Annotated in this window: 50 protein-coding genes and 2 pseudogenes (1 of these 52 cut by a window edge); 12 read left to right on the forward strand and 40 right to left on the reverse strand. The window is 57.6% G+C overall.

Annotated features, from left to right (window positions below; all coding sequences use genetic code 11):
• Window positions 1–502: 502 nt before the first annotated feature.
• Window positions 503–1186 carry a metal-dependent hydrolase gene (locus tag BN1189_RS15160; RefSeq protein WP_040229187.1) on the reverse strand — a complete coding sequence of 228 codons (684 nt, stop codon included), beginning with the start codon at window positions 1184–1186 and terminating at the stop codon, window positions 503–505.
• Between the two features lie 112 nt (window positions 1187–1298).
• On the opposite strand from BN1189_RS15160, the gene BN1189_RS15165 reads away from it, so the two are divergent.
• The gene (locus tag BN1189_RS15165; RefSeq protein WP_040229188.1) at window positions 1299–2393 is read left to right on the forward strand and encodes a M24 family metallopeptidase; all 1095 of its coding nucleotides are present in this window, start codon (window positions 1299–1301) and stop codon (window positions 2391–2393) included.
• Between the two features lie 77 nt (window positions 2394–2470).
• Here the strand turns inward: BN1189_RS15165 and ald are convergent, their stop codons facing one another.
• Entirely contained in the window at window positions 2471–3586 is a 1116-nt protein-coding gene (gene ald, locus BN1189_RS15170) for an alanine dehydrogenase (protein WP_040229190.1), read from the reverse strand.
• A 218-nt stretch (window positions 3587–3804) separates the two neighbouring features.
• On the opposite strand from ald, the pseudogene BN1189_RS15175 reads away from it, so the two are divergent.
• Window positions 3805–4110 (forward strand): annotated as a pseudogene (locus BN1189_RS15175) (universal stress protein); the annotation flags it as partial.
• Window position 4111: 1 nt separating this feature from the next.
• Here the strand turns inward: BN1189_RS15175 and BN1189_RS15180 are convergent.
• Window positions 4112–4579, reverse strand: a pseudogene (locus BN1189_RS15180) (alanine dehydrogenase); the annotation flags it as partial.
• A 218-nt stretch (window positions 4580–4797) separates the two neighbouring features.
• Here BN1189_RS15180 and BN1189_RS15185 point away from each other — a divergent pair.
• Entirely contained in the window at window positions 4798–5262 is a 465-nt protein-coding gene (locus tag BN1189_RS15185; RefSeq protein ID WP_040229192.1) for a universal stress protein, read from the forward strand.
• Between the two features lie 55 nt (window positions 5263–5317).
• On the opposite strand, the gene BN1189_RS15190 is transcribed toward BN1189_RS15185, so the two are convergent.
• From BN1189_RS15190 to ezrA, 10 genes are all read right to left on the reverse strand, one after another.
• Window positions 5318–6259: a class I SAM-dependent methyltransferase gene (locus BN1189_RS15190; RefSeq protein ID WP_040229194.1), complete on the reverse strand. Its 942-nt coding sequence runs from the start codon at window positions 6257–6259 to the stop codon at window positions 5318–5320.
• A 53-nt stretch (window positions 6260–6312) separates the two neighbouring features.
• Complete coding sequence (tpx, locus tag BN1189_RS15195) at window positions 6313–6819, reverse strand: thiol peroxidase (RefSeq protein ID WP_040229195.1); 507 nt, start codon at window positions 6817–6819, stop codon at window positions 6313–6315.
• 29 nt (window positions 6820–6848) lie between these two features.
• Window positions 6849–7385 (reverse strand): RDD family protein, encoded by a 537-nt coding sequence (locus BN1189_RS15200; protein WP_040229196.1) that lies wholly within the window; start codon window positions 7383–7385, stop codon window positions 6849–6851.
• A gap of 7 nt (window positions 7386–7392) precedes the next feature.
• Entirely contained in the window at window positions 7393–8400 is a 1008-nt protein-coding gene (sppA, locus tag BN1189_RS15205; RefSeq protein WP_040229197.1) for a signal peptide peptidase SppA, read from the reverse strand.
• A 58-nt stretch (window positions 8401–8458) separates the two neighbouring features.
• Window positions 8459–9418 (reverse strand): EamA family transporter RarD, encoded by a 960-nt coding sequence (gene rarD, locus BN1189_RS15210; protein WP_052455911.1) that lies wholly within the window; start codon window positions 9416–9418, stop codon window positions 8459–8461.
• An 82-nt stretch (window positions 9419–9500) separates the two neighbouring features.
• Window positions 9501–11066 (reverse strand): acyl-CoA synthetase MbcS, encoded by a 1566-nt coding sequence (gene mbcS, locus BN1189_RS15215; RefSeq protein WP_040229198.1) that lies wholly within the window; start codon window positions 11064–11066, stop codon window positions 9501–9503.
• Window positions 11067–11190: 124 nt separating this feature from the next.
• The gene (locus tag BN1189_RS15220; RefSeq protein WP_040229199.1) at window positions 11191–11400 is read right to left on the reverse strand and encodes an alpha/beta-type small acid-soluble spore protein; all 210 of its coding nucleotides are present in this window, start codon (window positions 11398–11400) and stop codon (window positions 11191–11193) included.
• 81 nt (window positions 11401–11481) lie between these two features.
• The gene (gene thiI / locus BN1189_RS15225; RefSeq protein ID WP_040229236.1) at window positions 11482–12687 is read right to left on the reverse strand and encodes a tRNA uracil 4-sulfurtransferase ThiI; all 1206 of its coding nucleotides are present in this window, start codon (window positions 12685–12687) and stop codon (window positions 11482–11484) included.
• An 8-nt stretch (window positions 12688–12695) separates the two neighbouring features.
• The gene (locus BN1189_RS15230) at window positions 12696–13826 is read right to left on the reverse strand and encodes a cysteine desulfurase family protein (RefSeq protein WP_040229200.1); all 1131 of its coding nucleotides are present in this window, start codon (window positions 13824–13826) and stop codon (window positions 12696–12698) included.
• 74 nt (window positions 13827–13900) lie between these two features.
• On the reverse strand, window positions 13901–15598 hold the full coding sequence (gene ezrA, locus BN1189_RS15235) for a septation ring formation regulator EzrA (protein ID WP_040229201.1): 1698 nt from the start codon (window positions 15596–15598) through the stop codon (window positions 13901–13903).
• A gap of 150 nt (window positions 15599–15748) precedes the next feature.
• Here ezrA and BN1189_RS15240 point away from each other — a divergent pair, with 150 nt between their 5' ends.
• The gene (locus tag BN1189_RS15240) at window positions 15749–16237 is read left to right on the forward strand and encodes a GAF domain-containing protein (protein WP_040229202.1); all 489 of its coding nucleotides are present in this window, start codon (window positions 15749–15751) and stop codon (window positions 16235–16237) included.
• A gap of 244 nt (window positions 16238–16481) precedes the next feature.
• Here the strand turns inward: BN1189_RS15240 and BN1189_RS15245 are convergent, their stop codons facing one another.
• The gene (locus BN1189_RS15245; RefSeq protein ID WP_040229237.1) at window positions 16482–17699 is read right to left on the reverse strand and encodes a trans-sulfuration enzyme family protein; all 1218 of its coding nucleotides are present in this window, start codon (window positions 17697–17699) and stop codon (window positions 16482–16484) included.
• Between the two features lie 476 nt (window positions 17700–18175).
• Here BN1189_RS15245 and rpsD point away from each other — a divergent pair, with 476 nt between their 5' ends.
• Window positions 18176–18778, forward strand: a complete 603-nt coding sequence (gene rpsD / locus BN1189_RS15250) for a 30S ribosomal protein S4 (RefSeq protein WP_040229203.1) — start codon at window positions 18176–18178, stop codon at window positions 18776–18778.
• Window positions 18779–18855: 77 nt separating this feature from the next.
• Window positions 18856–19671: a cobalamin-binding protein gene (locus BN1189_RS15255; RefSeq protein WP_040229204.1), complete on the forward strand. Its 816-nt coding sequence runs from the start codon at window positions 18856–18858 to the stop codon at window positions 19669–19671.
• Window positions 19672–19728: 57 nt separating this feature from the next.
• Here BN1189_RS15255 and BN1189_RS15260 read toward each other — a convergent pair whose 3' ends face one another.
• Genes BN1189_RS15260 through tyrS form a run of 3 tightly spaced genes read right to left on the reverse strand, consistent with a single transcriptional unit; the run spans window position 19729 to window position 23230 of the window.
• Window positions 19729–20958, reverse strand: a complete 1230-nt coding sequence (locus tag BN1189_RS15260) for a serine-tRNA(Ala) deacylase AlaX (protein WP_052455908.1) — start codon at window positions 20956–20958, stop codon at window positions 19729–19731.
• Window positions 20900–21922 (reverse strand): alanyl-tRNA editing protein, encoded by a 1023-nt coding sequence (locus BN1189_RS15265; RefSeq protein WP_082194292.1) that lies wholly within the window; start codon window positions 21920–21922, stop codon window positions 20900–20902. The genes BN1189_RS15260 and BN1189_RS15265 overlap by 59 nt, the downstream gene beginning before the upstream one ends.
• Before the next feature lie 42 nt (window positions 21923–21964).
• A complete protein-coding gene (tyrS, locus tag BN1189_RS15270; RefSeq protein ID WP_040229205.1) occupies window positions 21965–23230 on the reverse strand; it encodes a tyrosine--tRNA ligase in 1266 nt (421 codons plus the stop codon).
• 361 nt (window positions 23231–23591) lie between these two features.
• Here tyrS and BN1189_RS15275 point away from each other — a divergent pair, with 361 nt between their 5' ends.
• Complete coding sequence (locus tag BN1189_RS15275; RefSeq protein WP_040229206.1) at window positions 23592–26594, forward strand: transglycosylase domain-containing protein; 3003 nt, start codon at window positions 23592–23594, stop codon at window positions 26592–26594.
• Between the two features lie 265 nt (window positions 26595–26859).
• Here BN1189_RS15275 and acsA read toward each other — a convergent pair whose 3' ends face one another.
• The 7 genes from acsA to BN1189_RS15310 form a co-directional block, all read right to left on the reverse strand.
• The gene (gene acsA / locus BN1189_RS15280) at window positions 26860–28578 is read right to left on the reverse strand and encodes an acetate--CoA ligase (RefSeq protein WP_040229240.1); all 1719 of its coding nucleotides are present in this window, start codon (window positions 28576–28578) and stop codon (window positions 26860–26862) included.
• Window positions 28579–28798: 220 nt separating this feature from the next.
• Window positions 28799–30448: a long-chain-fatty-acid--CoA ligase gene (locus BN1189_RS15285; RefSeq protein WP_040229207.1), complete on the reverse strand. Its 1650-nt coding sequence runs from the start codon at window positions 30446–30448 to the stop codon at window positions 28799–28801.
• A gap of 25 nt (window positions 30449–30473) precedes the next feature.
• The gene (locus tag BN1189_RS15290; RefSeq protein ID WP_040229208.1) at window positions 30474–31205 is read right to left on the reverse strand and encodes a 2-phosphosulfolactate phosphatase; all 732 of its coding nucleotides are present in this window, start codon (window positions 31203–31205) and stop codon (window positions 30474–30476) included.
• A complete protein-coding gene (locus tag BN1189_RS15295; RefSeq protein ID WP_040229209.1) occupies window positions 31205–32257 on the reverse strand; it encodes a phosphotransferase family protein in 1053 nt (350 codons plus the stop codon). Before BN1189_RS15295 ends, BN1189_RS15290 begins: the two co-directional genes overlap by 1 nt.
• Before the next feature lie 87 nt (window positions 32258–32344).
• Complete coding sequence (locus tag BN1189_RS15300; RefSeq protein WP_040229210.1) at window positions 32345–32914, reverse strand: TetR/AcrR family transcriptional regulator; 570 nt, start codon at window positions 32912–32914, stop codon at window positions 32345–32347.
• Between the two features lie 106 nt (window positions 32915–33020).
• Window positions 33021–33791 (reverse strand): SDR family oxidoreductase, encoded by a 771-nt coding sequence (locus BN1189_RS15305; RefSeq protein WP_040229212.1) that lies wholly within the window; start codon window positions 33789–33791, stop codon window positions 33021–33023.
• Complete coding sequence (locus tag BN1189_RS15310; RefSeq protein ID WP_040229213.1) at window positions 33788–35017, reverse strand: acyl-CoA dehydrogenase; 1230 nt, start codon at window positions 35015–35017, stop codon at window positions 33788–33790. The genes BN1189_RS15305 and BN1189_RS15310 overlap by 4 nt, the downstream gene beginning before the upstream one ends.
• A 227-nt stretch (window positions 35018–35244) precedes the next feature.
• Here BN1189_RS15310 and BN1189_RS15315 point away from each other — a divergent pair, with 227 nt between their 5' ends.
• The 3 genes from BN1189_RS15315 (at window position 35245) to BN1189_RS15325 (ending at window position 39606) form a co-directional block, all read left to right on the forward strand.
• Window positions 35245–35877 (forward strand): GNAT family N-acetyltransferase, encoded by a 633-nt coding sequence (locus BN1189_RS15315; RefSeq protein WP_040229214.1) that lies wholly within the window; start codon window positions 35245–35247, stop codon window positions 35875–35877.
• Window positions 35878–37795: 1918 nt separating this feature from the next.
• A complete protein-coding gene (locus BN1189_RS15320; protein ID WP_040229215.1) occupies window positions 37796–38443 on the forward strand; it encodes an acetoin utilization AcuB family protein in 648 nt (215 codons plus the stop codon).
• A complete protein-coding gene (locus BN1189_RS15325) occupies window positions 38413–39606 on the forward strand; it encodes an acetoin utilization protein AcuC (protein WP_179860970.1) in 1194 nt (397 codons plus the stop codon). Before BN1189_RS15320 ends, BN1189_RS15325 begins: the two co-directional genes overlap by 31 nt.
• A 54-nt stretch (window positions 39607–39660) precedes the next feature.
• Here BN1189_RS15325 and ccpA read toward each other — a convergent pair whose 3' ends face one another.
• The 11 genes from ccpA to BN1189_RS15380 all read right to left on the reverse strand — a co-directional run bounded on the left by ccpA (window position 39661) and on the right by BN1189_RS15380 (window position 51854).
• Window positions 39661–40650, reverse strand: coding sequence for a catabolite control protein A (ccpA, locus tag BN1189_RS15330; RefSeq protein ID WP_040229216.1), 990 nt, complete (start codon window positions 40648–40650; stop codon window positions 39661–39663).
• A 302-nt stretch (window positions 40651–40952) separates the two neighbouring features.
• Window positions 40953–42038 (reverse strand): bifunctional 3-deoxy-7-phosphoheptulonate synthase/chorismate mutase, encoded by a 1086-nt coding sequence (locus BN1189_RS15335; RefSeq protein WP_040229217.1) that lies wholly within the window; start codon window positions 42036–42038, stop codon window positions 40953–40955.
• A gap of 222 nt (window positions 42039–42260) precedes the next feature.
• Window positions 42261–43205 (reverse strand): YtxH domain-containing protein, encoded by a 945-nt coding sequence (locus BN1189_RS15340; protein WP_052455909.1) that lies wholly within the window; start codon window positions 43203–43205, stop codon window positions 42261–42263.
• A gap of 57 nt (window positions 43206–43262) precedes the next feature.
• Window positions 43263–43745, reverse strand: coding sequence for a DUF948 domain-containing protein (locus tag BN1189_RS15345; protein WP_040229218.1), 483 nt, complete (start codon window positions 43743–43745; stop codon window positions 43263–43265).
• A gap of 141 nt (window positions 43746–43886) precedes the next feature.
• On the reverse strand, window positions 43887–45200 hold the full coding sequence (murC, locus tag BN1189_RS15350) for a UDP-N-acetylmuramate--L-alanine ligase (RefSeq protein ID WP_040229220.1): 1314 nt from the start codon (window positions 45198–45200) through the stop codon (window positions 43887–43889).
• Window positions 45201–45316: 116 nt separating this feature from the next.
• The gene (locus BN1189_RS15355) at window positions 45317–47983 is read right to left on the reverse strand and encodes a DNA translocase FtsK (RefSeq protein ID WP_257125430.1); all 2667 of its coding nucleotides are present in this window, start codon (window positions 47981–47983) and stop codon (window positions 45317–45319) included.
• A gap of 147 nt (window positions 47984–48130) precedes the next feature.
• On the reverse strand, window positions 48131–48736 hold the full coding sequence (gene ytpR / locus BN1189_RS15360) for a YtpR family tRNA-binding protein (protein WP_040229221.1): 606 nt from the start codon (window positions 48734–48736) through the stop codon (window positions 48131–48133).
• Entirely contained in the window at window positions 48733–49548 is an 816-nt protein-coding gene (locus BN1189_RS15365; protein ID WP_040229222.1) for a DUF1444 domain-containing protein, read from the reverse strand. Before BN1189_RS15365 ends, ytpR begins: the two co-directional genes overlap by 4 nt.
• A gap of 42 nt (window positions 49549–49590) precedes the next feature.
• Window positions 49591–50127: a hypothetical protein gene (locus BN1189_RS15370; protein ID WP_052455910.1), complete on the reverse strand. Its 537-nt coding sequence runs from the start codon at window positions 50125–50127 to the stop codon at window positions 49591–49593.
• Between the two features lie 38 nt (window positions 50128–50165).
• On the reverse strand, window positions 50166–50720 hold the full coding sequence (locus tag BN1189_RS15375; protein WP_306610717.1) for a DUF84 family protein: 555 nt from the start codon (window positions 50718–50720) through the stop codon (window positions 50166–50168).
• 60 nt (window positions 50721–50780) lie between these two features.
• Window positions 50781–51854, reverse strand: a complete 1074-nt coding sequence (locus BN1189_RS15380) for a M42 family metallopeptidase (protein WP_040229223.1) — start codon at window positions 51852–51854, stop codon at window positions 50781–50783.
• A 173-nt stretch (window positions 51855–52027) separates the two neighbouring features.
• Between BN1189_RS15380 and BN1189_RS15385 the strand changes: the two genes are divergently transcribed.
• Entirely contained in the window at window positions 52028–52342 is a 315-nt protein-coding gene (locus tag BN1189_RS15385; RefSeq protein ID WP_040229224.1) for a peptidase M4, read from the forward strand.
• 239 nt (window positions 52343–52581) lie between these two features.
• Here BN1189_RS15385 and BN1189_RS15390 read toward each other — a convergent pair whose 3' ends face one another.
• Genes BN1189_RS15390 through pepV form a run of 5 tightly spaced genes read right to left on the reverse strand, consistent with a single transcriptional unit; the run spans window position 52582 to window position 57333 of the window.
• A complete protein-coding gene (locus BN1189_RS15390; protein WP_040229225.1) occupies window positions 52582–53433 on the reverse strand; it encodes a YtnP family quorum-quenching lactonase in 852 nt (283 codons plus the stop codon).
• Window positions 53434–53458: 25 nt separating this feature from the next.
• Entirely contained in the window at window positions 53459–54115 is a 657-nt protein-coding gene (trmB, locus tag BN1189_RS15395) for a tRNA (guanosine(46)-N7)-methyltransferase TrmB (RefSeq protein ID WP_040229226.1), read from the reverse strand.
• Window positions 54099–55049 carry a diacylglycerol/lipid kinase family protein gene (locus BN1189_RS15400; RefSeq protein WP_069201984.1) on the reverse strand — a complete coding sequence of 317 codons (951 nt, stop codon included), beginning with the start codon at window positions 55047–55049 and terminating at the stop codon, window positions 54099–54101. The genes trmB and BN1189_RS15400 overlap by 17 nt, the downstream gene beginning before the upstream one ends.
• A 4-nt stretch (window positions 55050–55053) precedes the next feature.
• Entirely contained in the window at window positions 55054–55905 is an 852-nt protein-coding gene (gene dat / locus BN1189_RS15405; protein ID WP_040229228.1) for a D-amino-acid transaminase, read from the reverse strand.
• A gap of 39 nt (window positions 55906–55944) precedes the next feature.
• On the reverse strand, window positions 55945–57333 hold the full coding sequence (gene pepV, locus BN1189_RS15410; protein ID WP_040229229.1) for a dipeptidase PepV: 1389 nt from the start codon (window positions 57331–57333) through the stop codon (window positions 55945–55947).
• A 277-nt stretch (window positions 57334–57610) separates the two neighbouring features.
• Here pepV and BN1189_RS15415 point away from each other — a divergent pair, with 277 nt between their 5' ends.
• Window positions 57611–57671, forward strand: partial view of a DeoR family transcriptional regulator gene (locus tag BN1189_RS15415; RefSeq protein WP_040229230.1) — the 5' end (the start) only. The gene runs 161 nt beyond the window's last position; 61 of the gene's 222 nt are visible here — the first part of the coding sequence; its start codon is at window positions 57611–57613; its stop codon lies off the right edge, out of view.

Here is a 57671-nt window from a genome sequence, read left to right on the forward strand (position 1 = left end):
ACTAAAGCGGAGGGCGGTTGGTCAGGGGCGACAGGCATCAGACGGTCTGCGGGAAAAGTGAATGTGATTACAATCGGCTGTCCTCCGATAACACTCAGCCCTGTTCCGATTACACTCGGGTGCCTTCCGCTTACACTCAAGCCCACTCCGATTACACTCGCCTCATCAAGCGCCAAATTATGCCCAATTCTCTGTGGATTTTATTCTTCGATTGGTGAACATCCTCTGATTTTCCCGGCTGGAGAAGATATTTGATAACGCACCGGGGATTTACGCCGGCAACAGGATGAGTCGTCCGGATTCGCCCTTGAGTCGTCCGCTTCCGGGCCCGAGTCGGTCGGATCCCGGCCTGAGTCGTCCGCTTTCGCCCCCGAGTCGTCCAGGTTTTTATTTCCATCGGCATGTCGCCGGATAAACAGCCAAACTTTCCCGCACTCCCCTTCGAAACTAGGCATGACGAAGGCCGGCAGTCCGCTGCCGGCCTTCCAAAGACTTAATGATCTTATAGGTCGATGCCTTCGCCGGCTTTCAGGATCCGGACGTCGGTTCCTTCCGCCATCTTCCTGAACTGCTCAGGATCCTGCTTGATCGGCGGGAATGTGTCGTAATGGACCGGCACGGCGATTTTCGGCTTGATGAGACCGACTGCGTAGGCCGCGTCTTCCGGTCCCATCGTGAAGTTGTCGCCGATTGGCACGAAGGCGATGTCCGCCGGGTGGCGCTTCCCGATCAGCTCCATGTCGGAGAACAGGGCCGTGTCGCCGAGATGGTAAACCGTTTTCCCTTCGGCCGTGAACAGGACGCCCGCCGGCATGCCCGTATAGATGATCTCCTGCTCGTCTTCTTTGATGAATGACGAGCCATGGAAGGCCTGGGTGAACTTCACGCGGCCGAATTCGAAGTTATAGGCGCCGCCGATATGCATCGGGTGCGTTTCGATTCCCTGCCAGGACAGCCAGACGGCGAGCTCGTTCGGCGCCACGACGAGCGCCCCGCTCCGCTTGGCCAGTTCCACCGTGTCGCCGACGTGGTCCCCGTGGCCGTGTGTCAGGAGGATGGCATCCGGATTTTCTTCCCCGGCCTTCAGATCTGTGAGTTCATTGCCCGTGATGAACGGGTCAATGAGGATCGTGTGTTTCTCCGTCTTGATCTTGACGACGGAATGGCCATGATAAGAGACATGCATGCAAAAAATCCCCTTTCCTTCTTTTCGGGTCTCGTCTCCATGATTCGACAACCGTGCGCGGACTCCTTCTTTTTTGCTATGATGAAGGGGAATCAGAAAGGCTGGTGGACGTATGGATAAACTGAATGAAGTCACTGAATACCTGAAAGAGAATGGGATTGACGCCGCATTCGTCACGACGCCGGACAATGTATTCTATCTGTCCGGGTTCCAGAGCGATCCTCATGAACGGCTGCTCGCCGTTGCCGTTTTCAAGGATGCCGACCCGTTCGTCATTGCGCCGAAAATGGAAGTGCCGGACGTGAAGGCGGCAGGCTGGAACGGCGAAGTGATCGGACACGAAGACACCGACGACGCCTGGGAAATTGTGGCCAAAGCCGTTGCGGACCGGAATGTCCGGCCCGGTTCCATCGCCGTCGAGAAAGTCCATATGAACGTGGAACGGTACGAGCGTCTCGCACAGCTCTACCCGGACGCTGCTTTCACAGGGCTTGACGCGAAGTTGAACGAAATGCGGAACATCAAAGGTGAAGAGGAGCTCCAGAAACTGCGCAAGGCGGCGGAACTTGCCGATTATGCGGTGGAAGTGGGCTGCCGGGAGATCGCCGAGGGGAAGACCGAACTGGAAATCCTCATGGCGATCGAATTTGAAATGAAAAAGAAAGGCGTCTCGCATATGTCGTTTGACACGATGGTGCTGAGCGGGCCGAAGACCGCCTCCCCCCACGGAAATCCGGGAACCCGCAAAATCCAAAAAGGCGATTTTGTCTTGTTCGATCTCGGCGTGGTGTGGGAAGGCTACTGCTCGGACATCACCCGCACCGTCTCGTTCGGCGAGCCTTCCGAGAAACAGCGGGACATTTACGAAACGGTCCGGCGTGCGGAGCAGGCGGCCGTGGACGCGGTCCGGCCGGGCGTCCGGGCAATGGACCTCGACAAAACAGCCCGCGACGTCATCACCGAAGCCGGCTACGGGGAGTATTTCACCCACCGGCTCGGCCACGGTCTCGGAATCTCCGTCCACGAGTTCCCGTCGATCCACGGCGCAAATGAAGTCAAGCTCCAGGAGGGCATGGTGTTCACGGTCGAGCCGGGCATCTATCATCCGGACGTGACCGGAGTGCGCATCGAGGACGATGTCGTGGTCACTGCGGACGGCGTGGAAGTGCTGACAAAGTTCCCGAAAGATCTGCAGATCATCGGCTGAATAAAGAGAAAGAGCCATTCCGGACTGTACCGGAATGGCTCTTTATTGTTTGTGCGGCAAATGCGGGAACTCCGCAATCAGCCGAGCAGCGAGTCGATTGGCACGAATTCACGGCCCTGGTCGTCTGCGACGGCCTTGTAGGTGACATGCCCTTCAAGCGTGTTGAATCCTTTGCGGAGCGCTTCGTTGTCGAGCGCAGCCTGTTTCCAGCCTTTGTTCGCAATCTGAAGCGCGTACGGAACGGTGTTGTTCGTGAGCGCCATCGTGGACGTGCGCGGAACGGCGCCCGGCATGTTGGCGACGGCGTAGTGGACGACGCCATGTTTCTCATATGTCGGGTCGTCATGTGTGGTGATCCGGTCGCTCGTCTCGAAGATGCCGCCCTGGTCGATCGCGATATCGACAAGCACGGAGCCCGGCTGCATCGACTTGACCATCTCCTCGGTGACGAGCTTCGGCGCCTTCGCGCCCGGGATCAGGACCGCGCCGACGACGAGGTCGGAATCCTTCACGGCTTCCGCGATGTTGAACGGGTTCGACATGAGCGTCTCGATGTCGTTGCCGAACTGGTCGTCGAGCTGGCGGAGCCGCTCCGGGCTCAGGTCGATGACCGTGACGCGGGCACCCATGCCGACTGCGACACGTGCCGCATTCGCACCGGCCATGCCGCCGCCGATCACCGTGACTTTACCGCGGCCGACGCCCGGCACGCCGGAGAGGAGGATCCCCTTGCCGCCGTGGTTGCGCTCGAGGAACGTGGCGCCGATCTGCGTCGCCATGCGGCCTGCGACTTCACTCATCGGCGAAAGGAGCGGCAGCGAGCGGTTCGGCAGCTGGACGGTCTCATAAGCGATGCCGACCACTTTATTTTCAAGCAGGGCCGCCGTCAGCTCTTCTTCCGGGGCCAGGTGCAGATAAGTGAACAAGATGAGGCCTTCGCGGAAATAACGGTACTCGTCCCGCACTGGTTCCTTCACTTTCATGACCATATCGGCCGCCCAGGCCTCCTCCGCCGTTTCGACGATGGAGGCTCCGGCTTCGCGGTAATCTTCGTCTGTGAAGCCCGACCCCTCGCCGGCTGACGACTGGATCAGCACTTCATGACCTGCCAATTGAAGTGTGACCACGCCTGCAGGTGTCATGGCGACACGATTTTCATTGTTCTTGACTTCCTTCGGTACTCCGATGCGCATTCCAAAACCCTCCAGTGTAAGTTCATTGTTGCTCACCAGCCCGGCGGTGTGACCGCCTTCTGCTTTTGCCCTTCCATTCTACCATGAATGCGGAATGTTAGAAGCAGTATCTATATTGGAAATACCGGTTCCCTGCCGGAAAATCCTCATCAGAAAAAGGAATAAAAGCTTTTCCTGTCGAATCATTTAGAGTAGAAGACCCAGAGGAGGGGAAGAACATGACACTTAACTACAAACACATCCTGGTGGCCGTCGACGGCTCCAAAGAAGCAGAATGGGCATTTAAAAAATCGGTCGGCATCGCCAAGCGGAACAGCGCAACGCTGAATCTCGTCAACATCATCGACACCCGGTCGTTCGCGGCCGTGGAGGCCTATGACCGTTCGATCGCGGAACGCGCCCAGGGCTTTGCGCAGCAATTGCTGACAGATTACCGGAACGAAGCCGAGGCGGCCGGCGTCAAGGACGTCAACGTCATCGTCGAATACGGTTCGCCGAAGACGATGATCCCGCGCGACGTCTCGNCCCCTTGCCGCCGTGGTTGCGCTCGAGGAACGTGGCGCCGATCTGCGTCGCCATGCGGCCTGCGACTTCACTCATCGGCGAAAGGAGCGGCAGCGAGCGGTTCGGCAGCTGGACGGTCTCATAAGCGATGCCGACCACTTTATTTTCAAGCAGGGCCGCCGTCAGCTCTTCTTCCGGGGCCAGGTGCAGATAAGTGAACAAGATGAGGCCTTCGCGGAAATAACGGTACTCGTCCCGCACTGGTTCCTTCACTTTCATGACCATATCGGCCGCCCAGGCCTCCTCCGCCGTTTCGACGATGGAGGCTCCGGCTTCGCGGTAATCTTCGTCTGTGAAGCCCGACCCCTCGCCGGCTGACGACTGGATCAGCACTTCATGACCTGCCAATTGAAGTGTGACCACGCCTGCAGGTGTCATGGCGACACGATTTTCATTGTTCTTGACTTCCTTCGGTACTCCGATGCGCATTCCAAAACCCTCCAGTGTAAGTTCATTGTTGCTCACCAGCCCGGCGGTGTGACCGCCTTCTGCTTTTGCCCTTCCATTCTACCATGAATGCGGAATGTTAGAAGCAGTATCTATATTGGAAATACCGGTTCCCTGCCGGAAAATCCTCATCAGAAAAAGGAATAAAAGCTTTTCCTGTCGAATCATTTAGAGTAGAAGACCCAGAGGAGGGGAAGAACATGACACTTAACTACAAACACATCCTGGTGGCCGTCGACGGCTCCAAAGAAGCAGAATGGGCATTTAAAAAATCGGTCGGCATCGCCAAGCGGAACAGCGCAACGCTGAATCTCGTCAACATCATCGACACCCGGTCGTTCGCGGCCGTGGAGGCCTATGACCGTTCGATCGCGGAACGCGCCCAGGGCTTTGCGCAGCAATTGCTGACAGATTACCGGAACGAAGCCGAGGCGGCCGGCGTCAAGGACGTCAACGTCATCGTCGAATACGGTTCGCCGAAGACGATGATCCCGCGCGACGTCTCGAAGAAAGTGGAGGCCGACCTCATCATCTGCGGCGCCACCGGCCTGAATGCGGTTGAGCGATTCCTGATCGGGAGCATCTCCGAAACGATCGTCCGGAGTGCGAAATGCGACGTTCTCGTCGTCCGCACAGAGGAAAAGGGAGAACCTGCCTCAGAATAACATCCAAAAATCCGGCTGCACTCCCGCAGCCGGATTTTTCTTTTTTCTCCAGTGATCAATTCACCGTCCGGTAGCCGTTCTCAGCCGCCCATGCATCCACTTTTGCAAAGAAGGATTCCATGGCGCGTGCATTCGTCATGTCCGGCGCGTTGGCGAGAAGCACCTCGGGCTTCGGACCCGGTGACGCGTCCGGCTTTTTCAGGATCAGGATGCTCTTCGCGTGGTCCTGGCTCTTGAACAGTCCCGGCGGCAGTGCAATCACTCCGACGATCTGCGCCTCATCCTTTAGATAAGTGTGGAGCTGCGTGGCAAATCTGGATTCGAACAGATTGGCCGGAACGATGAAAATCCCGTGTCCGCCCGGCTTCAAGTGCCGCATCGATTGTTCGATGAAGAGATGATGGGCATATGAGTGCCCTTCATCGGATTTCAGTTTGAAGCCCGCCGCATTTTCATCATCGGGATAATACCCGACGGGCAGGTCCGAGACGACGAAGTCGACGGGATCGACCATGAGCGGCCGCAGTGCATCCTGGTGATACAGAGAAACCGGCTGGGCAAGCAAATCCGCCGTGGCGGCCGCTATCCGGATGAGCAGATCATCGAGTTCAACAGCGGACGCCGCCGTACGACCGTCCATGAAATTCATGACAGTGAACAGCAGGTTCCCCGTGCCGGCGGCCGGATCGAAGAGGGAAAGATACGGCCGGCCCTTTGACAGCCGGTCCGCCAGATAGCCCGCCAGCAGGCCGATGGAGTCCGGGGTCATCTGGTGATGAGGCTGCGCGTTCGCCTTCATCCCTTTCAACACTGCCAGCTGGATGGCCTTGCGCACTTCTTCCTTCGTCGCATCCTCCACATCCGGGGAGATGGTCCCCTCCGCCCAGGCTTTGGCTGTTTCGTAAACCGCTTCAAGAAGCAGAAGATCCTCTTTTTCGGCGATCCGGGTTGCGTGGCCGTCCAGAAAATTGAATAATTGTTCGGTTTTCGTTTCCATGTCCATCCTCCAAAACGAGAAACCCACTCGGCCGAGTGGGTTTCTCCACGTTCTCATTTCGTCAGTTCTTTTACCGCTTCGATGGCCTTGTCATAGTCCGGGTGGTCTGTCCCCTCCGGCACATATTCCACGTATGTCACTTTGCCTTCCTGATCGATGACGAAGACGCTTCTGGCAAGGAGGCGCATCTCCTTCATGACCGTGCCGTAGGCGGTCCCGAACGAGAGGTCCCGGTGGTCGGAAAGGGCAACCGCGTTGTCCAGCCCTTCGGTCGCCTTCCACCGCGCCTGCGCAAACGGCAGGTCGACGGAGATCGTCAGAACGGCCACGTCGTCGCCGAGTCCGGTCACTTCTTCATTGAACCGCTTCGTCTGGGTCGAGCAGACGCCCGTGTCAATCGACGGGATGACGCTGATGAGGCGGACCTTCCCTTCCGTGTCCTTGAGCGTGAACGGGCTGAGATCGTTTTTCAGGACTGTGAAGTCAGGGGCCTGGTCCCCGACTTTCACCTCTGTTCCGAGCAATGTCACAGGGTTTTTCTGAAATGTCACTTGTACCAATCAGAACGCCTCCTTTTCATCCAAGTGTACTAGACCGCCGGGCCGTCTTGCAAACGGGATGCCTCCCGTGCCGCCGGCGCCGCGGGCACTTTCATGTAGCGTTCCTCATGGATGACGAGCGTATCGGCGATAAAGTCATGGACCGCCTCTTTCTTCGGCGTGAAGCCGACGATCCAGTAAAGGACCGGCAGCGTCTTCGACAGGAACCTGCCGATCCATTCCCTGAACAGCACAGTCCCCCAGTCCAGCGGCCCGCCGTCCTTCCGGATCACCCGGATGCCGGTCACCATTTTCCCCGCCGTCTGGCCGAAGAATTTCGTCATCAGCACGAAATATACGAAAAAGACAACGGCCGTCAAGATGCTGTAGGGCGCAAACCACCCGCCCCCGATTTCAAGCCCCGCCATCCGGAACAGCGGCCGGATGATAAGCATGCTGATCGAACCGAGGACGATGAGGTCAATGAGATAGGCCCAGAAACGGATCCAGAACCCGGCGTAGGCCGGGACCGCCTGCCATTCGGCATAGGGCATTCCTTCTGTAGGTCCGGATGCCTGCATGGTCATTTCCTCCTCACTTCTCACCGTACAGATACATCATGCGCGGAGAATTGTAATCGGACAGCACCTGGCCGACAATCTGGGTCTCAAGATCGCCCTTGACCAGCGACTGCATCTTCATGCCGAAAATCGAGCCGAAGCCGCCTTCGTATCCGTATTCGAACAGTTCAGCCTTGCCGAGATCGTGATCGGTCCGGAGCGCCTCGACCGTGTCTTCCAGCCGCCCGGTCTCATCTGCCAGCCCGGACTCGATCGCCTGACGGCCGTTCATAATGCGGCCGTCCGCCCACTTTTTCACTTCGGCTTCGCTCATGCCCCGGCCCTCTTCAATCACATCGACGAACCGCTCATACGAGTCATTGAGCATTTCCTGCAGCATGGCCCGCTCTTCATCGGTCATCTCGCGTGACGGGCTCATGATGTCCTTGTACTTGCCGGACTTGATCGTTACGAAGTCGATGCCGTGTTTCTCCGCAAACTCTCCGTAATTAATGCTCTCCATGATGACTCCGATCGAACCGGTCATCGTCTCCTGATGGGCGAAGATCTTATCCGCCGGAGCGGAAATGTAATAGCCGCCGGAAGCCGCGAGTCCGCCCATGCTCACATAGACCGGAATGTCGCGCTCTTCCTGGAGCTGGACGATCTTATCATGGATGTCCGAGGATTCCACCACACCGCCTCCCGGTGAATCCACATGCAGGACCACGCCCTTGACCGACTTGTCCTCGCGGATGAAATCAAGCTGTTCCATGAACGCCTGATGATTATAACCGGTCGCAAACAGCGGCGAGGCGGCGCCTGTATCCTGGATGACGCCCTCCACGCGCAGCAGCGCGATCCGGTTGCGGACGTCCCCTTCTTCCAGGACGTATTCCATCTGTCCCTGCGTTGGCGCAAACGTTTCTTCCATGACGGACGCCCAGTCCCTTGAGAACAGGGCGGACGCCATGTTCACGCCGACCGCCAAAGCAAACAGGAGGACGGCTGCACCGAGTGCGAGCCATCGTTTCATATTCATCTGTCAGCCACTCCCTTTCGTCAACATCCTTCTATACGGCCGGAAAGCGCCAAACGTTTCATTTTACTGAAGCGGCTTTCATTTTCCTCATCATCCGGAATTTTGACGCGGTCATCAAGACCAGTCCGGCCCAGATGAAGGAAAAGGCGGCCAGCTCCGTCAGCCCGAACGGCTCGCCGTAGATCAGCACGCCGAGGAACAGCATCATCGTCGGCGCAAGGTACTGCAGGAAGCCGAGCAGGTAAAGGGGAATGCTCTGTGCGCCTTTTGCAAACAGGACGAGCGGAAGGGCCGTCGCCGCTCCCGAAAAGATGAGGAGCAGATCGGTTCTCGCTCCCGAGTGAAGGAATGCCGAACCTCCGCCTGCCCATCCGGCTGCAAGAAAGATGAGTGCAAACGGCGCGATGAACGCAGTCTCGATCGTCAATCCACGGAGCGCATCCAGATGGATAGTTTTTTTGAGGAGTCCGTAAATGGCGAATGACATCGCCAGCCCGAACGAAAGCCACGGAAACTGGCCGAATGAGAGCGTCATGATCAGCACGCCGACCGCTGCCAGGAGCACCGCCACCTTTTCGGCCGCGAGCAGCCGTTCCTTCAGGAAGACGATCCCGAGAAGGATGGAGATGAGCGGATTAATATAATAGCCGAGACTCGTCTGGACCATATGTCCGTTGTTGACGGCCCAGATGAACAGGAACCAGTTACCCGATACGAGAACGGCAGCGGCAAACAGGCTCCAGAAGTCTTTTTGCCGCTGCCATAGTTCCTTGAAGTCGCTGACCAGCTTTCCCGCCTGGCCGATCAGGACAACGACGAGCATAGTGGTGACGAACGCCCAAAATATCCGGTGGGCCAGGATTTCCCCGCTCGGCACGTGACCGACCAGCTTCCAATAGATCGGAAGCACTCCCCAAAGGAAATAGGCGGCCGTCGCCCAGATGATGCCTTGTTTTTCAGTCCCGTCCACGGGCTTCCCTTCTTTCCGTGCAGCCGGGCGGCCTGCGCCGTCCGCCATCGAGTATGTATGTCCGTACACCGGACAGAAAAAGCGGAAAGACAGCCGCAGCGGCGGCTGTCTCAGCATGCTTGAAGACCGATCAGTTGGAAGCTTCCTTTTTCCTCAGTTCAACACGCATGATCTTGCCTGATGCCGTCTTCGGCAGTTCTTCGATGAATTCGACGGCGCGGGGATACTTGTACGGAGCTGTCAGTTCCTTGACGTGATCCTGCAGTTCCTTGACGAGTTCGTCGGACGCGTCTTCCGGATTCCGGAGAACGATGAATGCCTTCACGATATTCCCGCGAACCTCGTCGGGGCTTGCCACGACCGCACACTCCCGCACGGCGGGATGCTTCGTCAGCGCATCTTCCACTTCGAACGGCCCGATCGTGTAGCCGGATGAGATGATGATGTCATCGCCGCGTCCCTCAAACCAATAGTAGCCGTCCTCGTCTTTGTGTGCGCGGTCCCCCGTCACATAATAGTCGCCCCGGAACTGCATGCTCGTCCGCTCCGGATCCTTCAGATACTCCTTGAAGAGTGCAGGCGTCTCGACGTGCACGGCAATGTCCCCCGGTTCACCCGGGCGGCACGGTTCGCCAAGATCGTTGATGATTTCCACCCGGTTGCCAGGCGTCGGCTTGCCCATCGAACCAGGACGGGCATCCATCCCTTTCATCGTGCCGACGAGCAACGTGTTTTCCGTCTGGCCGTATCCGTCCCGGACTTCAAGGGAAAATTCACGCGCGAATGTGTCGATGACTTCCACGTTAAGCGGCTCGCCTGCGGAAACGGCACTGTGGATCGAAGACAGATCGTACGATGACAGATTGTCGGTTTTGGCCATGAGCCGGTATTCCGTCGGCGTGCAGCAAAGAACATTCACCCGGTACTGTGCGATCAATTCCATGTATTTGGCCGGATCAAACCGGCCGTTGAACACGAAGCCGGTCGAGCCGCTCCCGAGCGTTGCGAGGAACGGCGACCAGATCCACTTCTGCCAGCCGGGGCTCGCCGTCGCCCAGACGACGTCCCCGTCTTCGATTCCGAGCCAGTTCGCAGCCGTGGTCCGCAGATGGGCATAACCCCAACCGTGTGTATGGACGACCCCTTTCGGCTTGCCGGTCGTCCCGGAAGTATAAGAGAGGAACGCCATATCTTCGCTTTTCGTAGGAGCCGCTTCAAACTCGGAAGAAGCCGTCTCCATTTCAGCCAGAAGCGGAATTCCGCCTTCCGCATCCCCGACGAAGAACAGGCTCACGCCGTCCATATTTTTTACGTCTTTGAATTGCTCGGCGAACGGCGCATAGGCGATGATCGCTTTCGCCTCGCTGTGCCGGAGCCGGTATTCGATGTCCGTCGCACGCAGCATTTCGGAACTCGGGATGACGACGATGCCCGCCTTCAAGGCCGCCACGTACGTCACATAGGCTTCGACGAGACGGGGCATCATGATCATGACGATGTCTCCTTTGCCGAGACCGCGGGACACGAGGACGTTTGCACAACGGTTGGCCAGTTCCATCAGTTCTGCATATGTAAGGTCGCGCTCTTCGTTTCCGTCTGTCCAGATCAGCGCTTTCCGGTCCGGTTCAGCCGCATACTTTTCAAATTCAGACGACAGATTATACTGCCCGGGAGCCAGTAATTCTTCCCGCTTCATGCAATCACCCCTTTGTTTGATAGTTCTCATTATACGCGTTTGAAACGCTTGTTTCAAAATTGATTTTTATTTCACAAAGGGGCATCCAAAAAGACCGCCCTGCTTGAGGGCGGTCTCCGGACTGTTACTGGTTCGGGCCTTTCATCTGCTGCTGTGCCATCGAAACCAAACGCTTTGTGATTTCTCCGCCAACGGAACCGTTGGCACGCGATGTTGCGTCGGCACCGAGCTGAACACCAAATTCCTGGGCGATCTCGTACTTCATTTGGTCGAGTGCCTGACGAACACCCGGTACGAGCAGCTGGTTAGAGTTGTTGCTGTTGTTGCTTGGCATGATAGGTCACCTCCTTGTGCACATAGAATGTGCGCCGAGGAAAAAATCATGCAGACGAAACCACTGGAAAATTGTGTGGGGTCAAAGAAGGTCCGCGAATGGATCTTTTTCTGTTTTGAGCGGAAGCTCGAGGATTTCCCGCTCGGCGACCGCCTTCTCGATCATCGGATCAAAATCCGTATTGCCCTCATAATAAATCACTTTCGCCGTTTTCGGCTTCGTGGCCGGGTGGGACGGCGTGAAGATCGTGCAGCAGTCCTCAAACGGACGGATGGAGGTTTCGTAAGTCCCGATGCGCTCCGCGATTTCAATGATATCGAGTTTGTCATAAGCGATCAGCGGCCGCAGGACCGGCGTGGCCGTCACTTCATTGATCGCGCTCAGGCTGTCGAGCGTCTGGCTGGCGACCTGGCCGAGGCTTTCCCCGGTGACGATCGCTTTTGCACCGATCTCTTCCCGCACGAGATCGGTGATCTTCATCATGAGGCGGCGGGTCGTCGTCATCGTCAGCGCGGCCGGCATCGTTTCCTGGATCGCCTGCTGGATTTCGGTGAACGGGATCGTATGCATGCGGATCCGGGTTCCGAATTGGCTGAGCCGCTCCGCCAGTTCAACCACTTTCTGTTTTGACTGTTCACTCGTGAACGGCGGGCTGTGGAAATGGATGACATCCAGTTTCACGCCGCGCTTCATGATCATGTAGCCGGCGACCGGGCTGTCGATCCCGCCCGACAGCATGAGCAATGCATGGCCGTTCGATCCAGATGGAAGGCCGCCCGCGCCGCGGATCGTCTCCGTGGACAGGTAGGCGCCGTCTTCCCGGATGTCGACGAGCAGCTTGATGTCCGGGTTTTTCATCTTGACGGTCAGCTCGGGATACAGCGGGAGCAGATGGCCCCCGAGTTCCTGCTGGATGTCATTGGTCCTGAGCGGGAACGTCTTGTCCGCCCTTCGCGCCTCCACTTTGAACGACTTGCCTTCGGTCTCCATTTTTCCGAGTATGGCCGCGGCGGTTTCCTTGATCGTTTCAATTTCGGCGTCACACCGGACCGCCGGGCTGAACGACTGGATGCCGAACACGTCCGGCAGCCGGCGGATCGCTTCTTCCATTTCCGCCGGATCTTCGGCAAACAGGAACATCCGGTCATGCTCCGATTTCACTTTGACCGTCTCCAGGTCTTTCATCACGCGGCGGATGTTGTCCCGGAGCTTCCGGATGAAGAAATTCCGGTTCTTCCCTTTCAGTGACAGCTCTCCGTATCTGATCAAAATCTCTTTATAAGTCATCTTGCGGATCAAACCCTTTCTATTGTGTCCATTAACTCGCCGAATGCTTCCTTGAATGTCTCTACCTCTTCGTCGGTGTTGTCGCGGCTGAAGCTGATCCGGATCACGCCCTGCCTGAAGTCGTCATCTATTTGCATCGCCCGGAGAACATGGCTTTCCCTGCGGCTTCTCGAGGAGCAGGCGCTGGATGTCGAGACGTATATCCCTTTTTCCTGAAGAGCATTCACGGCGACTTCGCCTTTGATGCCGCGGATTGCAGCCGAGAGGATGTGCGGGGCGGTTTCAGGCCCGCCGATCACACGGACGCGTTCATAAAGGCCGAAAAACCCGGTGAGCTCCCTGCGCCACTTTGCATAGGGAACCTTGCCTGCCGATTCGGTCGCCAGCCGCATCGCCTTTGCGAGCGCCGCTGCATGGGCGACGGGAACCGTCCCGCTGCGCAGGCCGCCCTGCTGGCCGCCTCCGAACAGGTACGGGAGGATTCTCGTGCCTTTCCTCATAATGAGCGCACCCGACCCTTTCAGACCATGGAATTTATGGGCGGAGACCGATACTGCATCCGGACCGCCGGGCGGGAGCGGAACAGGCAGTTTGCCGAATCCCTGGATGATGTCGGAGTGGAAGACGGCACGCGGCGCCTTTCGGCGGATGAGCCGCCCTGCCGCTTCAATCGGCTGGATGGCGCCCGTTTCATTGTTGACGAACATCAGAGACACGAGGACCGTCTCTTCGTTCAGGTGTTCTTCCAGATCCCCGAGATCGAGCACCCCGTTTTCGTCCGTTCGGATCCGGATCACTTCAAACCCCTCCGTTTCCAGTTCAGCGGCTGCGTTTAAAATGGACGGATGTTCAATGGAGGAAACGAGGATCCGACGGCCGTGGGACCGATTCTGGCGGGCAAATCCGAAAAGCGCCTGGTTGTTCGCTTCCGTACCGCCGGATGTGAAGATGACAGTGCCATCGGGGAATCCCGCAAGCTCGGCGACCTGCCGCCTGGAACGATCCAACAAACGGTCCGCCTCTATTCCGAGTCCGTGGAGCGAGGACGGATTGGCAAAGTAGTTTTGGGCGGCCACTGTGAACGTCCGGAGCACATCCGGGTCCGGTTTCGTCGTGGCGCTATTGTCGAAATAAATCATGTTCGTGCTTCCTTTCCGAACGAAAGCCACCTTCACAATCGTGAGGTGGCCTGTTCCCGGTCTTATTATGTACGTCAAACTTCCTCTTTGACAAGTACTTCGATCTTCCGGATTGCGCCCGGTTCGACGGATTCGACGGCTGCCGCCGCATCTTCGAGCGCCTTTCCGTAACGGCATTGGTGGAAGGCTTCCTCCGCCTCGGCCAGCTGATCATTCACAGCCGGATTGCCGGCGCGGAACCGGTTCCCGTACTGGATGAGACGTTCGATCAGCTCCACGTTCTCGAGCATCTCGATCGCCTTCTCCTCCACTTCCCGGATGCATTTGTCGGCCTTCTCCAGATTCGCATTGACGAGCGCCATGTTCAGCGGGACGTCCTGCAGATTGCGCGAGACGACGAAGAGATGTTCCTCCGCCTCCTCGAGACGCGCGTCCATATCTTCCGGGACTCCCGGAGTGTTGGCGCGGTATAGCCTGCGGTCGGTGTTCTGGAGGATGCGCACGAGTTCGTCAAGCCGCTCTCTTGATCTCGTCTCATCAACACGGAGACGCTTCAGACGGTCGGCATAATCCGTCTGTTCCTCCAACAGCGTTTCGCAGCCGGCCGAGATTTCGCCGAGCTCTTCCTGCAGGATGGAATAAGCGGATTGACCCTGGGCGATCCGGTCGGAAAGCAGCGCATACCGTTTTTCCAGTGACCGCAGCTGCTCAAGCGCCGCATCCGGCACAGCCGCATCCTGCTCGGACAGCCGGTAATTCTGCTGGACGAAGCGGGCCTCGTCCGCCGTATTGCGGGTGAAGTCCCCGAGCTCCGCCAGCCTGTCCCCGACCACACCGGCGTTGTCTTCAACGTACTTCCTGGCAAACACTTCGGCTTCCAGCTGATCGTAGAACCCGTTGATCTCTTCATTGATGGCGGTGATCCGCTCCTGGACTTCCGGAACATCAAGTTCTTCAAGCTGCACTTTCAGGATGACCAGCTCGTCTTCGATGTCGGCCAGACGCTCTTCCATCCGGAGATGCCCGACATAATAATCCTGATCCTGCATTTCGATCAGGCCTGCCTTTAGCTCGCGGAGGGCCTGCGGGATTTTGGACTGGATTTCGCCGAGAAGGACCGGAACGTCATCGATGAGCCGGAAAGTCTCCTGTGCGCGGTCCGAGAGGCCGAGGACCGTCTCCCGCGCTTTCAGATAATTCCCGGCAGCCGTCAGTTCGTCGTATTCCGTGAATAACGGGGTGATGGCGTCGAGCCGCTCTTCCAGCGGGGCGGCCGCGTTTCCGAACGAGTGCTGATGGGCAAGGAGGTTTTTCCGGGCCAGCCTGTGCTGTTCCTTGAGTTCGTCCATCTCCACACGGTTCATCTCTTCGCTTCCGATCAGTTCGGATAGCTCGTCGAGGATCCGGTTCATCTCCTTGTCGCAGGAGTCGGTCTTCTCTTCAATCTCTTTCTCGATGGCGGACGCCTTGCCGAAGCGGAGGCGGTCAACCGCCTCTTCCGCGTCAAACAGGAGATTGTCGATTGCGGGCATCTGTTCATCCATGATTTGGGTCCAGCTGTTCCGCCACTTTTCGAATTTCTCCTCGGTCTCCCCGTTCATGTTGAGCTGTTTGACCTTTGTCAATTCTTCAAGGATCGGCCTGTGCTGAATCTGCATTTTTTCGATTTCCAGTTTTTCAAGCAGTTTTGTATGTTTTCGCCGGATGATCATAGCGATGGTGATCAATGCGATGAGTATGATGATCCCGATGATAAGGTACTTCAAGGTCATCCCCCTGTTCCAAAATCTCTGTGAACGCTGTATTATCCTTAATAGTATCATGTTTTTTCTGTTTATGCCGTCCAAATTCGCGGCAACCAGCAAATTTCGTCATGATTCATCAATCAGTGCCGGATTCCCGGCAGAAGGAGCGGATGACCGATGTTCACCCCACAGGCTTTTGAAGGGACTCTTCAGGAAAAATATAACCAGCTCGCCCGCCAGCTCGACGCTCTTCTCGAAGGCGAACCCAATGCCACGGCCAATCTTGCAAATGCCTCCGCTTTGCTGAACCAGTTCATGGACCGGATCAACTGGGCAGGATTTTACGTCATGGACGGTGAAGACGAACTGGTCCTCGGACCGTTCCAGGGACTGCCGGCATGCGTCCGGATCCCGCTTGGACGCGGCGTCTGCGGAACGGCGGCGCAAGACCGGAAGACCCAGCTCGTCGAAGACGTCCAGGCTTTCCCGGGCCATATCGCCTGCGATGCGGCTTCCCGTTCGGAAGTCGTCGTGCCGATTGTCGTGGACGGACAGCTGTTCGGCGTCCTCGACATCGACAGCCCGGAACTATCAAGATTCTCGGAGGAGGACGCAAGAGGGCTGGAGAAGTTCGTCTCGGTCCTTGTCCGTCACCTGCAAGTGTGAGGCGACAGAGACTATTAAGGGGCCTTTTCGCCGTGCGGATCGCTCGATAAAAGCGACGCTTTTGCGGATAAAGATAACGCTCGCCCCGATAAAAGCAACGCTTCGCCGGATAAAGATAACGTTGTCTCAGATAAAAGCAACGCTCCGCTCCGGCCTGAGTTTCGCCAGGCAAACTTAGAGACGAGATTGCACCCCGATTACCGGGCGCAATCTCGTCTCTTTTTTTACGGAAGCTTTGTTTTGGTCATTCAGCCGATTGTGTGGCAGCGGGATGTTTCATCGCTTCGAATGCGGCTTTAAGATCATTGATGATATCATCGGCATGTTCAAGTCCCGCCGAGAAGCGGAGGAGTCCGTCGGTGATGCCCATTGCCGTCCGGTCCTCTTCCGGTACCCCGGAGTGGGTCATCGTCGCCGGATGCTGGATGAGCGACTCTGCATCACCCAGGCTCACGGCGATCTTCACGAGGGAGAGGCTGTCCATGAACTCCTGGGCTTCCTCGAGTCCGCCGTCGATCGTGAACGACAGAATGCCGCCGCCCGCGTTCATCTGGCGCCTGGCGATCGATGCCTGCTCGTTGTCCGCATCAAACGGATAATGGACTTCCTTGACCATCGGGACCGTTTTCAGATAGTCGATGACCCGCCCGGCGTTTGACGTGTGGCGTTCCATCCGGACGGCCAACGTCTTCAGCCCCCGGAGCAGAAGCCACGCATCGAACGGCGACATGATCCCACCGTAGTCTTTCTGGACCGTCATCCGGAGGTCCGTGATCTTCTCACCGTCGGCTCCGACCAGCAGCCCGGCGATAACATCGCCATGACCGTTGATGTATTTCGTCGCGCTGTGGAGCACAAAGTCCGCACCGATCTCAAGCGGATTCTGAATATAGGGCGAAGAGAAGGTGTTGTCGACGATCACCGTCAATCCGTGCCGGCGCGCGACATTCACCGCGGCCTGGAGATCGGCGATTTCCATCGTCGGGTTAATCGGCGTCTCGATATAGATGACGGTCGTCTCGGGCTTGACGGCCGCCTCGATCTCTTCTTCCGTCCACATCCGGATCAGGTCGTGGGTGATCCGGTATTTCTCCTCCATGAGGTTGAGCAGCCCGAAGGTGCATCCGTAAATGCCGCGCGTCGCCAGGATATGGTCACCGGCCTTCGTCGCATATGTGAGGACCGCGCTCACGGCGGCCATGCCGGACCCGAATGCGAGCGCCCCTTCCCCCTTCTCGAGTGCGGTGATCCGTTCCTCAAGTGCACGGACGGTCGGGTTGGTGAGCCTGGAGTAGATGTTGCCTTCCTCTTCTCCCGCGAACCGGGCCGCCCCCGAAGCCGCGTTCGGGAAGACATAGGTGGATGTCTGGTAAAGCGGCATGGCGAGGCTGTCGTGGTGTTCGTGGGGATCATGCCCCGTGTGGATCATCAGTGTGTCCGGGTGGACGTTTTTTCGGTCCATTTTGATCTCTCCCTTTGTGAGCGTTTTCAATCCTTTCTACCATTGTATCTTTCTTTTGCCGAAAAGGGAACCGGCGCAACCGGACTGAAATTCGCACTCTTCCTTGACTGGCGCGCCTGCAGAGGGTATGATAGTCGTTGTGTAAAATAAACGCAGCAGTTGTGTGAGCAAGGCCAACCATTTCATTCCTTCACCGAAAAGCGGAGCGGGCCTGCAAGACCCGACAGGCATAAGGCAAGACGCAGAGCGAGGCCTGCCTCGCGGAGCGGCATGACTTATGACCCCGAGGGTCTGGCCCGCGAAGCTGGACAAAGAAAAGCGGAGCGGGCCTGCAAGACCCGCCCGCCGGAGTGGACGGTGCATCGTGTAACCCCTGGCTGCTGGGGCGAGGGTGCAAGATGATGAAATGGCGTCGTGTTTGAACGCATCTGGTTTTTATTTTACTCAAAATAAAACCAACAGAGGAGGAGTCATTCATGGCTCGCTACACAGGTCCTTCCTGGAAACTCTCCCGCCGCCTCGGCATTTCCCTGAGCGGTACGGGCAAAGAACTCGAAAAACGTCCTTACGCACCAGGCCCGCACGGCCCGAACCAGCGTAAAAAACAATCGGAATACGGTCTCCAGCTTCAAGAGAAGCAGAAACTCCGCCACATGTTCGGAGTCAACGAGCGCCAATTCCATACAATGTTCCTCCGTGCAGGCAAAATGCCTGGTAAGCACGGCGAGAACTTCATGATCCTGCTCGAGCGCCGCCTCGACAACGTCGTCTACCGCATGGGCCTTGCGCGCACCCGCCGCCAGGCTCGCCAGCTCGTCAACCACGGCCACGTCATGGTTGACGGCAAGCGCGTCGACATCCCGTCCTACCTCGTCTCCCCGGGTCAGGAAATCTCGCTTCGCGAGCGTTCCCAGAACCTGACGGCAGTCAACGAGTCCCTCGAAGTGAACAGCTTCGTTCCGGACTACGTGACTTTCGACAAGGATTCGAAAAAAGGCACATTCGTCCGCCTTCCAGAGCGCAGCGAACTGCCTGCCGAAATCAACGAATCGCTGATCGTAGAATACTACAGCCGGTGATTTCTGCAAAAAAAGAGAGCCGTTTTTCGGTTCTCTTTTTTTTTTGCTACAATAAAGGCATTGATAGGAGGGAATTCATGAAACTCGTATCCATCTGTCCAAGCAACACGGAACTGGCCGCCTATCTCGGGCTCTCCGGAAAGCTTGTCGGCATTGACGACTTTTCCGATTGGCCGGAATCGGTCGGACGGCTGCCGAAGCTCGGTCCCGACCTGTCGATCGACATGGACAAACTGGAAGCACTCGAACCCGAACTCGTCCTTGCGTCCTTGAGCGTCCCGGGAATGGAGCGGAACGTGCAAGAACTCCAAAAGCGGGGCATTCCCCATCTGATCCTCGATCCGCAGAGCCTGGAAAACATCGCCGATGATCTCATCACTGTCGGACGGGCGTGCGGAATACCGGAAGAGGCGGAACGGGTGGCTTCCGGATACCGCCGGTTCGTCGCAGAAATGGAACGACGCGCACAAGACGTGACCGACCGCCCGTCCCTCTACTGGGAGTGGTGGCCGAAGCCGGTGTTCACTCCGGGACGCGTGAACTGGCTGACGGAAGTGAGCCGGATCGCCGGAGGCCGGAATTTATTCGAAGACGTCGACCTGGCCAGCGTCCAGACCGACTGGGAGGATGTCCGGCTGCGTGATCCGGACCGTATCCTGCTTGCGTGGGTCGGGGTCCGGACAGAGAAAATCCGTCCGGAGCTCCTTGCGAAACGTCCCGGCTGGCCGGAACTCCGCGCCATGCAGGCGGGCCGCGTCGACATCATGGAAGAATCGCTCTATTGCCGCCCTTCCCCCCGGCTGCTCGAAGGCGCATGGAAACTCGGCAGAATGCTCCACCCGGACATTTACGGCGACCTGGAGCTGCCCGACTGGGTGAACCGGGAAAGCTGAACACAGACAAAAACCCCCGCAGGCGACGCGCGTCCGTCACCCGGCGGGGGTTCTTCTTTATTTCCCTGTTTCCTGCTTGAGCGCGGTTTCCATGAGTTCGAGCAGTCCGGAGGCATCCAGCTCCGTCTCCCCGCCTCCCTGGACGAAGAAGTCATTGCCGCCGCCTTTTCCGCCGATCGCGGCCAGCGCTGCTTCCCCCGCCACTTTCGCGGAAACGCCGGCCTGTTTGCCGCAGGCGGCCACGAACTGCAGCTTCTCCCCGTTCCGGGCCGCCAGCAGGACGATGGCATCGTCGCGCTGGGCAGCGGCCGACCGTCCGAGTTTTTGCAGCTCGGCAATGGATCGGTCACGGAACACGGCCTTGGCGATCCCGCCGGCACATTCTGCGAACAGTTCCCTCGCCTCATGGCCAAGAAGCGCTTCCTTCATCTCGTCGGCCTGTTTTTCGAGGGCGCGGTTTGCATCCAGCAGCTTCCGGATCGCATCCGCCGTCTGTTCCTCCGGCGCGCTCAGCAATCCGACCGCTTCCTTCAAGATATCGTTTTTCTTCCCGAGTTGGAGGAGAACACGGTTCCCGCAGACAAAATAGACGCGCGTCTTCTTTTTCTGCCGCTCTGTTCCGAGTATTTTCAGCGAACCGGTTTCCCCCGTCGAACGGGGGTGGGTCCCCCCGCATCCGTTGTAGTCGAAGTCCGGAATGATGACAAGCCGGATTTCGCCGTCCACCGCCACTTCTTTTCTCAGCCGGTATTCGTCCAGTTCCTCTCTCGTCACCCAGCGCGTTTCGACAGGACGGTTTTCCAGGATGATCTCATTCGCCCGCTGTTCCGCCGCTGCAAGCTGTTCCTCGATGACCTGGTCCGTGTCGAGGTCGATCGATACGATGTCCTGGCCGAGATGGAAGCTGACCGTTCCGTATCCGGCCGTTTCGACGAACGCCGCCGTCAGGATATGCTGACCGATATGCTGCTGCATGTGATCGAACCGGCGCTCCCAGTCGATCTTGCCCGAGGCGGTGAACGCATTCAGCGGCGCCTCCACGTAATGCCGGACTTCTCCGTCGACTTCCTCGACATCGATGACGCGGATTCCGTTCAGCTTGCCTGTATCATGCGGCTGGCCTCCGCCCGTCGGGTAGAACGCCGTGTTTTCCAAAACGACATACGGCCTGCCGTCTTCTTCCCCTTCGCGGACTACGTTCGCCTTGAAGCTCGCCCGGTAAGGATCTTCATAATACAGTCGTTCTTTNCTTCTCCCCGTTCCGGGCCGCCAGCAGGACGATGGCATCGTCGCGCTGGGCAGCGGCCGACCGTCCGAGTTTTTGCAGCTCGGCAATGGATCGGTCACGGAACACGGCCTTGGCGATCCCGCCGGCACATTCTGCGAACAGTTCCCTCGCCTCATGGCCAAGAAGCGCTTCCTTCATCTCGTCGGCCTGTTTTTCGAGGGCGCGGTTTGCATCCAGCAGCTTCCGGATCGCATCCGCCGTCTGTTCCTCCGGCGCGCTCAGCAATCCGACCGCTTCCTTCAAGATATCGTTTTTCTTCCCGAGTTGGAGGAGAACACGGTTCCCGCAGACAAAATAGACGCGCGTCTTCTTTTTCTGCCGCTCTGTTCCGAGTATTTTCAGCGAACCGGTTTCCCCCGTCGAACGGGGGTGGGTCCCCCCGCATCCGTTGTAGTCGAAGTCCGGAATGATGACAAGCCGGATTTCGCCGTCCACCGCCACTTCTTTTCTCAGCCGGTATTCGTCCAGTTCCTCTCTCGTCACCCAGCGCGTTTCGACAGGACGGTTTTCCAGGATGATCTCATTCGCCCGCTGTTCCGCCGCTGCAAGCTGTTCCTCGATGACCTGGTCCGTGTCGAGGTCGATCGATACGATGTCCTGGCCGAGATGGAAGCTGACCGTTCCGTATCCGGCCGTTTCGACGAACGCCGCCGTCAGGATATGCTGACCGATATGCTGCTGCATGTGATCGAACCGGCGCTCCCAGTCGATCTTGCCCGAGGCGGTGAACGCATTCAGCGGCGCCTCCACGTAATGCCGGACTTCTCCGTCGACTTCCTCGACATCGATGACGCGGATTCCGTTCAGCTTGCCTGTATCATGCGGCTGGCCTCCGCCCGTCGGGTAGAACGCCGTGTTTTCCAAAACGACATACGGCCTGCCGTCTTCTTCCCCTTCGCGGACTACGTTCGCCTTGAAGCTCGCCCGGTAAGGATCTTCATAATACAGTCGTTCTTTGAGCATCTGATTCCCCTCCTGTCCCGGTATCTTTCCGGCAGCCGCCGGTCAGTTGAATTTGACCATCGTGTACTTCTTCTTGCCCCGGCGGATGATCATGAATGCGTCATCCAGCCGGTCTGCCGCGCCAAGGACCCGGTCAAGCGCAGTCTCGCGCTCTCCGTTGACGGAGATGGCACCGTTCGAGACGTCTTCCCTCGCCTGGCGTTTCGAAGAGGAAATGCCCGCCTCGACGAGCAGGTCGACAATGTTTTTGTCTTCCTTTGCCGCCTCGTAAGTCGGAACGTCCTTGAATGCGTCTTTCATCTCGGAAGCCGACAGCGCTTTGAGATCGCCGCTGAACAGCGCCTGGGTGATCCGCTGGGCCTGGTCAAGTGCACCCTGGCCGTGGATGAGCCGTGTCATCTCTTCGGCGAGCACTTTCTGGGCTTTCCGGAGATGCGGTTCTTCTTCCACGGAATGCTCGAGTTCCCCGATTTCGTCCTTACCGAGGAACGTGAAGATCTTCAAGTATTTGATGACGTCTGCATCCGCCGTGTTGATCCAGAACTGGTAGAACTCATACGGCGACGTCTTGTCCGGATCAAGCCAGACCGAACCTCCCGCCGTCTTGCCGAACTTCGTGCCGTCCGCCTTTGTGATGAGCGGAATCGTGATGCCGAACGCCTTCGTCTCTTCTTCATGGGTCTTCCGGATGATCTCGAGTCCGGTCGTGATGTTGCCCCACTGGTCGGAGCCGCCGACCTGGACGCTGCAGCCGTAATGGTCATACAGGTGCTTGAAGTCCGCCCCCTGGATGAGCATATAGGAAAACTCGGTGAATGAGATGCCCGTTTCGAGCCGGGAAGCGACATTGTCTTTTGCAAGCATGTAGTTCACGCTCAGCAGCTTGCCGTAATCACGGAGGAAATCGATTGCGCTCATCTCTCCGAACCAGTCTTTGTTGTCGACCATGACTGCGGCGTTCTCATCGCCGAAGTCGAAAATCTGCTCAAGCTGTTTCCGGATGCCCGCGATATTGTGGTTCAGCTGCTCCTCGGACAGCAGCTGGCGCTCATCCGCGCGGAACGACGGGTCGCCGATCATGCCGGTCGCTCCTCCCACCAGGACGATCGGACGGTGGCCATGCTGCTGGAAACGCCGCAGCGTCAGGAACGGCACGATATGGCCGATATGCAGGCTGTCCGCCGTCGGATCGGTCCCGCAGTAAAGGGAAATCTTTTCTTCATCGAGCAGCTTCGTGAGCCCTTCTTCATCCGTCTGCTGGTAAAGCAGGCCCCGCCACTTCAGGTCTTCCATCAATTCGTTCGTCATCTTTCATCCCTCCAGACAAAAATAAAAAGCCCCTGCGGACCGGAATATCCGATCCTGCAGGGGCGCCAATCTCCATCGACGCGGTACCACCCGGCTTGAGGCCTATCAAACGCCTCCGCTCAAGCATGTTAACGCCATGCGGACGCCTCGCTCCGGAGCTGTAATTCACGCATGGCCACCGGGCAGCTTCCACCAGCCGCTGCCTCTCTGATCTCTCGGTGATGCCTGCCCTACTTCGACCCCATCCACGCTCGGTACGTATCGTTATCCAACATTCTAACCGTTTCGACATCATTGTCAATAGCGGATTGTCGGGCTACCGCAATGTGGTATAATAAACAAGATTTTAAGGGGGGATCCTGTGGAATCAAAGAAAAATCCATTTAAATATATCGAAGAACAAGTCGACAAGTTCCAGTCATCCCGGTGGGGCAAGCGGCTCCGGATCAGTTCGGGCGTCGCCTGGAACCTGTTCCTTCTCTTCCTGGTCACTTTCCTCGTGCTCGGCGTGTTCGCCGGCTCGGTCGGTGCGGGCTACTTTGCCTCTCTTGTCGAAAAAGAGCCGCTCCGCACGAAGGATGACATGCGGCAGGCGATCTTCACCTATGAAGAAACTTCCGAACTATATTTTGCGGATGGTGTCTACCTCGGTAAAGTGAACTCGGACATCGAGCGGCGGGAGACGAAGCTGACGGAAGTCTCGCCTTTCCTCATCGATGCAGTGTTCGCCACAGAAGATGAGTACTTCGGCGAGCATGAAGGCATCGTGCCAAAGGCGATCTTCCGGGGAATCTTCCAGGATGTCACGAACTCCGCGTCCCAGACGGGCGGATCGACGCTCACCCAGCAGCTCATCAAAAACCAGATCTTGACGAATGAAGTCTCCTACGAACGGAAAGCGAAGGAAATTCTCCTCGCGATGCGCCTGGAAAAGTTCATGGACAAGAATGAGATCCTGGAAGCCTATCTGAATATCATCCCGTACGGGCGGAATGCCATGGGGCAGAACATCGCAGGAGTCGAGACGGCGGCGGAAGGGATCTTCGGGGTCAAAGCCAAAGACCTGAACCTTTCGCAGGCCGCCTACATTGCCGGCCTTCCCCAGGCCCCGTTCCTCTACACGCCATTTTACGCGGGCGGCAAAGGCATGAAGGAACCGGAGCACCTGAAGCCCGGCATCGAGCGGATGAAGACGGTTCTCTTCCGGATGAAGGAAACTGATTATATTACGGAAGAACAGTACAACGAAGCGATCGTCTATGACATCGCCAAAGACTTCAAGCAGCCCGAACAGCGGGCGACCGAACGTTATCCGTTCTTGACGCACGAGATTCAGCGGAGGACCGTCGAAACCCTCTCCGGCATCCTCGCGGAGAAGGACGGCATTGATCCCGCGCGTCTCGACAAGGAGAAAGAACTCCGGGAGAAGTACGAGATCATCGCCGACCGGGAAATGCGGAACGGCGGCTACCGGATCCATACGACGGTGAAGAAAGAACTGTACGACGAATTCCAGAACATCAAAGACTCTTATGAATACTACGGCCACACATTCGTCGAAAAGACGACCGATCCGGATACGGAAGAAACAAAAGAGGAACTGAAGCCGGTCCAGGTCGGCAGCATGGCGATCGAAAACGGCTCGGGACGCATCCTAGCCTTCATCGGCGGACGCGACCATCAGATCGAAGCGATGAACCACGCGACACAGGCATACCGCCAGGTCGGATCTTCGGTGAAGCCGCTCCTCGTCTACGGGCCGGCCATTGAACTCGGGAAAATTGGTGCGGGCAGCCCGGTGCCGGACGTCTGGCTCACGTACAAGGGCTGGTCGCCGAAGAACTTCCAGGCCACCCGTCAATACGGTCTCGTGCCTGCCCGGGAAGCGCTGGCCAATTCCTATAACCTGGCCGCGGTCCGGCTGTTCGGAAAAATCCGGGACCAGGATCCGACGCAGTTTCTGGACAAGATGCACTTCGACAAGATCCGGGACGACGAACGGAATGTCGTGTCTGCCCCGCTCGGCTCCTATACGGCTTCCGTCGAACAGAACACCGCCGGGTTTTCCACGATGGCGAACGGCGGGAAATATGTGGAGCCTTACATGATCGAGAAAATCGAGGACAGCGAAGGGAATGTCGTTTATCAGCATGAGACGGAACCCGTGGACGTATACAGTCCGCAGACCGCCTACATGATCACCGACATGCTTCGCGACACGACCACGATGGGGACCGCCCGCATCATGCGCGGCGACCTGAACTTCAACCTGGACATCGCCGCCAAGACCGGGACGACGACAGGCTACAAAGATGTCTGGCTTGTCGGATATAACCCGAACGTCACGCTCGGGGTCTGGCTCGGCTACGATAACGAAAAGAAATATCAGCTGGATACGATGTCCAACACATATGGACAGCCGAGTGCCCGGGTGAACAAGCTGTTCGCCCGCCTCATGAACGGCATGAACCGGGCCGATCCCGAAATTGTCGGTGCGGGCGAGAGATTCCAGCAGCCTGAGGGCGTCGTCCACCGGTCGTTCTGCGGCATCTCGGGACTTGCCCCGTCCGCCGCCTGTTCGGCTGCAGGGCTCGTCAGGTCCGACCTGTTCAATGCGAATACATTCGTGCCGAATAAGCCGGATGACAGCTTCGGCGGTTCCGGCGGCCTGTATGTAACTGCCCAGGGCGTCCGGTACCAGGCACTCTCCTCCACACCGAAAGAGTTCGTCAGATCGGGTGCGGCCGGCATCAGCAAAGATTTCGCAGACCGGATGCTGGCACCGTTCGGCGGCGATCCCGCCGGACTGTTCCCGCAAAACTCCTCTCTCGGCCGGAACATCGTTTCCGCCAAGCAGTACGGAGGCGTTGCGGGTGCGCCGATCGCACCGGGTGCCGCCCTCAGCGGCTCGACGCTCACATGGAGCCGCTCCGCATCCCCTGACGTCGTCGGCTACTACGTGTACCGGAACGGTGCGCGGATCGCTTCCGTGGCGGACGGCGGCTCCTACAGCGCCAATGCCTCCTCGCCGGGCGAATACTACGTGACCGCCGTCGACATCACCGGCCAGCAATCCGGCCGCTCCAACGTCGTCAGCGTCCAGGCCGCCGCTCCGCCGGATCCGGCGCCAAATGACAACACCCCGGCTCCGGATGCAGGAAGCGACAAGGACACAGACAAGAAACCCGATAAAAAACCTGAAGAAAAACCTCAGGATAATCCCGACAAGAAACCGGACAAAAAACCGGACGGCAACGAAGACTCCAAACCACCGGCCGGCAACGGGAACAACAACGGAAACGGAAATGGGAATAACAACGGCGGCAACGGCGGCGAAGACGCCCCTCCCGAAGACGGAGACTGACCGCCCGGACCAGAGAACGATGGGACAGCAAATTGCCGTCCCATCGTTTTTTTTGTTCCGTTTGCATCCGCGAAATCCTCATTTGCATCCGTGAAAATTACAGGCGGCGCTTTTGCTTCCGTGAAAACCTTGTTTGCTTCCGCGAAAACCTCATTTCCATCCGTGAAAATCCCCGCGCCTCTTCAGTTTCCGCGCAATCCTGTAATTCCCTAAACAACGATCAAAACGGCCGAACGGGACATCCCCCGCTCGGCCGTTCTCTTTATTAGTCTTCCATGGTGGACAGGTCGCCTGTCGGCAGGTCAAGCTCCCATGCCTTGAGGACACGGCGCATAATCTTCCCGCTCCGGGTCTTCGGCAGCTTGTCTTTGAACTCAATCTCCCTCGGCGCCGCGTGTGCCGCAAGCCCTTTCTTGACGAACTGTCGGATGTCTTCCTTCAGTTCATCCGACGGCTCATAGCCTTCGTGGAGGGCGACGAATGCCTTGATGATTTCGCCGCGGACCGGGTCCGGCTTTCCGATAACGCCGGCCTCGACGATCGCCGGGTGCTCAAGCAGCTTGCTTTCGACTTCGAACGGGCCGACCCGCTCTCCGGAAGTCATGATGACATCGTCGACACGGCCCTGGAACCAGAAATATCCGTCTTCGTCCATATAGGCCGAATCGCCGGAAACGTACCACTCGCCGTCCAGGAAATACGAATCGTACTTCTCCGGGTTGTTCCAGATTTTGCGCATCATGGCCGGCCAGCCCTTGCGGAGCGCCAGGTTGCCCATCGAGTTCGGAGGCAGCACATTGCCCCGGTCGTCCACGATTGCGGCTTCGATGCCCGGCACCGGCTTGCCCATCGAGCCCGGCTTGATCGGCAGGCAGCCGAAGTTGCAGATCATCTGCGCGCCTGTCTCGGTCATCCACCAAGTATCGTGGATCCGCTTGTCGAACACTTCAAGGCCCCACTTCACGACCTCTGGGTTCAGCGGCTCACCAACGGAAAGGACGTGACGGAGGGAAGACAGATCGTACTCTTTCACGAGCGCGTCTCCGGCTCCCATGAGCATCCGGAAGGCGGTCGGCGCACTGTACCAGACGGTGACTCCGTAGTCCTCGATCGCCTGATACCAGTCCTCGGTCCTGAAGCGTCCTCCGAGAACAAGGTTTGTCGAACCCGTGAGCAGGGGTCCGAAGATCCCGTACGCGGTGCCCGTCACCCAGCCAGGATCGGCGGTGCACCAGAAGATGTCCTCTTCTTTCAGGTCGAGCACCCATTTCGCTGTCTGGTATTGCTGGATCATCGCATACTGGACGTGCATGACGCCCTTTGGACGGCCGGTCGAACCCGACGTATAGTGGAGGACGGTGCCGTCTTCCTTATCGAGCCAGACCACATCGAAGTCGTGCGATGCTTCCTTCATATGCTTGTTGAAGTCGACGATCTGATCCGTTTCCTCGACGTTTTCCCCGACGACGAAGATCTTCTCGAGCTTCGGCAGACGGTCTGCGGGGATCCGGTCCAGAAGTTCCGGAGTCGTGACGATTGCCTTCGCTTCGGAATCATCCAGCCGGTCGTAGACAGCCCCTTCCATGAATGCCTCAAAGAGAGGGCCGACGATCGTGCCGAGCTTCAGCCCGCCGAGCAGGGCAAAGTAAAGTTCTGGAGAGCGCGGCATGAAGATGAACAGCCGGTCCCCTTTTTCAAGTGTTGAATTCGCTTTCAAAACATTGGCGGCATTGTTGGACATCCGCTTCATCTGATCGTACGTATAGGATTCATTGCGATTGGCATCGCGGTAATAGAGAGCGACTTTGTTCTTGCGGAACGAATCGGCATGGCGATCCACGGCCTCATGGGCAATGTTCACTTTGCCGGTGCGGTACCAGCTGAATTCCCTCTCTGCGTCTTCCCATTTGAAATCTGCGACGGTCTTTTCATAGTCCGCCAGGTTGAAGTCCCCTTCTCTGACCGGAATGATGTTTTTCTCCATCGTTGCCATATGATCACCCTTTCGCAATACGTTTACTCTATTATTCTACACGAAATGGAATCATATGTGGCAATATTTTAACTTTTAAATTTAGAATGGGTCTAAAGCTTCTGCATAAAAAAGCCCATTTTTCTTCCTATGATCATTCGCACTTTGCAATAGTCAGCTAACTAAAATACTCCGCCCGCTTATCCCAGGAACCACCTTTTATCGCATGAATTCAAGCGTCTTGCAGTTCCCTCCATAGGATTTTCCCGCTCGTCGTTGTCGGGAATTCGGTCCGGAACTCGATGATCCGCGGATATTTATAGCTAGCCATTTGTCCTTTCGCCCATTCGATCAGTTCCTTTTCCGATACCTGTCCGACGTACTCGGGTCTCAATATGACCAGGGCCTTCACCGTCTCCCCCCGGATTTCATCCGGGGCACGGACCACGCATGCCTGCTGGATCGCAGGATGCCGGTAAAGAATGGATTCCACTTCCGTCGGCCATACTTTGTAGCCCGCGGCGTTGATCATCCGCTTGACCCGGTCCACCATGAAAAAGTACCCCTCTTCGTCCATCCTGACAATGTCGCCGGTCCTGAAAAACCGCTTTCCGTCCAGCGTGATATGGCTCGACTCCGTTTCTTCTTCATTCCGGTAGTAACCTGTGAACTGCTGGGGGGCGCACACGATGAGCTCGCCTTCCTCCCCGGCACCGAGCTCCGTCCCTGTCGCCGGATCGATTATGCGGGCGTCCACCCCGAAGGCAGGGATTCCGAGGCATTGCAGCTTCGGACGATGGGGCGGGTTGAAATGGGTGTGGGACATTGTCTCCGACAGTCCGTATCCCTCCACATATTGAAGGCCGGTCAGTTCTTCGAGTTTCTTTCCGACGGCTTCGGGCAAGGTCGCCCCTCCCCCTCCGACCACTTGAAGCGAGGACAGGTCGCGGCCGGTAAGCTTGGGATTTGCCAGGAAGTCAATCAGCATCGTGCTGATGTTGATCCAATGGGTAACGCCGTATTGCTCAATTGCCCGGAGTGCATAGTCCCTGTCCCAGCGGGTCATCATGACCATCATGCTCCCGGCGATGATCGGAGCCAGCGCACTGTGGAGGAGGCCGGTCACATGGAACAGCGGCAATGAAGTGAGGATGACAGCGCCTGAAGTCATGGACATCCAGTGGTAGGAACCGGTGGCGTTGGCCTGGATCGTTCTGTTCGTATGCATGCAGCCTTTCGGCAGACCGGTCGTCCCGGACGTATAGGGAATCATCGCCAGGTCTCCGCTTTCGCCTTTGTAATCGGACGGCTCCAGTCCGGCCGCGGTCAGCTTATCCCAGCCGACCATACCGGCGAACTGTTCGGGTGCGGCGAGGACTTCCGCCGGTATCGTGCCCGGGGAGTTGTCCGGGGATGCATAGCTTCCATAGGCAGCGCTGACCGCCTGCTCGAGAGAAGTTTCGCCGATCAGCGGTGCAACTTTTCCAAACAGCTCCTGTCCGACAAAACCAAGCCGGATCTCCCCGTCACCGATATAAAACCGGAGGTCTTCCGTCGTGCTCATCGGATTGATCGGGACCGCAACCGCCCGGAGCCGGAGAATGGCAAAAAGAGAAATCAGGAACTGAGGCGAATTCTGCATGAAGATCAGCACGCGGTCCCCTCGCCGGACGCCGAAGTTCTGCTCGATGAAACCGGCAACACGTTCTGATTCCTCAAACAGTTGCTTATACGTGACTGTTCCCCCGTAAAACTTGATGGCCGGCTTTTCCGGATACTTTCTGGCTGCATTCGCAAGATTATCAAAGATCGTCGTTTCCGGGATCGTCAGTTCCTTCGCCATCCGCGGCGGCCAGAAACTGAAATGTGCCTGGTTTTTCATTGTTCGCACTCCCCATCGTGTTTGATTAAATAATGACCTTTCCGTCTGAGAGATAGGGGGCCGCCGCCAGGACGCCCTCCCGCGCCGCGAAGCGCAGCTCGTCCTGCAGCCCGATGCCGGCCATTCCCTTGCCGACGGCAGACCGGCTGAACACCTTCTCCGCATTCCCCCGGTATGCTTCATAGAAAAGAACAGCCCCGGCCGCACTGTCCGGCAGATTCTGTCCGCCATTCCCGGCCAGCCGAAGCAGTTCCGAAATAAACAAGCCGGCGCCGAAGAAATCTTCCAGGCTGAAGCCGCCCCCTGACCCTGAACAGATCACGAGGATGGTTTCGCCTTCATATTCTGCGAAAACCTTTTCTGCGACGGCTCTCCCGTTCAGGAGCGAAGCCATCCAGACTTTCTTTGCATCCGATGCCTTTTTGATCGCGACCGTCCCGTTCGTCGTCGCCAGGAAAACCGGCCTTCCTTCCACCTGCTCGGACAACTGTCCGGGCAATGGATCGAGAAAACCGTCAATCGTCTTCCCCATATACTCGCCCGCCAGGCAACCGTTCTCGGTCCCGGCCGAACGCCCCCTCGCATCTTCTCCGTCCATGCACGGGATGACTTCCGCCGCGCCGGCTTCCAGACAGGCGGCGATTGTCGTCGTGGCGAGCAGGACATCAAGCACGACGGCCACATTCGTCTCATCCACCCGCCCCTCATCCAGTTCCTCTTTTTTCAGGATGAGCCGGACGTCCAACTCCCTTTCCATCAAGACTTAATCCCCTTTGATGCATGGCTGATCAAGTTTTCCACGAACTTTCCGAAATGGGCGAAGCGGGGATCATCGGTCTGTCCGTTTTTAAAGCGGAAGTAGATCTGCTGGCAGATCACGGCGAGCTTGAAATAAGCGAACGTCAAATAATAATCGATGTTGCTGACGTCACGTCCGCTCTTCTCGGCGTAGGCACTGATGAACTCCTTCCTCGTGTAAAAGCCGTCCAGAACGGTGACCGGCGGCTTTCCGAGCCCCTTTTTCAGCAACTCGGGATCATCCGCCTGAATCCAATAGCTCATGGCAGCCGCCACGTCCGCGAGCGGGTCTCCGACCGTCGTCATCTCCCAGTCGAACAATCCGGTCATTTCCCCGAAGTCCGGGGAGAACATCGCATTATTCAATTTGTAATCGTAATGGATGACGGCGGGCGCACCGGACGTTGGCACGTTTGCGGCCAAATAGTCCATCAGTTCAACGATTCCCGGCACTTCATCCGTCTTGGCCCGTTCGTAACGGCCGATCCATCCGTCCACCTGGCGCTTCATGAAGCCTTCCGGCCGTGCCATCTCCGCGAGTGCGGTCTTCCGGTAATCGATCCCGTGCAGCTCCGCAAGCTTGTCGACCATCAGCCGTGAGATTTTCTTTCCCAGATCAGGTGTGTATGGGATGTTTTCAGGAAAATCCGTGTCCAGCACGATGCCGGTTCTGCGCTCCATGATAAAAAACGGGCTTCCGATAATCGTTTCATCATCCGAAAAGACATACGGTTTCGGAGCGGGCTCAAACACGGGGTTCAGTGCGTTGAGGACGGCATATTCCCTCCCCATATCATGAGCTTTCGGTGCCACCGGTCCGAGCGGCGGACGCCTGAGCACCGCTTCCCATTCCCCGATTCGCAGCAAGTAAGTCAAATTGGAATGCCCTGCACTGAACTGCCGGATCTCCAGCTCTCCTTCCGGCGCTTCGGGCAGCCTGTCCCGGATAAACGATGTCAGCCTGCCGACATCGAGTTCTTCCCCCTGCCTGACAAGAATCGTCTCGCTCATATGATTGTTCCTCCTTAAAATACTGTCCGGTTGGTATGTTGAACTCAAAGCGCTGTTCCGCAGCGCTGTCCGCCTCTTACCCGTCTGTCAGTTCCGGGTTCGGATGCCGTCCAGAACGAGATCCGAATACAGCGCCGCCAGTTCGGCCGGCTTTACCTCACCTTCCGGGTGAAACCAGTTATAGCTGTAATTCGATATTCCAAGCACGGCGAATGCGACCATGTCGGCGCGCAGGCCGTCCTTGAACTCCCCGCTCTCCATCCCATTCCGGATAATCCCTTCGATGTTGAGCCGGAAACGGTCCCGCTCCTCTGTGATCATCCGGACATTCTCCTTGGCAAGATGGCGGATCTCCCGGAAGAAGACACGGCCGCTCGGCCCGTTCTTCCCGATATCCAGAATCAGCAGTTCAATCACTGCATGCAGTTTCCCCCTGTTTGAGAGGCGATCGTCGCCTAAGATTGCCTCCTGCCGCCTCAAAAGTTCAGAAATATACTCCAGGTGTATATCCATGAGAAGCTGTTCCTTGCTCTTGAAATAGTAATAGAACGTTCCTTTCGTGGCGCCGACCGCATCGGCGATATCCTGGATCGAAGTGGCGCTGAATCCTTTCTGCTCGAAAAGGGCGATGCTCGCTTCCGTAATTCTCTCTTTCATTTCACATTCTCCGTCCGTCTCTGATTATTTGACTGAATTTATATTATCACAAGACGGAATCCAGGCATCCGGCGCCTGAGGCGGACAGATGAATACGGTCTGCGTATCAGAAGGCATGCGCCCCGCCGTCGACGGTCAGGATATCGCCCGTGATGTAGTCCGAAGCAGGGGAGGCGAGAAACAGGGCCGCCCCTTTCAGGTCCGAATCGTTCCCCAGCCTTCCGAGAGGCGTGCTGTCCATGATGTAGTCCTTCCCGTGCTCAATCAGGACCTTGGACATCTTCGTCGGGAAGAACCCCGGCGCAATTGCATTGACGTTGATCTGGTGACGGCCCCATTTGACGGCCAGGTCCTTTGTAAAAGTCATGACCGCCCCTTTGCTCGTGTTGTAGCCGATCGTCTGCATAAACGGATGGGTCCCGCCGAACCCCGCGATCGAGGAGATGTTGATGATCTTTCCGCCTTTTTGCGCAATCATGACCTTGCCCGCTTCTTGGCTCATCAGGAAAGTGCCGGTCACGTTGACGTTGATCACTTTTTCCCAGGCTTCGACCGGCATTTCCTCAACCGGCGCCCCCCAGCTGGCCCCGCTGTTGTTGACGAGAATATCGATGCGGCCGAAGTGCTGCTTTGTTCCGTCCACGACCCTCTTGATTTGTTCCGGATCGGTCACATCGCACTGGAAGGCGAGAGAGTCAACCCCCATTCCCTTCAGTTTTGCACTCATGCTTTCGCAAGACTCCAAGTCCCGGGAGCACACGACAACGTTGGCGCCCGCTTCCGCATACGCCTCGGCAATCTGGGCACCGAGCCCCCGCCCCCCTCCGGTTACGATGGCTGTTTTCCCGTCCAGTTTAAACAGATCGAGTACACTCATTTTGCCGAACCTTCTTTCTCCCGGTATTTTTTCATTTCCAGTCTGCCGACCTGCTGTGAATGAACTTCATCCGGCCCGTCGGCGATCCGCAGGCTTCTCGCGCCCGCATACATTGAAGCCAGCGGGAAGTCTTCACTGACACCTGCACCGCCGAACGTCTGGATGGCGCGGTCAATCACTTTGGCCGCCATATTCGGTGCCACGACTTTGATCATGGCGATTTCAGCCTTCGCCTCCTTGTTGCCGACCGTGTCCATCATATGGGCCGCCTTCAGCGTCAAAAGCCTCGCCTGTTCGATCTCCATGCGCGATTCGGCAATCCATTGCAGAATGATTCCGTGATCGGCCAACTTCCGCCCGAACGTCTCGCGCTCCCCGGCCCTCCGGCACATCAGTTCAAGCGCACGTTCCGCCGCGCCGATCAGGCGCATGCAATGATGAATCCTGCCGGGGCCCAGCCTTCCCTGTGCGATGGCAAATCCTTTGCCTTCGCCCCAAATCATGTTTTCCGCAGGAACCCTGACATCGTTGAAACTGATTTCCGCATGTCCGTGCGGTGCATCATCATAGCCGAACACCGGCAGCATCCGCTCGACCGTCACGCCCTCTGCATCGGCAGGAACGAGGATCATCGACTGCTGTTCATGGCGGGGGCCGTCCGGATCGCTCTTCCCCATGAAAATGAACACCCCACAACGGGGATCCCCGGCACCCGAAGTCCACCATTTCCGTCCGTTCAACCTATACTCGTCCCCTTCACGACGGATGCTCGACCGGATGTTCGTTGCATCGCTTGAAGCCACATCGGGCTCCGTCATCGCGAATGCGGAGCGGATCTCCCCTTCCAAAAGCGGGATGAGCCATTTCTTCTTCTGTTCCTCCGAACCATACTTCGCCAGCACTTCCATGTTGCCGGTGTCCGGTGCATTACAGTTGAATACCTCCGGCGCGATGGGGGATCTTCCCATGATTTCGCAGAGAGGCGCGTATTCAAAGTTGGTCAGCCCCGCCCCGTATCGCTCATCCGGCAGAAACAGATTCCAGAGTCCCTGCGCTTTTGCTTCTTTCTTGAGCTCTTCGATGATCGGAGGGACTGACGACCATCTGTCCGGCTGTGCGGCCAGCTGTTGACGGTATACTTCTTCGTTCGGATAAATCCGCTCGTCCATGAAACGGGTCAGGCGTTCTTGCATCTCTTTCACTTTTTCCGAAAATATGAATTCCATTTCTCTACGCCCTTTCATACTAACCGGTTGGTATGTTTAGAATATTACATCTCCTATTGCCCGTCAACCGGAAGATTGCCCGTCACGGCGAACGGGAAAACAAGGATTGACCCAAATTGATGCATGCCGGATCACGATCCGGTCACAAAAATAGGAATATTCGCTCCCCGGGTAAGAACGCTTTCATGTATAATCTGAGATAGCCACTACAATGAGGCGGTGACAATTTGGAACATGTAAAAACGTACTATTCGATGGAACTGGCACACCCCTCGGGCGACCTGGTCATCGAAGGACCGGTGACTCCCGAAAAGCTGGAGTCCCTTCATTTCCACGAGGACCTGATTGCTTTCAGGCAGCCCGAACAGCAGCACAAGGCGATTGTCGGGATTGCCAAGCTTCCGGAAGGCCGGATTCTGATCGCCCGGCACGAAGATACGATTGCCGGTTATGTGACTTTCCTTTATCCCGATCCTCTGGAACGATGGTCGGAAGGCAAGATGGACAACCTGATCGAACTCGGCGCCATTGAAGTCATCCCCGCTTTCCGCGGAGGCGGCGTCGGCAAAAAACTTTTGGAAGTGTCCATGATGGACGACCAAATGGAAGACTACATCATCATCACGACCGAATATTACTGGCATTGGGACTTGAAAGGCACCAAACTGAACGTCTGGGAATACCGGAAAGTGATGGAGAAGATGATGAATGCCGGCGGTCTTGAATACTACGCAACGGACGATCCTGAGATCAGCTCCCACCCCGCCAACTGCCTCATGGCCAGAATCGGCAGCCGCGTCGACCAAGAATCCATCCAACAATTCGACCAACTCCGCTTCATGAACAGATTTATGTATTAACTCTAAAGCGGAGCGGGCCGCCTAGACCCGACAGGCATAAGGCGCGTTGCAGAGTGAAGCCTGCTTCGCGGCGCAACGTGACTTATGACCCCGAGGGTCTGGCCCGCGCAGCTGGATGACCCTAAAGCGGAGCGGGCCGCCTAGACCCGACAGGCATAAGGCGCGTTGCAGAGTGAAGCCTGCTTCGCGGCGCAACGTGACTTATGACCCCGAGGGTCTGGCCCGCGCAGCTGGATGACCCTAAAGCGGAGCGGGCCGCCTAGACCCGACAGGCATAAGGCGCGTTGCAGAGTGAAGCCTGCTTCGCGGCGCAACGTGACTTATGACCCCGAGGGTCTGGCCCGCGCAGCTGGATGACCCTAAAGCGGAGCGGGCCGCCTAGACCCGACAGGCATAAGGCGCGTTGCAGAGTGAAGCCTGCTTCGCGGCGCAACGTGACTTATGACCCCGAGGGTCTGGCCCGCGCAGCTGGATGACCCTAAAGCGGAGCGGGCCGCCTAGACCCGACAGGCATAAGGCGCGTTGCAGAGTGAAGCCTGCTTCGCGGCGCAACGTGACTTATGACCCCGAGGGTCTGGCCCGCGCAGCTGGATGACCCTAAAGCGGAGCGGGCCGCCTAGACCCGACAGGCATAAGGCGCGTTGCAGAGTGAAGCCTGCTTCGCGGCGCAACGTGACTTATGACCCCGAGGGTCTGGCCCGCGCAGCTGGATGACCCTAAAGCGGAGCGGGCCGCCTAGACCCGACAGGCATAAGGCGCGTTGCAGAGTGAAGCCTGCTTCGCGGCGCAACGTGACTTATGACCCCGAGGGTCTGGCCCGCGCAGCTGGATGACCCTAAAGCGGAGCGGGCCGCCTAGACCCGACAGGCATAAGGCGCGTTGCAGAGTGAAGCCTGCTTCGCGGCGCAACGTGACTTATGACCCCGAGGGTCTGGCCCGCGCAGCTGGATGACCCTAAAGCGGAGCGGGCCGCCTAGACCCGACAGGCATAAGGCGCGTTGCAGAGTGAAGCCTGCTTCGCGGCGCAACGTGACTTATGACCCCGAGGGTCTGGCCCGCGCAGCTGGATGACCCTAAAGCGGAGCGGGCCGCCTAGACCCGACAGGCATAAGGCGCGTTGCAGAGTGAAGCCTGCTTCGCGGCGCAACGTGACTTATGACCCCGAGGGTCTGGCCCGCGCAGCTGGATGACCCTAAAGCGGAGCGGGCCGCCTAGACCCGACAGGCATAAGGCGCGTTGCAGAGTGAAGCCTGCTTCGCGGCGCAACGTGACTTATGACCCCGAGGGTCTGGCCCGCGCAGCTGGATGACCCTAAAGCGGAGCGGGCCGTAATAAGGGAAGCCAGCCTAAGAGCGCCGCTTAGGCGGCAATGGCTGGCTGACCCGCTTTTAGCGGGCCTCCGACAGGCATAAGACAGCCGGCGGAGCGAAGCCTGCTTCGCAGAGCCGGATGACTTATGACCCCGAGGGTCTGGCCCGCGCAGCTGGATGGACCCAAAAGCGGAGGGCGGCGGGTCAGGGGCGACAGGCGTAAGACGGTCTGCAAAGCGAGGCCTGCCTCGCGGAGCAGAACGGCTTACGACCCCGAGCCCCTGTTGCCCAACGCTTTGCTTTTGGGCACAAAAAACATTGCCGCCCGCAGCTGGATGTTGCAAAAGCGGAGCGGGCCGTAATAAGGGAAGCCAGCCTAAGAGCGCCGCTTAGGCGGCAATGGCTGGCTGACCCGCTTTTAGCGGGCCTCCGACAGGCATAAGACAGCCGGCGTCGCGAAGCCTGCTTCGCAGAGCCGGATGACTTATGACCCCGAGGGTCTGGCCCGCGCAGCTGGATGACCCTAAAGCGGAGGGCGGCGGGTCAGGGGCGACAGGCGTAAGACGGCAGGACATCAGAAATCGAATCCGAAAAAGGGAGTGAGTGCATTGATCCTGGAAGAGATCATGTCAAAAGAGGTCTACACCCTGAAACAGGAAAACTCCATCAAGGATGCGCTCCGGCTCATGGAGGACAAAAAGATCCGCCATCTGCCGATCGTGACAGACGACGGAGCGGTGTCGGGGCTGGTGACGGACCGGGATATCAAGCAGGCGGTCCCGTCCACCCTGATCGGCAAGCAGGATTCCGGTCTATATGACACTCCCCTTTCAGAAATCATGACAAGGGACCCGATGGTCGGGCATCCGCTTGACTTTGTCGAAGATGCGGCGGTGCTGTTTTATGAGAATGAGTTCGGCTGCCTCCCCGTCGTATCAGGCGGGCGGCTCGTCGGGATCATCACGGAGACGGACCTGCTTTATACATACATCGAGCTGACCGGGGCGAGCCAGCCCGGTTCGCAGATGGAGGTCCGGGTGCCGGACGTGGCAGGAGTGCTGTTCGGCGTATCGAAAGTGTTCTACCGGCATAACTCGAACGTCCTGAGCGTGCTCGTCTATCCCGACAAAGACAGTTCCACCCATAAGATTCTCGTCATCCGGGTCAAGACGATGAACCCGCTCCCGATCATCGAAGATCTGCGCAAGGAAGGATATGAAGTGCTATGGCCGAACGTACCTGGGATCGACCGATAAAGAGAGCCGCATTCGTCTATTCGGACGGCCAGCTCGACTATAAGTTCTCCGATACCCATCCCTTCAATCAAAAGCGGCTTGTCCTGACTGCGGATCTTCTAAAGAGCATCGGGGCCCTCCCCGATTCCGCATTGGTCCGCCCCCGGATGGCCTCCGATGAAGAACTCGCCCTCATTCACGACGAGCGGTACATCGAAGTCGTCAAGAAAGCGGGACGCGGGGAGATCCCCCAGGACGTTGCCGAAAACTACGGAATCGGCACGGAAGACACCCCGATTTTCCCCGACATGCACGAAGCGAGCGCCATGCTCGTCGGGGGGACGCTGACCGCTGTCGATGAAGTGATGGAGGGCCGTGCGAGGCATGCGCTGAATCTCGGCGGGGGGCTTCATCACGGGTTCCGCGGAAAGGCTTCCGGCTTTTGCGTTTATAACGACAGCTCAGTCGCCATCCGGTATATGCAGCAAAAATACGGGGCCCGTGTGCTTTATATCGACACCGACGCCCATCACGGCGACGGAGTGCAATGGAGCTTTTATGACGATCCGGACGTCTGCACGGTTTCCATCCATGAGACGGGCCGCTACCTGTTCCCGGGGACCGGTGCAATTACGGAGAGGGGCAGCGGGAAAGGATACGGGTTCTCGTTCAATTTTCCGATTGACGCATTCACAGAGGATGAGTCGTTCCTGGATATTTACAGAACGGGCGTGACGGAGATCGCGGAGTTTTTCAAGCCGGATGTCATTCTCACCCAGAACGGGGCGGATGCCCATTACTTCGATCCCCTCACCCACCTGTACAGCACGATGAAGACGTACCGCGAAATCCCGAAGCTGGCACAGGAGCTGGCAGAGAAATACTGCGACGGCCGCTGGATCGCCGTCGGCGGAGGCGGCTATGACATCTGGCGGGTCGTTCCGCGTGCCTGGTCGCTCATCTGGCTGACGATGAGTGGAATCGAGCAGCCGGCCGGGCCGCTGCCGCAGGACTGGCTCGACCTGTACGGGCCGCAGTCGCCTGTCCCGCTCATGCCTGACTGGGATGATCCGGATCCGCTTTATGAGCCGATCCCCAGGAAGGCGGAGATCACGGAGAAGAACCGGCACATGCTGGACAAGGCACTCCATCTGATCCGCAGCGAACAGGAAAACAGAGGATGAAAAACGGCCCGGAAGGCGATGGTTCGCCTTCCGGGCCGTTCTCTGTCCGTGCTGTCATTTTGCCGATTCCCGTTCTTCTATCCGGTGCGGAAGAACGACGGTCGGATCTTCGATTTCTTCATTGCTCATATACTTCGTCAGAAGGCGCATGGATACCGCGCCGATGTCGTAAAGCGGAATGACCACGGAAGTCAGACGCGGTCTGACCATCCGGGCGAGCTTCGTGTTTTCAAAGCCGATGACATCCACGTCCCCCGGAACCGAAAGACCGGCATCCAGCACTCCGTGGATGACGCCGATCGCCAGCTCGTCGCTGCCCGCAAATACACCGTCCGGCCTGCGGTCGGTCGCATGCCATGCCTCGAGCGCCGCATCGTAAGAATCATCGATCTCGAAGATGAGCTCCTCATCAACCGGTATTCCCGCCTCCTTCAGCGCATCTTTGTACCCCTCCAGGAGGAAGTCACGGTTGATTACTGTATCGAACGGGCCGGAGACGAAGGCCACTTCCTTGTCCCGGTTGCCGATCAGGCGCGAAACCGCCTCGCGTGCGGCCCCCCGGTAATCGATGTTGACGGACGGGATCTTGCCTTCCGGATCGATGGTGCCCGCCAGGACGACCGGTACGGATGACCGGCTGATCTCCTCGCGAAGTGCCGGCGTGATCGAGTCGCTCATCATGACAATCCCGTCAACCTGCTTGCCGAGCATCGTTTCCAGAAGACGGATTTCCTTGTCTTCATTCTGGTCGGAGTTCGACAGGATGATGTTGTACTCATACATGGTCGCAATGTCCTCGATGCCCCGCGCCAACTCCGCATAGAAGCCTTTCGAGATGTCGGGGATGATGACGCCCACAGTGGTCGTCTTCTTGCTGGCCAGCCCTCTGGCCACCGCGTTTGGACGGTAACCGAGACGTTCAATCGCTTCTTTCACCTTTTTCCGGGTGGCCGGCTTGACGTTCGGATTTCCGTTGACGACGCGCGAGACGGTCGCCATGGAAACGTTCGCCTCCCGGGCCACGTCGTAAATCGTTACAGTCATATCGATGATCCCTCCGATGAAAACACTTCGTTTGTTTTCATTTTACGCTAAGTTTGCCCCAACTCAAAGCCTTACAGCAAAAACAGTCCCATTCGGGTGCGCCCTTTCTCCGCTGCGGCTGATAAAGATAAGGCTTCCCGGGATAAAGATAACGCTTCAGCCGATATAGATAACGCTCGCCGGGATAAAGATAACGTTCCGGCCAATAAAGATAACGCTTCATGGCCAGTGGCCACCCCGCTCCCTGTGCATGCGCTCTCGGGATGCAAAAAAGCCGGAACGTTGAAGTTCCGGCTTTCGGGTCACACGAGGATCGCGTGGGATTTCATGAATTTCTGAAGTTCGCTGTAGAACTCGTCGAACTGTTCGAGGTTCATCTGCTGCTGGGCATCGGAGAGGGCCACGGCCGGATCCGGATGCACTTCCGCCATGACACCGTCGGCTCCGACTGCAATCGCGGCCTTGGCCGTCGGGAGCAGCAGGTCGCGGCGCCCGGTCGAGTGGGTGACGTCGACGAAGACCGGCAGATGCGTCTCCTGCTTGAGGATCGGCACGGCAGAGATGTCAAGCGTGTTCCGGGTTGCCCGCTCGTATGTGCGGATTCCCCGCTCGCAGAGCATGATCTGGTCGTTCCCCTGCGAGATGATGTATTCGGCAGCATTGATGAATTCATCGATCGTCGCAGCGAGCCCGCGCTTCAGAAGAACCGGCTTGCGGACCGACCCGGCCGCCTTCAGAAGTTCGAAGTTCTGCATATTGCGGGCGCCGATCTGGATGACGTCCACATAGTCGAGCGCCTCTTCGAGATGTCCGGGGGTGACGATTTCCGATACGACCGCGAGACCGTTTTCTTTCGCCGCCCGGCTGAGGATCTTCAGGCCTTCGAGGCCGAGTCCCTGGAAGTCGTAAGGAGACGTGCGGGGCTTGTAGGCGCCGCCGCGGATCAGCTTCTGGCCTTTTGCGGCGACGGCTTTTGCCACCGTCGACACTTGCTCATAGGATTCGACGGCGCAAGGCCCGAAGATGAATGTCGGGATATCCTGCCCGATCTTCTCGCCGTTCACTTCGACGACCGTGTCTTCCTTCTTCTTTTTCCGGGAAACGAGGAGTGCCTTCCGCTGATCCTCCTCCTGTTGTTCAAGTGCAGTTTTGAAGATTTCCTTGAAAATATGTTCAACGGTCGATTGAGGCACCGGGCCGTGATTGAAGTCCTTAAGCAAATTGAGCATATGCCGTTCACGGAGAGGGTCATATCGGTTGACACCCTGCTTTTCCTTTACCTTGCCGATTTCCTGGACCACTTCCGCCCGTTCATTGATGAGACGAAGAATTTCCAGGTTCAGCTCATCCACTTTGCCGCGCAGGCTTTCCAACTCATTCAGGCTCATTCCCGTATCCCCTCTCTGTTATCAGTTTCCTACCCTCATCCGGCATTCGGTGCCGGCGGGTATAATGAACCCATTATAGTGGAGTATGCCTCATTTTGTCACGCAATATTTGCTGAAAAGTTACACTTTATTTTTGTAAACGTTTTCAACTTTCAAAAAGAACCGCCCCATATCAAGGCAAAAGCCCGGAAAGGCGGTGAGGCCATTCCGGGCTTTTGGGAATCACGTATTTTTATTGTCTTTTTTGTCGTTTTCAATCTTGGAGATGTGGTTCATGCCCATCACTTTGTTGTCACCTTTGTTCTCCGAGTTGTCATACCCGTACGGAGAGTTTCCGGACTTCTGGTCTTTCAGCTCGGATGCATTGTCCGAACCCGACTTCCCGGATTTTTGGCTGTTCGACCCTGAGTTGCCGCCTGATTTTCCTGATCCGGAATTGGACTTCCCGGATTCCGAACCTGAACCAGAGCCGGAGCCTTTTTTCTCTGCCATGTCTTGCGCTTGCTGTTTCTTCTCGTCCACCGCATCTTTCATCGCCTCGGCGGCAGAGTTCACCTTATCTTTGCCCGTGTCGATCGCATCCTGGACTTTCTCGGCGACCGTATCGATGAATTCAATCGGCTCCTCTCCTTCGGAAGAGGCCGTGCCGTCGTCCATCGGGGCGCTCTGGCCTTTCTTCATCGACTTGACCTTGTCGACCATCTGGCCGGCCTGGCCCTGGATCGTCTTCGTGAGGTCACCTGTCTTTTCCTGTGCCGTTTTCGTCAGGTCTGCCGCTTTGTCTTTGGCGACAGAGGAAAGTTCGATGCCTTTTTCTTTCAGGTTGCCCGCCTGCGTGGTGACATCTCCGCGGAGTTCCTTGCCGGATTTCGGTGCAAGGAGGAGGGCAGCGGCTGCGCCGATCAGGCCCCCGATGATGGCGCCGGTCAGGAAACCGCCGCCTCCTTCTTCTTCGCGGTCCTGATTATAGAACGTATCGGCATAGTCGTTGCGGTAACGATAATCGTATTCGTTCGGACTGTACATATCGTAAGTGCCGCTGTGTTGTGCGTCATAGTGGTTGCTGTCAAAGTTGCCGTTCGGGCCGGAGCCGGTGTTGCCCTCGTAGAGGTCCTTGTTATACTGCGGGTCATTGTAGTTCGGTTTCAGCTGGCGGTCTTCATTCATTTCGGTTTCCTCCTTTTGATGCTGTTAAGTTTTTGGGGTGGTGCCTGTCCGGACGGATTATTGGGCGCCCGGTCCCGGAAGGCGCTTCTGACCGGGAACGGTATACTCGGTCCAGCCGTCGCTGCCGGCGCCTTTTCTTTCCTTCCACTTGTCGCGGATGCCCATGACAACGTTGCTCCACTGCACGACCTGGGCAATCTTGTCCTCGTTGCGCTCGACTTCCGCAGAGACGGAGGAAGTGATCCGGCGGACCGAGGAGTTCAGGTTTCCGAATGACTCACCCACGCCCTGCACGGCCTGAACGACCGTGTTGAGCTTTTCGCTCTTTTCCTGGATATCCTCCGCAAGCAAGTTCGTTTTATGCAAGAGTTCAGTCGACTCTTTCGTCAGGCCCTGCAGCTGTCCTTCGAGCCCGTCCACTGTTTCTGCCACACTGTTCAGCGTCTTCTTGAGCGAGCCCAGGGTCATGGCAAGGGCGATGCATAAGATCAGGAAAGCGACGGCTGCCACAATCGCCGCGATGTACAAAAGATTCTCCATGCCTTTTCCTCCTATCATGTAATGCGCTTATCATATTAACGTTGTACCCCTGCCCACAGCGGGATAAACGCTCCTCGGTACCTATTCGACACCCGATCCCCCGACTCCTTCAAAGAAAAAAAGACAGCCGGCAAAAGCTGCTCAGGCTGTCTTTCCTTCCTTGACAAGTGAAGTGAATGCTTTCTCGTATTTCTGTACGTCTCCCGCTCCCATGAAAAGAAGCACGGCATCATCGTGTTCCAGCAGCCGTTCTACATCGCCGACTGAAAGGATCCGGCTTCCCTCGATCTTCGAAGACAGATCATCGATGGTCAGATCGCCGTTCTGCTCTCTTGCCGATCCGAAGATTTCACAGAGGTAGACCTGGTCGGCCTCCCCCAGGCTTTCGGCAAACTCTTCGAGGAACTTGGCCGTTCTTGTGAAGGTGTGCGGCTGGAAGATCGCCACGATTTCACGGCCGGGATACTTTTGGCGCGCAGATTGCAGCGTCGCGCGGATCTCTGTCGGGTGATGGGCGTAATCGTCGATGATGACCCGCTCCCCCACCTTCGTTTCCGTGAACCGGCGTTTTACGCCGCCGAACGTGTCGAGCCTTTCCTGGATGATCTCAGCCGGAATGTCCTCGTAATGGCAGAGGGAAATGACCGACAGAGCGTTCAGGACTGCGTGGTCGCCGGTCTGCGGAACATGGAAAGTGTAATACGACTCGTTCCGCACGCGGACGTCAAATGTCGTACCCGATTCAGTACGCCGGAGATTATGGGCGACGAAGTCATTTTCGGCAGAAAACCCGTAGTAGATCACAGGAACACTTGCCTGGATCCGCTGGAGCTGATCATCGTCCCCGCAGGCGATCAGGCATTTCTTCACCTTCCAGGCCATCTCCTGGAAAGCGTCGAACACATCATCCACGTCTGCAAAATAGTCGGGGTGGTCAAAGTCGATATTCGTCATGATGGCATAGTCAGGGTCATAGGCGAGGAAATGGCGCTTGTATTCGCAAGCCTCCAGGACGAAGTACCGTCCGTCGGGATCGCCTTTTCCGGTGCCGTCCCCGATCAGATAGGTCGTCGGTCCGTATCCCGCCAGCACATGGGCCAACAGTCCGGTCGTGGACGTCTTGCCGTGCGAGCCGGTCACCGCCACCGAGATGAATTGATCCATATAGTCCCCGAGGAACTCATGATAGCGGATGACTTCAAGTCCGAGCTCCCTTGCCCTTACGAGTTCGGGGTGCTCATCCGGAAAAGCATTTCCCGCGATGACGGTCAGCCCTTCATGGATATTTTCTGCACTGAACGGCAAGATGAGGATGCCTCGCTCTTTCAGCGGCTCCTCGGTGAAGAAATATTTTTCAACGTCCGACCCCTGGACCTTTTTTCCGGTGTCGTGAAGAATCTGGGCTAGCGAACTCATTCCCGATCCCTTGATGCCGGTAAAGTGGAAAACTGTCATTGTGAAACCTCCCGGGATGTGAATGATCCCTCATTGCAGCCGAATTAGGCGCAATCCATTATATCATCAAAGCGATGCACGCCGAAAAGCGTATTTCCTGTATTTTTTCCATCCGTTCATATCGTATGCGCCGGACCATCCTGCGGTTCGGCCGTCCCGTCAGAAGCCGTCAGGTAGACGTCCCGGGGCTTGCTTCCTTTCTGGGGAGAGACATAGCCCCTGGCCTCCAGCATGTCGATGAGCCGTGCCGCCCGGTTGTATCCGATGCTGAACTTCCGCTGGAGCATGGACGTGGAGGCACTTCCGGCGTCCGCGATGAACGAGCAGGCTTCCGCAAAAAGTGGATCCTCCGCTTCATGCGCTTCGGTCTCACGGAGAAGCTCTTCCTGATGGAACAGATATTCCGGCTCGCCGGACCGCCGGACAAAGTCCGTCACCCGTTCGATCTCATCATCGGTGACGAACGTGCCCTGCAGCCGGGCAGGTGCCGGCATCCCGTTTCCGAGATACAGCATATCCCCTTTCCCGAGAAGGCGCTCGGCTCCCGGGACGTCAATAATCGTCCGTGAATCCACTTGGGAAGAGACGGAGAAGGCGATCCTCGCGGGGATATTGGCCTTGATGAGTCCCGTGATCACGTCTACGGACGGTCGCTGCGTCGCGATGATCAGGTGAATGCCGCAGGCCCTTGCCTTCTGGGCGATCCTGCAGACCGATTCCTCGACTTCCGCAGGGGCAACCATCATCAGATCTGCCAATTCGTCGATGACGATCAGCAAATAAGGCAGTTTCCGGCTGAATTCCCTGTGCTCGTCCGCCTTGCGGTTGAACCGCGTGATGTCTCTCACGCCGGCGTGCGCAAACAGCTCATAGCGCCGCTCCATTTCCTCCACCGCCCACTTCAGTGCGGCGTTTGCCGCTTTCACGTCGGTGATCACCGGACTCACAAGATGCGGAATCCGGTTGTACGGTGCAAGTTCAACCATTTTCGGGTCGATCAGCAACAGCCGGAGCTCATCCGGGGACGCCTTGTACAGCAGGCTTGTCAGGATCGAATTGATGCAGACCGATTTCCCGGACCCTGTGGCGCCCGCTATCAGTCCATGCGGCATCTTCCTCAAATCAACCGTCGCCGGACGGCCTGCCAGGTCAAGGCCGAGCGCCGCTTCAAGCGGCGAATCGGATTCATTGAAAGCCGGCGAGCCGATCAGCTCGGAAATACGGACAGGCCTTGAGATCCGGTTCGGAATTTCAATGCCGATCGAGCTTTTGCCTGGGATCGGAGCTTGGATCCGGATATCCCGGGCCGCCAGCGCCAACTTCAGATCATCCTGCAGGTTGCGGATTTTGCTGACTTTCGTGCCGTGGCCGACCGTCAGCTCAAACCGGGTCACGGAAGGTCCCTGGACGATATCAATTACCTTGGCCTTGATCGCGAAATAGGACAGCGCCTCTTCAAGAGTCGCCGCCTGCGCCTCCATCCATTCCGTATCCTCCCCTTTTTCCTCGGGAGGATCCAGGAAGTCAAGACCCGGCGGCATGTAATACGGAGGTGCTTCTTCCGGTTCGGCCACGGCCGGTTCGGGCACGGGGTCTTTCTCCGGTTCCATTGCCGGAGAGGCGGCTTCCGCCTGTTCCTGACTCAGCGCCTCATCCCCGGACTCCCGGCTGGCACGAGGCCCGTGCCGAAGTTTTTTCATCTGCTCCATCTTTTGCAGCCGCTCTTTATCTGTTTTCAGCATGACGACATTGAACGGCGAACCGGTTTTTCTCGGAAGGGCCGTCTTTTCCGCCGCTTCTGTTTCTTCAACCGGACCCTGTTCAATTGCAAAATCCTCTTCTGAGTCATGTTGGCGCACGGTGGCTTCAGGTTTTTCTGCCATGTCAGGACTTACGGCCGGTTCATCTGCAGGGCTATCCGGCTTGAGAATCTCGCCTGGAATCTCCTTTAAATCCTGACCGGAGTCCGGTGTTTCTCCCGGTACATCTTCCGTTCCTTCAGTCCTAAGGATCTCATTGTCCTCGCGGGCTTCCGGTGCGGCCGTTGCTTCCGCGGCGGCAAAGTCTTCCCGGGCTGCAGTTTCACTTCGTGCCGGTTCCTGGGCCGGAAGGGAAGCCGCGGGGAGTCCCATGACTTTTTTCCATGCATCTTCCTCAGTCCGTGACTCTTCCGGCCGTTCCTCCCTTTCCCTGAGGCGCCCGGCAAGCTCGGTTTCTGGAGAGCTCACCGGTTCGGGATCAGGTCTGCGGACGGCATCGGCCGGTCGTTTGCCGAATCCGTAGACCGGCGAAGGGATCTCCGACGGTTTAAACCCCCTTGTCCTGACGGGCGGTTTCGGCCGCTCGTCAACCAGCCGGCGGGGCCGTGGAAGGCCGGTTTCGGCACCGGACCTCCCCGGAAGGGAGCCTTCCGTGCCGTCCTGCCAATCCGCAAGCGTCTCCCGGGAACCGCTCCCTCTCAGCGAGGAGGCCGATTCCGGCATGCCGGCACGGAATCTGATCCGGTCCGTATCCGTGGCATGGAATGCCCCGCTTTCAATCCGTCCGCGCAGGGCGGCCCGGAGACCGGGCGGCTCATCGGAAGCAACGGGGTCAATCCCCTGTTCCGGGCCCTCTTCATAAACCTCCGCTTCTTCGTCGGAAATCAGCGGGAATCTGAATTTGCCCCTTCTTTTGGACGGGGCCGGTTCGTTTGCATCATTTTCTATGTATGTGTTTCGCTCATTCTCTTCGTATTCAGGCTCGTCGCCGAGCTTTTTGAACAGCCGTTTAAACCAGCTCAAGAACATCACTCTCTCCAATTCAATCACTTTATTTTATCAGCCCAGCAGGAAGGAATCAAACGGACCCTCGAAAACGGCTTGAATCGGACGGTTTATTTTGCTTTGGACAACAGAAAACGGCCCGTCGCGACGGACCGCTGAAAAACTTTAAAATTGGAATGCCGCGCCCGGAGATTGTTCGCCTTCCAGGACGAGAATGCCTTTTTCCTTTGGCGCATCGGGCAGATCAAGTTCTTTTGCGGAACAGATCATGCCGGACGACGGAACGCCGCGGAGTTCCGCGTCCTTGATGATCATCCCCGACGGCATGACGGCACCCGGCTTGGCCACGACGACATGCTGGCCTTCCGCCACGTTCGGAGCGCCGCAGACGATCTGAAGCGTCCTGTCCCCGACATCCACTTGGCAGATGCTCAGTTTGTCGGCATTCGGATGCTTTTCCTTCGTCTTAACGAATCCGACGACGAATTTCGGAGACAGGTCGATGTCAAAATCGAATGACGTGCCGTTTTGTTCGAATGCTTCCCTGAGCGTCGAGACGAGCGCTTCGTCCGTCTCGAGTCGGCCGTCCTCCCGGGGACCGATATATTCGGAAGCCCCAAACAGGTTGAAGCCTGCAGCTTCACCGATCTCCGCATCAAGGATCAGCGTGACATCACCGTGCGTTTCTGTCCGGATCTCGGCCGGGGCTGCCGGCACGAGCTGGGCGAGCAGGACATCGCCGACGCCTGCCCGGTTGTAGAATACATTCATTCTTTCTCTTCCTTTCCGACCGGCCGGTTCTTCGCCAGGATGAAGATCGGCTCAAGTTCTCCGTTTTCGTAGATGAATGAAAGAGAGGTGACCGGCACCGTCCCGACGGTGAAGTAATGCATCGTCATCTGTGCGAGCACGTCATACCCTGTCTCATTCCGGATGTCCCCGATGATGAGCACGTCCTGATGAGGGACGGAAACGGTCATATCGCCTTCGATCTGCTTCTCCATCTCCTTCAGGAACGGCTCGTTCAGGATCCGGCTTGCATCGTATCCGTCATTGTTGTTGACGAAATAAAACACGTTCCCGGCCACTTCGTCTTTCTTTACGCCCGTCGGCAGCTGACGGACCCGGAACCGGGCCGCCTCCTTCAGCGCCTTCTCCGCCATGCCGAGGCCGTCCAGCATCGATTCGTCGATGAGCCGGTATGTCGTGCCGAGGTCAAGTGCATAGTAGATCCTCGTCTCCGCCGTATGGTCGCTCATGACGAAGCGGTTCCCGTCCTTGGATGCTTCAGGGAACGAAGTCGAGCGGATGACCGGATAGATCCGGTCCGAGGCATCGAAACCTTCCTCCGCCTCCCGCTCCATCGCGGAGAACGTTTCATCGATCGTGTACACCGCTTCGTCGATCGCCTTATCTTTTTTGGCTTCGTATTTGGCAAGCAGCGGGGACAGGCTCAGTTCCATCCCTTTGCCGAGCGCCTTGTTCGTCATCCGGAGCCGGTTGTTCTGCCGGTCAAAGTCCCATTCGAAACGATCGGCGCCGAGCCGCTCCTTCAGCATATTCACCAGTTGGGATGCGTTCATCCGATCAACTCCTTCCCGGCCTGCCGATCAGGCAGATGCCGGTCACTTCAGTGTCAGGTCCGGATCTTCGGGCCGTTCCACCGAGCGGACAATTTCCATCATCGTCCGCAGATTGCGTTCAATCCCTTTTTCCTTCGACAGCGTGGTCATTTTCGTTCCGCCGCTTCCGGCGACCAGCTCAAAGCGTTCGCTACCTGCATCCGTGATGCCGGAAAAGCCGAATACCCCGTTCTTTTCATATGTTGCGGTCGTCAGAATTTCCTTCGCCGGATCCGCATACAGCAGGTCGTAGAACAGGCGGCTGTCATCCGGCTCGTTCGGGTTGATGAAGAGCACGTATGTCTCCCGGCCCTTCTCGAGGACGATATTCTGCTCGTCCGATCCTTCCTGGATCTTGAAGCCGGCGGGCTTATACAGGCGGACGGAGCCCACTTCCGCGTTCGTCCGGTGCACGTCCTCACGGAACACTTTACCGGCCGCCTCGGTGCCGCTCTCGCTCAGTTCCTCGGGTGTCGCGGAGCACCCGGCAATCAAGACCGCAAGCATTCCGAGAGCGATGAGACGAAGTCCTTTGGCCATCCTGTTTCCTCCATTCACACTAGTGCATCCCCATTATTTTAAGCATGTTCGGGGCCGCTTGCAACAGGTCCGCCCCCGCCTCCCGCAAATCGCCACTGGCCGACAAGGAGCCGGACCACATGCCCGAACATGTCGGCCCTGGAGACGGTGCCGGCGGTGAATACGCCGACTGCACCGCCCGATTGCCTGACGTCCGCCTGATGCGAGTAGTCTTCCATGACCGGGCCGAGCTCATTTCCCGCACGGACGGGTGCCGCGACTTCCTCGGGCAGCGGAATCTGCGCGCCGCCTGCCGTGTAAACCGTCCCGTCGGGGAGTGCAAGCGCCCCCCAGTTGCAGATAAAGAGCCGGCCGTCCAGTTCCTTCACTCCGCCTTCCAGCCCGATGCCGAGGTCTCCCTCCCCGTCTTTCACGGCCGCGAGTGCACGGTTCCTGGCACCTTCGCGCGTTTCCTCATCGCCGAAAGGCTGCGCGGACACGCCGGATTCCGTTGCGGACCCCGTGATTTCGGCGTTGATTCCGAGGGACTGCACGGCCTCCCGCACCGCCCCCAATTTCGCTTTGTTGGTCGATCCCACTATGATGTTCATCATTTGCTGTCCTCCTGGTGTGCGGTGTCGCTCATGGCAAAAAGGGCCCCTCCGGCCCTTTTTTCATACGTTGCTTTTGATCGTCTCCACCGTCGTCCGGTCCAGCGAACGGACGAGCTTGACGAGAAGTTCCCTGGCCGCCGCATAATCATCGGTATGGATGATCGATGCCGCGGTATGGATATAGCGCGAGCAGATGCCGATTACGGCACTCGGCACACCTTCGTTGGAAAGATGGACCCGGCCCGCATCCGTTCCCCCCTGCGAAATGAAGTACTGATAGGGAATATTGTTCGACTCGGCCGTGTCGAGGACGAATTCCCGCATCCCCCGGTGGGTCACCATCGACCGGTCGAAGATGCGAAGGAGCGTACCTTTGCCGAGCTGGCCGAATTCGTTTTTGTTGCCCGACGCATCGTTGGCCGGACTCGCATCGAGGGCGAAGAAGATATCCGGGTCGATCATGTTCGCGGCCGCCTGGGCTCCCCTCAGACCGACTTCTTCCATGACGTTTGCACCTGAATAGAGCTGGTTCGGGAGCGTTTCGCCGTGCACTTCTTTCAGCAGTTCCACGGCCAGCCCGCAGCCATACCGGTTGTCCCACGCTTTGGCCAGGATCTTTTTCTCATTTGCCATCGGGGTGAACGGGCAGATCGGGACAATCTGTTGCCCCGGCCGGATGCCGATCCGCTTTGCATCTTCCCGGTCGTCCGCTCCGATGTCGATGAGCATGTTTTTGATCTCCATCGGCTTGTTGCGGACTTCGTCGCTCAGCAGATGCGGCGGGATCGACCCGATGACACCCGTGACCGGACCGTTGTCCGTGATGATCTCCACCCGCTGGGCGAGGAGGACCTGGCTCCACCAGCCGCCGAGGGGCTGGAACGTCAGCATCCCGTTTTCCGTGATGCTCTTTACCATGAACCCGACTTCGTCCATGTGGCCGGCAACCATGATTTTCGGGGAGCCTTCCTCCCCTTTCCGGACACCGAAAATGCCGCCGAGGCGGTCCTGAATGATTTCATCCGAATATTTTTCAAGTTCCCCGCGCATGAAGTCGCGCACCGCATGTTCATTGCCGGGTGCTCCTGGCAGTTCCGTCAATGTCCTGAACAAATCCACTGTCTCTTTTTCCATCCAAAAACCCTCCCATTTGGTGACCGGTTCTTTCCTATTGTAGACGATGGTTCAGAATGTTTCCACCGGCCTCTTTCGCAGGGCGAAACGAATATGACGGTTGCTTCTCTTGATGGATTCCCTGTCTTTCTATGATATACTGAGAAAAAAGCGTGCCTGAGGAGGGAATTGGGATGAATATGAAAGATTTTGCAGTGGGTGCCATCGCCGGGGCGGTCGCCGGAGCGGCAGTCGTGGAAGCTGTTAATCGTGCGGATCGGAACGTTTCCCCTGACAAAGTGCTCGAGAACATCAAGGATGCATTCAAGGAAGAAGGCCCGATCGAAGGTTCCTGGATCGTCATGAAAACCGAACCGTTCCGGCAGAAGGCCGTCCAGATGGAAGTTTACCGCGGAGGACTTTCCCGCGAAATCAGCGGCGTTTTCGAAGAGTACGAGTTTGCGGCGGATGCCAAAACCGGCACAGTCGTCGAATTGACGAAGATCTGATCTTATTTTTATTTACGTATTGAGAAAGCCGCATCCCGAGACGGGATGCGGCTTTTTTTACATGCGGCAGGGCAAGATGGTAAACGTTGTGTATCTGGGATGAAACGTTGCGTATCTCGGCTGAGACGTTGTTTATCTCGATTGAAACGTTGTGTATCTCGGCTGAAACGTTGCGTATCTGTACAGTCCGCTCCGCTTTTGTTCCATCCGGCTCTGGGCAACAGCCCGCTCCGCTTTTGTTAGTCAAATGGTGTTCGTTCGAGGGTTTCGGTTAGTTCTTTTCCGGTTTCATCCCAGCGGACGAGGCGGTAGACGGCGTCGTGGTAGAAGATGAATCGCCATCCGCCTTCGTATGCTTCTTTCAGCAGGCGTTCTTTTGCGTAGATGGAGTCCATCGGATAGTCGTCGAAGCCGAGCACCCAGAGCGGGTTCTGGTGGGCGTGGGTCGGCATGATGTCGCCCATGTGGATGAGCGTTTCCCCGTCCCGCTCGATTTTGACGACCGAGTGGCCGTTGCTGTGTCCGCCCGTGTGGATCATCTCGATGCCCGGCAGGACTTCAAGCCGGTCTTCGAATGTCCGGACCTGGTCTTGGACGGGTTCCCAGTTCTCGCGGAAATAGGTGCTCTTCGACCGGATGTTCGGATTCCGCATCTCGTCCCATTCGATGGCGGATGTGTAGATGACCGCATTCGGGAAGACGGATACGTACCCGTCCCCTTCCCGCTTCGTGAGGCCCGCCGCGTGGTCGTTGTGCAGGTGGGTCATGATGATGATGTCGATGTCTTCCGGTGTCAGCCCGAGCTCCTCGAGGCTTTCCTCGATCTTCGATTCCCGGGTCACGCCGAGATTGCGGATCATCTTCGGCGACAGCTTGCCCGCGCCCATGCCGGATTCGATCAGGATGTTCTTCCCGTCCGTCTGGAGGAGGATCGGCTCCGTCGCCAGTTCGATTTTGTTGTCCTCATCGACTGCGTACTTCTTCGACCAGAGCACTTTCGGAACCGGCCCGAACATCGCTCCCCCGTCCAGCTTGTTGAATCCCCCGTCGAGCCAGGTCAGTTCAATGTCGTGAAATGTATACTTGTCCATCCGTGCTCCCCCTTTTCACTCGTGTTTAGTCCCTTCCGCGGTTCATAAATGCGGCTTCCAGCCGGTAGATCGGCTGACCCATCGAAGAAAACTTCTCCTCGTATTCGGTCATGATGTTCCAATCCGGATTGTCGGCATGCAGATCCAGTGACACATCGGCCAGCCGCATCCCGTAATCCGTCATGTTCATGAGCGAGTACTCAAACAGCCCCCGGTTGTCCGTCTTGAAATGGACTTCCCCCTCCGGCGGCATCACCGTCTCGTAGAGCCGCAGGAAATTGTCATGCGTCAGACGGCGCTTGGCGTGACGGGTCTTCGGCCACGGATCGGAGAAGTTCAGGTAGACGCGCCCGATTTCACCCGGCGCAAAAAATTCGGCCATCCGTCCCGCGTCGACGTTCAGCAGCCGCAGATTCCGGGGTTTTTCCGCCTCTTCGGCCCGCTGGACGGCAGTCACGATAATGTCGCGGAACATTTCAATCCCGATGTAATTGACGTCCGGGTTGGCTTCCGCCATGCCTGTGATGAACCGTCCCTTTCCCGTCCCGACTTCAATATGGATCGGGTGGTCATTGCCGAATTCCTCGTTCCAGTGTCCTTTAAGTGCCTCGGGCTCCGGAATGACAATTTCCGGCCGCTCCGCTATGTACGCTTCCGCCCAAGGTTTATGGCGTGCTCTCATCTGTTATCTCAAACCTCTCTGTGCAAGTTGGTCCCGCCAGCCGCCAGGCAGCACGCCGGACGGCAAACGGAATCGGACGGCCCGGCTCTGCGGTGCCCGCATCCTCCCCGTCTGTATGGACCGGAACGCGCCGGTCCGCAGTCAGTTCGAATGCTTCATCCGATAATCTGTATACTTCTTTGAATCTCGTATGGCTTCCTGTGAAGACCGTTCCGAAAACGAGCAGGAGCTTCAGTCTGGACAGGCCATGAATGACCGTCAGCTCAAGCTTCCCGTCCGCAGGGTCCGAGCCGGGGGAAATCTTCATCCCGCCGCCGTAATACGGCTGGTTGCTGACGGCGGCGAGCCAGACTTTCCCAAAGTCGGATCGCTTGCCGCCCGCCGTCACCGACAAGCCGAACGGGCGGAACGTGAACAGCGTCCGGACGATGAAGAAGGCGTAGATCAGCTTCCCCGCCCCGACCCGGTTGAACAGCTTTTTCATCCGGGAACGGTTCACGTTGTTCGAGATGACCGCATCGAATCCGATCCCCGCGCTGTTCATGAAGACCACCGGCTCGGCAAGACCGGCCGTCCCGAGATCAAGCCGTCCGAATTCCCGGAAATCGGCGATCTCCTCCGCCGTGCGGAAAGCCCGGTAACCGCGCCCGAAATCATTTCCGGAACCGACGCCGACAGAACCGATCAGGACATGCCGGCTTCCGGCCGCGCCCCGGATGACTTCATGGACCGTCCCGTCTCCGCCGAAAGCGACCAGCAGGACCGCCGGACGGCTCTCCCCTTCAGCAAAGCCCCGGGCGATGGCAATCGCATGCCCGGGGCCTTCTGTGATGATCTCTTTGAACGGAAAACGGATCTGTTGACGGAACCGTTTCCACCGTTCGAGCGACCTGCCGTTTTTCGCGGCAGGATTCACGATGAAAATGACTTCCATCCGGTCAGTTCTGGGTGACCGGCTTCGGCAATCTGTCACTGAACGCAGCCATCAGCGCCTTCGTGACCGGCCCCGGTTTCCCGTCGCCGATCGTGCGCCCGTCGATTTCTGAAACCGGAACGATATCATTCGTCGTCGAAGACATGAAAAACTCATCCATGCCGTAGACGTCTTCCAGCGCCATCGGTTCCTCGATGACAGTCTGGCCGATCTCCCCGCAGCAGTCCATGATGACCCGGCGGGTGATGCCGTTCAGGATGAAGTTCGAAACCGGGTGGGTATAAATGACGTCGTCTTTCACGCCGAACATGTTTGAGGACGAGCCTTCCGTCACGGTGCCGCTCCGGTGGAGAAGGGCCTCGAAGCTGCCCGCCTCGTGGGCCTCCTGTTTGGCCAGCACGTTCGGAAGCAGGTTCAGACTCTTGATGTCGCAGCGCATCCACCTGATATCTTCCACCGACTTCAGCGTGACGGTCTCCGGCTTCTTCGCATCTTCTGCATACGCCTTCGTATACCCGGTGATCACCGGCACGATGTCTTCGCCCGGGAAATGATGGACGCGCGGAGCGGATCCGCGTGTCGCCTGGACGTACACATGCCCTTCCTTGATGTCATTGTCCCGGACGAGCCGTTCGAGATTGGCCTTCATCTCGGGCTTGCCGTACGGGAGCTCCATCCGGATCTTCTCCGCAGATTCATAGAGCCGTCCGATATGCTCATCCGCCGTGAACAGGCTGCCGCCGTACACGCGGATCACTTCATAGACGCCGTCCCCGAAATAATAGCCGCGGTCTTCGATCGAAACGGTGATTTCATCGTCTTTGACAAAACGGTCATTCAGCAAGTAGATGGACATTACAGATCCTTCTTTCCTAGTTGATAGCACGGGCCAACGTCAGTTGCCTGCAAGTTCAGAGATGGCATCCGCATAGATGCCGGCCGCCTTCACGAGATCGTCGACGGAAACCCACTCATCCGCCTGGTGCGCCACGTCCGGCCGGCCCGGGAAGAGCATGCCGAACGCCACGCCTTTTTGGAGTGTCCGGGCATAGGTGCCTCCGCCGATCGACAGAAGTTCCGCCTTCTCCCCGGTCTGGCGTTCGTACACGCGCTGCAGCGTACGGATGAACGGGTCGTCCGCATCCACGTGGTGGGGCGGCGAGTCGGAAGCGAGATCCAGTGCGAATCCGGATCCTTCCAGCGCTTCCCGGCATGCCGCCAGTTTCTCTTCAACCGGATAGGAGACCGAGTAGCGCATGCTGACCGTAACTTCCCCTCCGCTCGTTTCATTATACGCCAGGATGCCGGCGTTGAGTGTCGTTTCCCCGGAAATTTCATCAGCGAAATCAAGTCCGAGGAAATGCCCTCGCGACCCGTCACCGAATGCCTGATCGACAAACGACGTGAACCGGGCGCCGTCCCCTTCCATATGAGGATCGAGGAACGAGGCGAGCCGGATGCCCGCGTTGATCCCGTCTTCGGGCTCCATCGCATGGGCGGCCTTTCCGCGCAGCATGAGTTCGCTCCTGTTATCTCCGGAGGGGCTCAATTTCCCTTCCAAGCCGCTTTCACCAAGAAATGCATGGAACGGCCCTTCGAGTTCCTCAGCCGGAATCCGGACCACCGCACGCGCTTCATCCGGCACCATGTTCGTCCGGCTGCCCGAACGGAAAGAAACGAGAGATCCGCTGCCCGCGGACCCAGCCTGGGAGAACACGAGTCCCGCAATCCCTTTTTCGGCGTTGATGATCGGGAAATCGGCGTCCGGCGCGAACCCGATCGTCGGCATTTCCTCCGTTTTGAAATACCGGTCCATGCAGCGGAAGCCGCTCTCCTCGTCGGCACCGACGATCAGCCGGACCCGTTTGTTGAGCGTGATTCCCGACTCCTTCACCATCTTCATCGCATGCCAGGCCGCAATCGTCGGGCCCTTGTCGTCGATGGCCCCTCTGCCGAACACTTTGCCGTCCCGGACATCCGCCTCGAACGGCGGAGTCGTCCAGCCGTCGCCTGCCGGCACTACATCGACATGGCAAAGGATGCCGAGCAGCTCGTCCCCCGTCCCCATCTCGATATGGCCCGCCATGCCGTCGATGTTCTTCACGTGCATTCCGGCTTTCCGGCCCTCTTCGAGCAACCAGTCAAGTGCCCGCTTCGGGCCTTCCCCGAACGGCGCCTCATCGCTTGCCGTGTTTTCGTCAAGGACGCTGTTGATCGAAATGAGCGACTTGAGGTCCTCGACGATGGCGCCTTCTGATTCAATTGCTTTGCTGTTCCAGTCCATGAATCCGCCTCCCGTCAGTTATAGTGCCATTCTACACGTTCCAGCAGAAATGAAAAGAGGAACGCCGGCCTGCCGGGTTGTTAATAAACTGCCAAAAAAGGCGCCGCGCGTTGGAATACTCTAACTATTGCTGTATAATAAGAGTGGGATGATTGATGTCCCAAAACCGACAAAGGATGTGTACGCCCTCAACCGAACAGTCTGCGAGCATGGCTCGATGCTTTGATCGTCCGCTGGTCTTGCCAAAGGAGAATAGGGTGAAGGAGTGGTTCTGAATATGAAACCTACTACCGACCGGATGCTGATCCGGATCAAGGATGTCTATTTGTTCATCCGCG

Origin of the sequence: Bhargavaea cecembensis (assembly GCF_000826125.2) — a bacterium.
GTDB classification, from domain to species: domain Bacteria; phylum Bacillota; class Bacilli; order Bacillales_A; family Planococcaceae; genus Bhargavaea; species Bhargavaea cecembensis_B.

Bases quoted from the DNA above. Each gene is read 5' to 3' on its own strand.
- BN1189_RS15160 (WP_040229187.1), bottom strand. From the start codon at position 1,186: ATGCATGTCTCTTATCATGGCCATTCCGTCGTCAAGATCAAGACGGAG.
- BN1189_RS15165 (WP_040229188.1), top strand. From the start codon at position 1,299: ATGGATAAACTGAATGAAGTCACTGAATACCTGAAAGAGAATGGGATT.
- ald (WP_040229190.1), bottom strand. From the start codon at position 3,586: ATGCGCATCGGAGTACCGAAGGAAGTCAAGAACAATGAAAATCGTGTC.
- BN1189_RS15185 (WP_040229192.1), top strand. From the start codon at position 4,798: ATGACACTTAACTACAAACACATCCTGGTGGCCGTCGACGGCTCCAAA.
- BN1189_RS15190 (WP_040229194.1), bottom strand. From the start codon at position 6,259: ATGGAAACGAAAACCGAACAATTATTCAATTTTCTGGACGGCCACGCA.
- BN1189_RS15200 (WP_040229196.1), bottom strand. From the start codon at position 7,385: ATGACCATGCAGGCATCCGGACCTACAGAAGGAATGCCCTATGCCGAA.
- sppA (WP_040229197.1), bottom strand. From the start codon at position 8,400: ATGAATATGAAACGATGGCTCGCACTCGGTGCAGCCGTCCTCCTGTTT.
- rarD (WP_052455911.1), bottom strand. From the start codon at position 9,418: ATGGCGGACGGCGCAGGCCGCCCGGCTGCACGGAAAGAAGGGAAGCCC.
- mbcS (WP_040229198.1), bottom strand. From the start codon at position 11,066: ATGAAGCGGGAAGAATTACTGGCTCCCGGGCAGTATAATCTGTCGTCT.
- BN1189_RS15220 (WP_040229199.1), bottom strand. From the start codon at position 11,400: ATGCCAAGCAACAACAGCAACAACTCTAACCAGCTGCTCGTACCGGGT.
- thiI (WP_040229236.1), bottom strand. From the start codon at position 12,687: ATGACTTATAAAGAGATTTTGATCAGATACGGAGAGCTGTCACTGAAA.
- BN1189_RS15230 (WP_040229200.1), bottom strand. From the start codon at position 13,826: ATGATTTATTTCGACAATAGCGCCACGACGAAACCGGACCCGGATGTG.
- ezrA (WP_040229201.1), bottom strand. From the start codon at position 15,598: ATGACCTTGAAGTACCTTATCATCGGGATCATCATACTCATCGCATTG.
- BN1189_RS15240 (WP_040229202.1), top strand. From the start codon at position 15,749: ATGTTCACCCCACAGGCTTTTGAAGGGACTCTTCAGGAAAAATATAAC.
- BN1189_RS15245 (WP_040229237.1), bottom strand. From the start codon at position 17,699: ATGGACCGAAAAAACGTCCACCCGGACACACTGATGATCCACACGGGG.
- rpsD (WP_040229203.1), top strand. From the start codon at position 18,176: ATGGCTCGCTACACAGGTCCTTCCTGGAAACTCTCCCGCCGCCTCGGC.
- BN1189_RS15255 (WP_040229204.1), top strand. From the start codon at position 18,856: ATGAAACTCGTATCCATCTGTCCAAGCAACACGGAACTGGCCGCCTAT.
- tyrS (WP_040229205.1), bottom strand. From the start codon at position 23,230: ATGACGAACGAATTGATGGAAGACCTGAAGTGGCGGGGCCTGCTTTAC.
- acsA (WP_040229240.1), bottom strand. From the start codon at position 28,578: ATGGAGAAAAACATCATTCCGGTCAGAGAAGGGGACTTCAACCTGGCG.
- BN1189_RS15285 (WP_040229207.1), bottom strand. From the start codon at position 30,448: ATGAAAAACCAGGCACATTTCAGTTTCTGGCCGCCGCGGATGGCGAAG.
- BN1189_RS15290 (WP_040229208.1), bottom strand. From the start codon at position 31,205: ATGGAAAGGGAGTTGGACGTCCGGCTCATCCTGAAAAAAGAGGAACTG.
- BN1189_RS15295 (WP_040229209.1), bottom strand. From the start codon at position 32,257: ATGAGCGAGACGATTCTTGTCAGGCAGGGGGAAGAACTCGATGTCGGC.
- BN1189_RS15300 (WP_040229210.1), bottom strand. From the start codon at position 32,914: ATGAAAGAGAGAATTACGGAAGCGAGCATCGCCCTTTTCGAGCAGAAA.
- BN1189_RS15305 (WP_040229212.1), bottom strand. From the start codon at position 33,791: ATGAGTGTACTCGATCTGTTTAAACTGGACGGGAAAACAGCCATCGTA.
- BN1189_RS15310 (WP_040229213.1), bottom strand. From the start codon at position 35,017: ATGGAATTCATATTTTCGGAAAAAGTGAAAGAGATGCAAGAACGCCTG.
- BN1189_RS15325 (WP_179860970.1), top strand. From the start codon at position 38,413: ATGGCCGAACGTACCTGGGATCGACCGATAAAGAGAGCCGCATTCGTC.
- ccpA (WP_040229216.1), bottom strand. From the start codon at position 40,650: ATGACTGTAACGATTTACGACGTGGCCCGGGAGGCGAACGTTTCCATG.
- BN1189_RS15335 (WP_040229217.1), bottom strand. From the start codon at position 42,038: ATGAGCCTGAATGAGTTGGAAAGCCTGCGCGGCAAAGTGGATGAGCTG.
- BN1189_RS15340 (WP_052455909.1), bottom strand. From the start codon at position 43,205: ATGAATGAAGACCGCCAGCTGAAACCGAACTACAATGACCCGCAGTAT.
- BN1189_RS15345 (WP_040229218.1), bottom strand. From the start codon at position 43,745: ATGGAGAATCTTTTGTACATCGCGGCGATTGTGGCAGCCGTCGCTTTC.
- murC (WP_040229220.1), bottom strand. From the start codon at position 45,200: ATGACAGTTTTCCACTTTACCGGCATCAAGGGATCGGGAATGAGTTCG.
- ytpR (WP_040229221.1), bottom strand. From the start codon at position 48,736: ATGAATGTATTCTACAACCGGGCAGGCGTCGGCGATGTCCTGCTCGCC.
- BN1189_RS15365 (WP_040229222.1), bottom strand. From the start codon at position 49,548: ATGAACGCATCCCAACTGGTGAATATGCTGAAGGAGCGGCTCGGCGCC.
- BN1189_RS15370 (WP_052455910.1), bottom strand. From the start codon at position 50,127: ATGGCCAAAGGACTTCGTCTCATCGCTCTCGGAATGCTTGCGGTCTTG.
- BN1189_RS15375 (WP_306610717.1), bottom strand. From the start codon at position 50,720: ATGATGAACATCATAGTGGGATCGACCAACAAAGCGAAATTGGGGGCG.
- BN1189_RS15380 (WP_040229223.1), bottom strand. From the start codon at position 51,854: ATGGAAAAAGAGACAGTGGATTTGTTCAGGACATTGACGGAACTGCCA.
- BN1189_RS15385 (WP_040229224.1), top strand. From the start codon at position 52,028: ATGAATATGAAAGATTTTGCAGTGGGTGCCATCGCCGGGGCGGTCGCC.
- BN1189_RS15390 (WP_040229225.1), bottom strand. From the start codon at position 53,433: ATGGACAAGTATACATTTCACGACATTGAACTGACCTGGCTCGACGGG.
- trmB (WP_040229226.1), bottom strand. From the start codon at position 54,115: ATGAGAGCACGCCATAAACCTTGGGCGGAAGCGTACATAGCGGAGCGG.
- BN1189_RS15400 (WP_069201984.1), bottom strand. From the start codon at position 55,049: ATGGAAGTCATTTTCATCGTGAATCCTGCCGCGAAAAACGGCAGGTCG.
- dat (WP_040229228.1), bottom strand. From the start codon at position 55,905: ATGTCCATCTACTTGCTGAATGACCGTTTTGTCAAAGACGATGAAATC.
- pepV (WP_040229229.1), bottom strand. From the start codon at position 57,333: ATGGACTGGAACAGCAAAGCAATTGAATCAGAAGGCGCCATCGTCGAG.